Consider the following 57,671-nt stretch of genomic DNA (forward strand, 5'->3'; position numbering starts at 1 on the left):
AACGTGTATTGCGCCCGGACGGCACCTTTTGGCTGAATATCGCAGACACCTACTGCGGCACAGGCAGCAAAGGCGGCTACACCGACCCGAAAAATCCAAAGGGCAGGAACGGGCAGAGCCTATCCCTTAACCGCCGCGCCCCAAACTGCAAGCAAAAGGATTTAATCGGTATTCCGTGGCTGTTGGCGTTTGCCCTGCGAGCGGACGGGTGGTATTTACGCAGCGACATCATTTGGCAGAAAGAAAACCCCATGCCCGAAAGCTGCAAAGACCGTCCGAGCCGTTGCTATGAACACATTTTCCTGCTTGCAAAGTCAAAGCAGTATTTCTATGACGCTGCCGCCATAGCCGAGCCGATAGCCCCCACGACGGCGGCGCGGTACAGGCAGGGACGCGCAGCCGGACACAAATATGCCGAGGAAGTCCCCGGACAGGGTAAAGTGCAGGGGATCAACAAAGCGCGGAAAGGCGGCTACTACGACGACGCGCTGATCCCCACCATGCGGAACAAGCGGGATATATGGCTGATTAACACCGTCCCTTACAAGGGCGGGCATTTTGCCGCGTTCCCGCCGAAGTTAGCGGAAACCTGTATTTTGGCGGGCTGTCCGAAAGGCGGCGTTGTGATAGACCCGTTCTTTGGAAGCGGCACTACGGGCAAGGCGGCAAAAGACCTTGACCGCCATTATATCGGCATTGAGATTAACATTGAGTATTGCGCCCTTGCGAGGGCGCGGATTGGAGGTGAAAGCACTTGAAAGACCCGATGAAGCCCCGCGACAAAATCACGCAGAAAATGAGCCGCGACGGGCTGACCGAGCAAAACCAGACCACGGGCGAAAGCGAGCTTATCAGCAAGCGCATACAGGACGCGGATTTTCAGAAAACGCCGGAGCAGCAAGCCGCACAGGACGCGGCGCAGCTTCAAGGGGCGGTTTCCCCGTCCTCTCCCTTGCCCCACGCGCCGGAGCATTTTTCAAAGCCGCAGGACGCAGCCGCCGAGCGCGTCATGGAGCATATCGGCGCGGGGCAGACCCGGAAAGCGTCGAAAAAGGCTGTCCGGCGGGCGCAGGAAGCGGCAGCGTCAAAGGCGCAGCCGTCCCGTCTGCAATTTACCGACGAGGAACGGGCAACGCCGGAGCTGGAAAAGTACATCAAGAAATCGGACAAAGCCGCCGACCGTCTGGACGCAGCGCGGGCGGCACTTCCCCCAAAGAAGAAATCGCGGCTGCAATTTGACAAGCAGGAAACGCCGCCGAGCTTCGAGGGCAAGCGCAATCCCTTATCCCGCCCCGCGCAGGAAGCCGGGATTTTCGTCCACAACAAGATACATTCCGTGGAGAAAGACAATTCCGGCGTTGAGGGGGCGCACAAATCCGAGGAAGCCGCCGAGCGCATGGGGAAATACGGTGTCCGAAAGGTCAAAGAGGGCTACCGCAGCCACAAGCTGAAACCTTACCGCAAGGCGGCGCAAGCGGAAAAAGCGGCGGCAAAGGCAAACGCCAACTTTTACTATCACAAAGCCCTGCACGACAACCCGCAGCTTCGCAGCAACCCCCTTTCCCGTTTCATGCAGAAGCAGAAAATCAAGCGGGAATATGCAAAAGCGGCAAGGAAAGGCGGCGCAGCCACCGCGAAAAAAGCGGCGGAAAGCACCCGCAAGGCAGCAAAGAAAACCGCCGAGGAAACAAGGAAAGCCGCGCTCTTTGTAGCAAGGCACCCGGTAGGCGTACTGATTGCGATTGCCGCGCTGCTTTTGTTCATCATCATTTTTGCGGGGCTGTCCTCTTGTTCCTCTATGTTTTCCGGCGCGGTCAACGGCGTTGTGGGGACTTCCTACACGTCGGAGGACAGCGATCTTGTGGCGGTGGAAAACAACTACGCCGCTATGGAAAACGAGCTGCAAGCCGAGATTGACAACATCGAAAGCACCCACCCCGGCTACGATGAATATCGCTACGACCTTGACGCTATCGGGCATAACCCGCACGAATTAGCGTCCTATCTGACCGCGCTTTTGCAAAGCTACACCCCGCAGAGCGCACAGACAGAAATCGAGCGTATCTTTGATATGCAATACACCCTCACGCTGACCGAGGAAGTGGAGGTACGCTACCGCACCGAAACGAGGACGGACAGCGAGGGCAACAGCTACACCGTAGAGGTACCGTATAACTACTATATCCTCAACGTCAAGCTGGAAACCCGCCCGATCACGTCCCTTGCGCCGGAGCTGTTGAACGACGAGCAGCTTGAAATGTTCCGCGTCTATATGGAAACGAGCGGCAACAAGCCGCTTATTTTCGGCGGCGGTTCTCCCGACGGAAGCCCGTCCGAGGACATAAGCGGGGTACAGTTCGTAAACGGTACCCGCCCCGGAAACACCGCCCTTGTAGACCTTGCAAAGCAGCAAGTCGGGAATGTGGGCGGCTATCCCTATTGGAGCTGGTACGGCTTCAATTCCCGCGTGGAGTGGTGCGCCTGTTTCGTGAGCTGGTGCTACAATCAGGCGGGCGCAAGCGAGCCGCGCTTTTCCGGCTGTCAATCGCAGGGCGTCCCGTGGTTTCAATCGCGGGGACAATGGGGCGCGAGGGATTATGAGAATATCGCCCCCGGCGACGCTATCTTTTTCGATTGGGATTTAGACGGCAGCGCAGACCATGTAGGCATTGTGATCGGCACAGACGGAAGCCGCGTTTATACCGTCGAGGGCAATTCCGGCGACGCCTGTAAAATCAAGAGCTATGCCCTTACCTATGAATGTATCAAAGGGTATGGGCTGATGAATTGGGACTGACCCACCGAAGAAAGGAGAATTTTATCTATGGCTATGAACAAAATTGAACGTCTTGACCGGGAAATCCAAAAGACCCGCGAGAAGATCACCGAGTATCAGAACAAGCTCAAAGAGCTTACCGCGCAGAAAACCGAAGCGGAAAACCTGCAAATCGTCCAGCTTGTGCGGGCTATGCGCCTTACCCCGCAGGAGCTTACCGCCATGCTGTCCGGCGACACAATCCCCGGTATGGCGGCTCTCCCCGCAGACGGTTACGCCAAAGAACAGGAGGACGCAGCGAATGAAGAATAAAATCAAAAGGACTTTGACCGCGCTTTGTGCCGCCCTTATGCTCATGGGCGGCTTTTCTGTTACCGCCTTTGCACAGACGCCGGAGAACGACGCCACCAACGACACAGGCGTTGTTGTGGAAGAAACCGAGGACACGCCGCCCCTTACCCCGGACGGGAACGCTACCCTTGTGGACGACTACGGCGGCAACAAGCAGCTCATTACCGTTACCACCAAAAGCGGCAACTATTTCTATATCATCATCGACCGGGACGACGAGGGCGAAAACACCGTCCATTTCCTCAATCAAGTAGACGAAGCCGACCTTATGGCTCTTATGGAGGACGAGGACGGGCAGACGGAAGAAACGCCCGCCGTCTGCAACTGTACGGATAAATGCGAAGCCGGAGCCGTCAATACCGCTTGCCCCGTCTGCTCTGTCAATCTGGGCGACTGTACGGGCAAGGAAGCCGAGCCGGAGGAACCCGAACAGCCGGAAGAAGAAACGCAGGGTAACATCGGTGGTATTCTGCTGATCGTCCTTATCCTTGCCGGAGGTGGCGGCGCAGCGTTCTATTATTTCAAAGTCTTAAAGCCGAAAAAGGATGCGGCAAAGGGAAATGACAATCTCGATGAATACGATTTTGACGATTACGACGAGGACGAGGAAGCGGAAGGCGAGCTGCCCGACGGCGCAGCAGCCGACGAACAGGAGGACGAAACCGTATGAGTGAAACACTTATCATAGCTGAAAAGCCGAGCGTGGCGGCGACGATTGCCGCCGCGCTGGGCGCAAAGGAGAAGAAGGACGGGTATATCGCAGGAAACGGCTGCCTTGTTTCCTGGTGCGTGGGGCATTTGGTACAGCTTGCGGAAGCTGCCGCCTATGGCGAGCAGTACAAAAAATGGAGCTATGACAGCTTACCCATTTTGCCGCAGGAATGGCAATATGCCGTTGCCAGCGACAAGGGAAAGCAATTCAAAATCCTAAAAGACCTCATGCACCGCGCCGACGTTTCCGAAGTCGTCAACGCTTGCGACGCAGGGCGCGAGGGAGAACTCATTTTCCGTTTTGTCTATGATGTGGCGGGCTGCAAAAAGCCCATGCGCCGACTTTGGATTTCCTCTATGGAAGAAAGCGCAATCAAGGCGGGCTTTGCGTCCCTCAAAGACGGGAAAGAGTACGACCCCCTTTATTCCTCTGCCCTTTGCAGGGCAAAAGCCGATTGGATTATCGGTATCAATATGACCCGCCTGTTTTCCTGCCTGTATGGAAAGACGCTGAATGTGGGGCGCGTCCAGACCCCGACGCTCAAAATGCTTGTAGACCGGGACGCCGCCATTACCACCTTTAAGAAAGAAAAATACTACCATGTGCGCCTGTCCCTCTCCGGCGTGGAAGCCGCAAGCGCGAAGATCCACGCCGCAGACGAAGCGGGGAATTTGAAAGCCGCTTGCGAAGCGGCACAGGCGGTTTGTACTTCCGTTACCCGCGAGAAGAAAACCGTTGCCCCGCCGAAACTCTTTGACCTTACCAGCTTGCAGCGGGAAGCAAACCGCATTTACGGCTATACCGCAAAGCAGACCCTTGATTTGGCGCAAGCCCTGTACGAAAAGAAGCTGCTTACCTATCCGAGAACGGACAGCAGCTATCTTACCGACGACATGGGCGGTACGGCGGCGCAGATCGCCGCCCTGCTTGCCGGAAAGCTGCCCTTTATGCAGGGCGCAGACTTCACGCCGGAAATCTCCCGTTTGCTGGATAGCAAAAAGGTGTCCGACCACCACGCGATTATCCCTACAATGGAGCTTGCAAAAGCCGACCTTGCCGCACTGCCGGAAAGCGAGCGCAATATCCTTACACTTGCAGGGGCGCGCCTTTTAATGGCTTGCGCCGAGCCGCATATCTTTGAAGCGGTTACGGCGGTTTTCTCCTGCGCGGGACAGGAGTTTACCGCAAAGGGAAAGACAGTGCTTGCCGAGGGGTGGAAAGGCTTGGAACGCCGCTTTATGGCGACGCTGAAAAAGAAAGCCGACACCGAGGACGACGAGGAAAACGCCCTTTCGCTGGACGTGCCGCCCTTTGCCGAGGGGCAGACTTTTGACAACCCGCAAGCGGCGGTTACGGAGCATTTCACGACGCCGCCGAAGCCCCATAACGAAGCGTCGCTGCTCTCTGCTATGGAACGCGCCGGGAATGAGGAAACCGACCCGGACGCGGAACGCCGGGGACTTGGGACGCCCGCCACCCGCGCCGCTATCATTGAAAAGCTGGTAAAGGGCGGCTTTGTGGAGCGCAAGGGGAAGCAGCTCATTCCGACCAAAAGCGGGATTGAGCTTGTCTGCGTCCTGCCGGAGGTACTTACTTCCCCGCAGCTTACCGCCGATTGGGAAAACAATCTGACGCAGATTGCAAAGGGCAACGCCGACCCGGACAGCTTTATGACGGGCATTGAAACCATGACGCGGGAACTGGTAAGCGCCTATCCTTTCCTTTCCGACAAGGAAAAGGAGCGTTTCAAAGAGGAAAAGCCGGTGATCGGCAAATGCCCCCGTTGCGGCGCGAACATCTACGAGGGCAGGAAAAACTACTACTGCGCGAACAGGGATTGCGCCTTTACCATGTGGAAGAATGACCGTTTTTTTGAGGAACGGAAAGTAACCTTTTCCCCGAAGATTGCCGCCGCCCTCTTGAAAGACGGGAAAGCGAAAGTCAAAAAGCTGTACTCCCCGAAAACGGGGAAAACCTACGACGGCACTATCCTGTTAGCCGATACGGGCGGGAAGTACGTCAACTACCGAATTGCAATCCAGAGGGACAGAGAAGTTACGCAGCAAGCATAGGAAAGGGGTACCCTTTCCGTAAAAATCCCCGTTTTCGTCTGCCGACGATTGCGGGGATTTTGCTTGTTGGGAAGTGTCCCAAACCCTCTTGAAAATCTGAAACGAAAGGAGCGACCGAATGAGCGAACAATTTTCTATCTTACTTGGAAACCATAGCCGCCTTGAAGCCGGACAGACGAACGGCGTGTGGCTCTCTATGCCCGCCACGACGGAGCAGCTTCACGAAGCTATGAGGAATATTGGCGTTACCGCAGAAAAACCGCAGGATTTATTTGTGGGCGGCTTTGCAAATACCGAACAATGCCCCTTTGATGTGCCGCTTTCCGTTATCCAAAGCGGCAGCATAGACGAGCTGAATTATCTTGGAAAGCTGCTTGAAATGCAGCGCGACGAGGATAAAGCGAAGTTTGCGGCGGCGGTTACGCTGGGCGAGTATGCTGGAAATCTCAAAGACCTTATCAACCTTGCACAAAACCTTGACTGCTATTGGATTTATCCCACCGTCCAAAGCGAAGAAGATTACGGCTACTATCTGATCGACGAGCTGGACGAATTGGAGCTGCCGGAAGAAGCAAAGCGGTATTTCATGTATGAGGAATACGGACGGGACGCCGCTATCAACGACGGGGGCAGATTTACCGAACAGGGCTATATCTATAACAACAAGAACACCTTTTCCGAGTGGTACAACGGACGCGAAAGCGACATACCCAAAGAATACCGCATTATGAGTTACCCGCAGCCGGAGCGCGGCGAAGCAGAACGGACAGACTTTGACGCGGCGGCTACCATGCCGCCCACCGCCGAGCCGCGCCCGGTTATCCCCCTTATCCTTACGGCGGACAACCCCGCCGACAAGATGAAAGAGATTACCGACCGTCTGGAACAGGGCATTATGGGCGTGTTTGAAAGCGAGCGGTACGCGGAATATTTGCGTACCATGTCAAAGTTTCACAATTACAGCTTGAACAACACCCTCTTGATTGCAATGCAGGGCGGCAATTTGGTAAAGGGCTACCGTCAATGGGAAAAGGAATTTGATCGCCATGTGAAGCCCGGAGAAAAGGCAATCAAGATACTTGCCCCCGCCCCATACAAAGTCAAAAAGGAACGGGAGAAAATCGACCCGGACACGAAAATGCCCGTGATCGGCGCGGACGGAAAGCCTGTCATGGAAACGCAGGAAATTACCATACCCGCCTACAAGGTGGTATCTGTCTTTGACGTATCGCAGACCGAGGGAAAGGAGCTGCCCGACCTCTCTGTTTCCGAGCTGACGGGTGATGTGGAGCAATACCGGGACTTTTTCGCAGCCCTTGAACGGACTTCCCCCTTTGCCATTGCTTTTGAAACGCTGGACGGCGGCGCAAAAGGACGTTGTTATTATGAAGAAAACCGTATTGCAATCCATGAGGGCATGAGTGAATTACAGAACATTAAAACGGCAATTCACGAAATATCCCATGCGACTATGCACGACACCGCCCCGGACGACCCTACGCGCCCCGACCGCCGTACCCGCGAGGTACAGGCGGAAAGCGTCGCTTACGCCGTCTGCCAGCACTACGGGCTTGACACGTCCGACTATTCTTTCGGATATGTCGCCGGGTGGAGCAGCGGCAAGGAGCTTTCGGAGTTGAAAGGCTCTCTTGAAACAATCCGCAGCACCGCCGCAAAGCTGATTGAAACCATTGACGGGCATTTTGCTGAAATCCAGCAGGAGAAAGCCGCCGTACAGGAACAGGAACAGGAAGCGCAGCCTATCACGCCGGAGCCGCAGCCCGCACAGGAGCAGACGGAACAGGCGACGCCGCCGGAAACCGTCCCACAGGAAGCGGAGCCGCCCGCCGTGAAATACTATCCGATCAACGAAGCTGCCGCCCGCCGCGCAAAGGAAATGAACAGCTATTCCGACTACAAGCCCGGTAGCGCAACGGCAGAATACCGCAGCTATGTCGAGGAAGCCGTACAGCTTGCCGAGCGGCAGAAATCGCGGGTAGACCCGATGTACCATGAGAAAATCGACAGTCTGCTTGATACCTACGCCCGGAAACTTGCGGCGAATATGAACAAGGGCTTTGAGATCGACGCCCGCGTTCCCTCTATTCTGATTGCGGGCGGCTCTAATTTCCCCGTCCGTAAAAAGGAAAAGCAGAACGCCGCCCGCGATACCAATTACCGGGAGTGGCAGGACATTCAAGGCTTACTCGATAAAATCCGCAGTACCGGCATGGGCGGTATCAGCGCGGACGACCCGCAGGCGGTTCAAAAGCTGGAAAAGAAACTTGCGGGCTTGGAGAAAGCGCAGGAAACCATGAAAGCGGTAAACGCCTATTACCGCAAGCATAAAACTCTTGACGGCTGCCCCCATTTATCGGCGGAGAGTATCGAGAAAATGAAAGCGGATATGGCGAGCCAGTGGCATATCGAGGATAAGCCCTATCCGACATGGGCGTTATCCAACAACAGCGCGGAAATCCGGCGTGTGAAAGAGCGTATCAAATCCCTTTCGCAGCAACGGGAAATCGGCTATGTCGGCTGGGAATTTGAGGGCGGCAAGGTAGAAGCCAACGCCGAAGCAAACCGTCTGCAAATCCTCTTTGAAGAAAAGCCGGACGCCGCCACGCGGGAAGAATTAAAGTCAAACGGTTTTCGGTGGTCGCCCAAAGCCGAAGCATGGCAACGGCAGCTTACCGATAACGCATACCGTTCCGCAGACTACATCAAAGCCATTTTGCCCCTTTCCGGGGAAAAGCCCTCGGAGCTTTTACGGGCGCATATCCGGCAGCAAAAGTCGGCTTCACAGGAGGCACCCGCGCCAGAGCCGATTTACAAGGTACACACAAACCCGCGCAGCGACAGCCGGGAAAACCTTTGCTTCTTACAGGCATATATCCCGCAGGAGGACGGGAAAGCGCAGATCGGGGACGTACTGTATATCGGTACGCCGGAGAAGTGCCGCGAGCTGATGGCGCAGCTCAACGCCGGGGAGCTGACGCAGGGTGAAGTGAAAGAGCTTTACGCAAAGGCGCAGGAAGCCGGACAGGATAAAGACACCTTTTCCATTTATCAGTTAAAGCGCGGGGACGAAACAAGGGACTTGCGCTTTGAGCCTTACGACCGTCTGCAAGCGGCGGGACACGCAGTAGACCGGGCAAATTATGAGCTGATCTATACCGCGCCCCTTGCGCCGGACACTTCCCTTGAAGATATTTACACCCGTTTTAATATCGACCACCCCGCCGACTTCAAGGGGCATAGCCTTTCCGTTTCCGATATTGTGGTGCTTCATCGGGACGGCAGGGACGCCGCTCATTATGTAGACAGTATCGGCTATCGGGAAGTGCCGGAGTTTTTCAAGGAGCAGGGGCGGCAGCTTACCCCCGACGAGTTGGAAACGGGCGAAACCGTGAAAACGCCGAGGGGGACTTTCTATGTAACCACCATGAGCCGCGAACAAATGGAAGCCGCCGGGTACGGGCTTCATCATCAATCCGAGGACGGCAAGTATCTGATTATGGGGAATGGGACGCGGGCTTTTGCTATTCCCGCCGAGCAGCCAGAAAAGGTCAATCCCTTAAAGCACATCGAGGACACCGTAGAGCAGAACGACAACGCTTTTGACGGGCTTATCAATAATACGCCGCAGACGCCCACCGCCGGAGAGCTGGAGCAAAAAGCAAAGGCGGGTGAGCCGATCTCCCTTGCGGACTATGCTGCCGCAATCAAAGCAGAGAAAGAGCGCGGCAGCGCAAAGCAGGAAAAGCCCTCTATCCGGGCGCAGCTTCGAGCTGAAAAGGAACGGGCGGCGCAGAAAAAGACCGTAAAGGCGAAAAATCACGAATTGGAGGTATGAGTATGGTACGGTTTACCGTTGAAGAAACAAACCTTATGAGCATTTACCACGAGGGCGGCAAGGCGCAGCTTATGGAGAACATGACCGCTGCGCTGCCCGATATGGACGCGGATATGCGGGAGCTTGCAAAGCGCACCCTTTCCAAAGTGGACGCTTTGACCGATGAAGAATACGCGGGGCTTGCCGTCTATGCCGCCGATGAAGCATGAGTGCGGTGAAGCGGCTGACGCCGCCGCAAAGCCGGAAAGTCAATGCCCTTGTAAAACGGGAGTGCTGCAACTGCGTAGACGGTAACTGCCTTTTGCTGGACGACGGGGACGAGTGCGTTTGTCCGCAGCTCATTTCCTACTCGCTGCTTTGCAAATGGTTTCGCATCGCCGTACTTCCCGCCGACAAGCTCCTGTATGCGGAACTGATGAACACCGAGGACAAAAGACGTTGTATCGAGTGCGGCGCGTCCTTTGCATCCAGTTCAAACAGCGTCAAATACTGCCCGGAGTGCCGCAAGCGGATCACCCGCCGACAAGCCGCCGAGCGTATGCGAAAAATGCGCTCCCTGTTACGCGATAGGGGCGCAAAAAGCCTTGTATAGCGCGGCCCTGACAGCCGCTTTCCCATAGGGCAAGGGCTTTATACCTTTTCCCTCAAAAATGGCGTTCTACTGCGTAACGCCTTTTCCTGCACCCATAGAAAACCGGGGCGCGGTGGCCACACAATCGGCTGCCGCGCCCCGGCTTTTTCTGCTTTATAAGACTTCTATATCCGCTATGTAATATGGCATTGCGCCGATAAAAGTATTTTCCTCTGTCTTTAAGACAAGCAAGTCAGTTTCTCTGATGTAGCGTCCATAGTCAATACGCTGCACATATCCTACAAGGGTTTTCCCGTCCGTAAATGTGATTTTTACTTTGCTCCCCATATCAATATAGCTTTCCATGCCGTACATATCATTTTCTTTTGTTACTCTGATACATGCCGTAATATCAACGATTTTCATTTTATTCCCGTTCCTTTCCTTTCTCCTGTTCCGGCTCTCTTGGCTGCCGCAAAATGCTGTCAATGTTCCGCTTGATAACGTCGTATTCCTTAACCTGTTTTTTCAGCTTGCCATAGTCGGCGTATAGAGCTTCTTTACGCTCTTGCAACTTGGCGTACTCTGTTTGCAGCGCGGCAATATCGGGAAGTTTGGAAATGCCCGCCCCCTTGATTGCCTTTACTGCCGCTTCATGCAGGATTATATCTCGCTCATGGGCTGCCCGGCAGCTGCCCCTGTCTTTTGCCTTGCGGTAAGCGTCATAGGCGGGCTTTGTTTTTTGGTAGGTGGTAATGTTCTTGATAAGCACCGCCATATCGGAAAGCCTTGCTTCCACGTCCTTTAATGCTTCTGCCGCCTGTCCGCTTGCCGCCTGGACTTCTGCGATCTTGGCGGTCAACTCCCCGTACTGTTCAATCCCGTGGGTTGCGAGGAAGTTATACGTCTTTGCCGCCTGTTTCAGATTGTGGATTTTCGCCCATTGTTCATAGCCCTGGCTCTGCGCCGCTTTGATACTGTTTTCAATGTCAATGAGCAGCGACACACCCCGATCTGCTTGCGGGACTTTTGCAGCGCGGGTACGCTTGCCCTTTATCCGCTCCTTGATTGCGTCCTCGGTGTAATCTGCGCCGATAGTCTTTAAGCGGGTAAACCGTTCCTGCCCCGGCACAAGGCAGGACACATATTTTCCGCGCTTTATCTCATAGCCCAACCCTTGCAGACGGGATAGCAATTCCTCGAAGCTGTTTACTTGCGGGATTAGGGTATCAACGGCAATCTTCAATTTTGCCTTTGCGGATTTCTCCTTGTGGTACGCAGCATAATTTTTTCCCTTGCTGCCTTTCTCCGGCACGACCACCGACAAGCCGTTTTCTCGGCACAGCCTGTCGCTGATGTTGCGTATGCCATAATAGGTGCGCTTATTGGAAACGTACTTGTGGTGATCTACAAAGTTGACCGCGCAAAAAATGATGTGGTTATGGATATGCCCCTTGTCAATGTGCGTCGTAAGGACGTATTCATGCTGCCCCTTTGTTACCGCGTCGGCAAGCTGCCGCCCGATCTCATGGGCTTTTTCGTAATCGACTTCCCCCGGCTCAAAGGATTGTATCAAGTGGTGGGCGAGGTTGTTTCCCTTATCCAACGCTTGCGACAGGGTAAAAGCAAACTCAATGTCCGCCGTTTCATAGGAGCAGCCGAAAGAGGACACAAGCATTTTTCCGTCCGTCTTATCCGGGTTTTGGATATAGTCAAGGGCTTTGCTCAACGTGCTTTTAACAGGTTTAATCTTTGTAACCGCCATATCTCCGCAAGCACCCCCTTGATTTCCTCTATGTCCTCTTTATAGACGCTGCCCGTCGCATTGACGCGCCGCGCTATCTGATTGACATTGACCCCGATTTTCTGTATCTCTGCTGTCATAGCCTTTATGTCGCTATGGTCTATCTGAATGATGTACCCGTCGATTGCCATTTTCCGCAGATAGCTTTCCATGTTCCGGGTGGGGACGAGCTTCATTTTCTGCTCAATCAATGCCCGTTCTTCCTCGGTTACTCTGAATTTGATTTGCACCGTCCTTTTCCTGCCGCTCATACCGCGCTCCTTTCTCCCTGCAAAGAGGGTTTGGGACACTTCCCAACAAGCAATTTTCAGCCGCCGCGCCGCAGGGCGCAGAGGGCGAAAATACGGAAAGGGTACCCCTTTCCTATGCTTGCTATTCATCTTTTCGTATTCTCTCACGATGAAAGCGCAGATTTGCCGAACACTTCCGCAAAAAAAGAAAAACGCCATAGAAACAATACGTTTCCATAGCGTCCTTTTGCCTGTTTTGCTTTGTACTTACTCTTTTTCGACTTCCGTAATTTCCTTTGCCGTTGCGGTTACAATCCGTATGCCCTTATCGCTCATACCGTCCAGCAGCGCGTCAAGCTGCCGACGATTGGTGGATTTTTCCGCGTCGCTGTTCGGGAAGAAAAATTGATCTACCGAAATATGATACCGGGTTACAAGGTCATAGAACACCTGTAAACTCGGCTGTTGTCCCTTGTTCTCGATATTCGCAAGGTAGCGCGGGGAAATATATAACTCGTCGCTTACCTTTTTCCGGCTCTCGCCGTATTCTTTTCTCGCGGCTTTTATGGCTGCCCCGAAAGCCTTAAAGTCGTACAATGGTACAGGTCGTTTCGCCATTTTTATTCACCCTATTACATTCTACTGTTCACCTTTCCTTTTGGATATGTCTATACAATTCATAGTATTAGCTTAAATACTTCCTGTTATTCTTGCAGACTTCTTACCCACAAATTATGCGAATGTCGATTGTAAACTTTTGCAAGGCCGATTGTGAACTTTCTTGAAAAGTATTGCTATCTCTCAAATCATGTGTTATACTGTTATACAGAACAATATAACAGCAAGAACAGAGAGAGGGTGATGACAATTAAACTAATAATATCCAATATGTCGGGCATACCCATCTATGAACAAATTAAACAACAAGTGAAAGCTGCAATTTTGTCGGGAGAGCTTCAAGCAGAAGAAACGCTACCTTCCCTAAGAACATTGGCAAAGGATTTGAAAATCAGCGTATTAACGGTTACAAAGGCATATACCGAACTGGAACAAGAGGGATTTGTCAAGAATGTTCAAGGTAAGGGCTGCTTTGTGCTGGGAAGCGGTTCCGAACTAATGAAAGAGCAACTAATTTGTAAAGTAGAAAATAGTTTGACAGAAGCTATAAAAGCAGCGAAAATTGCTAACCTATCTAACAAAGAACTACATCATCTTTTAGATGTTTTATTGGAGGCGAATGCAGATGACTAATTATTTAGAGGTAAAAAACTTGTCGAAATCTTTTGACAGCTTTCAGCTTCACAACATTACTTTTACTCTACCAAAGGGCTACATTATGGGATTGATCGGACCGAACGGCTCCGGTAAAACAACCACTATCAAGCTCATTTTGAATATGCTCAAACGCAATAGCGGCGAAATTAAAATCATGGGTCTTGACAATATCATTGACGAGCAAAAAGCAAAGGCAGAACTTGGCGTTGTGTTTGATACCAACTATTTCAGCGACGATTGGAAAATAACGCAGGTCGAAAAGTCTATTTCTGTTTTCTACCCGAACTGGAATACGGAGCGATTTGCTGAAATGCTACGGAAGTTCCATATCGCTACAAATAAGAAAGTCAAAGAACTTTCAAAAGGTATGCAGATGAAGTTAATGCTTGCTTGTGCATTCTCTTACGACGCAAAGCTATTGATTTTAGATGAACCTACCAGCGGCCTTGACCCTGTTTCCAGAGATGAACTACTGCAAATCCTTTCGGAATATATCGAGGACGGAGAACACAGTGTTTTATTCTCTACGCATATAACAGGAGATTTGGAACGTGCTGCCGACTATATAACTTATATCAGTTATGGCGAACTGTTCTTTAGCGGAAGCAAAGATGACTTTGTAGATATGTTCCGCATTGTCAAGGGAGGAACGAATGAACTATCTGCCGATCTTAAAGGAAAGGCGGTTGGTGTCCGCACATTTCCAACAGGTTTTGAAGCTCTGGTCAAAACCGAAGATGTTGCAGCATTTTCGACTTTGGATATAGAGCCAGCAACCATTGACGAAATTGTTGTATTTACAAGCAAGAGAGGTGAAGATTATGAGTAATATGTTGAAAGCCACAAAACTGGATTTTTCCCTTGTAAGACCGTATTTCAAAGTGATTGGTTTTACTATGCTTCTTCCTATCGCTTTTGCAGCAATCAATCGTTCTATATTGACGGGTGTTTCTTTCGCTATGTGTTTTATTGCCATGACAACGGGCTACACATTTTCTATCACAGAAAAGAATAGCATGGAGCGTCTATATGGTATTTTGCCTGTTAAAAAAAGTGAAATGGTGATTGGTCGTTATCTTTTTGTTCTTGCGCTGGGGGCACTTGCTCTTGTTGTTTCACTTATTACTCAACCGATTGTATTGCGTGTAATAGGTGAAACCGTTGAAAAGGTCGATATTATCAGCGCAGCTATTGGCGGCTTATTCCTATTTGCACTTTATACAGTGTTTCAAATCCCCGGATATTATAAGTTCGGCTCTATCAAAGGTCGCGTGTTTATGTATATCCCGGTGGCTGGGTTTTTAGCGACGTTGTTTTTGCTCCCTAAAATACCTATGGACAACTCAATTATCACTACGCTTAGTAACTCTCCTGTGCTGCTTATTGTACTTGTGATTGTGCTTGTCGTCGTTATGTATGCGGTATCGATCTTGTTTTCTATTCGGATTATGAAGAACAAAGAAATGTGAGGTGAACGGTATGGATTTTACAATTTTAGCTGTTGTTTTGCTTATTGGTGTTGGTATTCCCGTTAGAAATAAAATCATTCGGAAATATCGAGAGGAAAAAAAGAAAAAAGATAATGACCGAAATACAAAGTGATGGATATGGAAAAGACAGCTTCATACGTTGACCCATTTGTGTGAAAACAAGACACGCGTATAATTAGAGAAGATAAAATAAGAAATACAATGGCAACAAAGCCTTATTTGTCGAAAAATGAGCCGCATAAAAATCAATTTAAGAGGAGAAATGTATGACCAAGAAATATTCAAGAATTATTGCCGTCATTATGTTGGTAATTGCGATTGTTTTTATCTTTATTGCCTTGAACAATCCACAGGCAAGTTTCCCTTGGAGCAATGCAATAACATATATTCTTTATGGGGTATATGCTTTAATAATGATTGTACTGTTTATTGCCCCATTTAAGAGAAAAAAGTAATCTCTGGTTTATTGGACTGTCTACTACCTACTACCACCAATCTGGTCTAATTAAACTTTGGCTTTCCTGTTCTCATATAATCAAACATAAGAAAATGTCCGCTGTAACATTTCGCGGACATTTTCTTGATATACTACCAAAAAGAAAGGAAGTGAGGTTATGAAACACGTTTTAGTTGTTGAGGACGACAGCTTTTTGAATAAAATGCTTTCCTACAATTTGACAGCGGACGGATATGAAATAACGTCCGTCCTAAATGCGAGGACAGCGGCACAAGCCCTTAGTTCAAGGGAATTTGATTTAGTCCTGCTGGATATTAACCTGCCGGACGGAAACGGTTATGATTTGTGCAAACTAATTAAGCCGGAACACGCAGACACGATTGTAATTTTCCTAACCGCAAACGATCAGGAAAGCGACCAGATACGCGGCTATGAAGTGGGTGCAGTGGACTATATTACAAAACCCTTTGTCATAGGAGCCTTGCAGCGGAAAATCAAAGCCATGTTCTCTATGCTGGAACATCATAAGCCCGCAAAGGACATTTACGACGACGGTAGGCTGTTTCTTGATTTCTCGGAGCAAACAGCTTCTTTGAATGGAAAGACCATATCACTCTCTCCGATGGAGTATAAAATGCTGAACTTGTTTCGCAAAAATCCAAAACAGGTTTTAACCCGTAGACAGCTTTTAGAGAAACTATGGGATATTGACGAAAAATATGTTGATGAACATACATTGACAACAACAATCAGCCGTATCCGTAGCAAAATCGAAGCAGACGGCGGCACGCCCTATATCAAGACGATATACGGCATGGGCTATCAGTGGACGGGAGGCGAAGCAAAATGAAAACCCGTCCTCTCTCTGTTAAGCGTCTGTTTCTATGGATTTGTATTGGGCTGCTGCTCTCCATGACAGCGATCACGCTTATCTTATTTTCTTTAACGCTTGAAGTTGCGGTATTGATAGCAGGAGCCGCGCTTATCGGTTGCGCTTTTGTATGGTTCTTTGTGTTGACGCAGGCTTTCGGAAAACGGCTTTCCCGATTTACTTCTGAACTATGCAAAACCCTTGATAATATGATGGATGGCGACGAGAAACCAAAACCGGCAGACAACAGCGAAACTCTCTTTGCCCGTATCAATCACCGCCTAACTCGTCTGTATCAGATTATGCAGGAAAACCGCCGTAAAGTAGAGGAAGAACGGCAGGAATTACAAATCCTTGTGTCGGATATTTCCCACCAAGTAAAAACGCCCGTTAGCAATTTGAAAATGGTTACAGATACGTTGCTTACAAGACCCGTAACGGAAGCGGAGCGCATTGATTTTATTAAGGGAGTTCGCAGCCAGACGGACAAGCTGGATTTCCTTTTTCAAGCCCTTGTAAAAACTTCACGTCTTGAAACAGGCGTTATTCGTTTAGAAAAGAAACCGGGACGTATTTATGATACTGTCGCCCAAGCTATGAGTGGAATTGTGTATGCTGCTGAAAAAAAGCAAATTGGCGTGTCCGTAGATTGCCCCGAAAATTTGACGGTTGCTCATGATAGCAAATGGACGGCTGAAGCCCTTTTTAACCTGTTGGATAATGCAGTAAAATATACGCCAGCGGGCGGCAAAATCACCGTCACCGTCGAAGAATGGGAAATGTATGCAGAGATTAAAGTTGCCGATACAGGCAAAGGCATTTCCGAAAGCAACCAGGCGGCGATCTTCCGTCGCTTCTATCGTGAAGAAGAAGTACACGACCAGCCGGGCGTCGGTATCGGCTTATATTTGGCGCGTGAAATTATTACGCAGCAAGGCGGTTACATTAAAGTTGTATCGGAATTAGGAAACGGCTCTGCTTTTTCTATTATGCTTCCTTTGCGTTAAGCTGGTGGCAGACAGCATTTTGAAGCTGCCCGCCGCAATTTCTTTTTTGAAATGTCCGTGCTTTGTAACATTTCAGCGTGTTTTTCAATCGAATTTCTCATTGGTGCGGACATTTCTGTGACATTTGAGTTTTATACTATCCTTATCAATAGGCAGGAAGCCTTGAAAGGAGTTTGAAATATGAGTGTTTTACAGACGATTGACCTCAAAAAATACTATGGGGAAGAACCAAACATTACCCGCGCCCTTGACGGAGTGAACTTTTCCGTAGACGAGGGCGAATTTGTAGCTGTTGTCGGTACGTCCGGCAGCGGTAAATCCACCTTGCTGCACATGATGGGCGGGCTTGACACGCCCACTTCCGGCAGCGTCTTTGTGCGAGACAAGGATTTATCTAAAATGAGCGATGAACAGCTTACGATTTTTCGCCGCCGCAATATCGGCTTTATCTTTCAGAACTATAACCTTGTCCCTATTCTGAATGTGTATGAAAATATCGTGCTTCCCATAGAGTTAGACGGAGATACGGCAGACCAGCGATTTATGGACAATGTTGTGAATATGCTCGGACTGGACGACAAGCTGAAAAATATGCCGAACCACCTTTCCGGCGGTCAGCAGCAACGTGTAGCGATTGCCCGCGCCTTGATTACCAAACCAGCGATCATTCTTGCCGATGAACCCACCGGAAACCTTGACAGCAAGACCAGCGCAGATGTTCTTGGGCTTATTAAGCGTACCAGCACAGAGTTTAATCAGACGGTTGTGATGATAACCCATAACAACGATATTGCCCGCCTTGCTGATCGAATTGTCCGTATTGAGGACGGAAGAATTGTGGAGTAAGGAGGTGGTAGACTATGATATGGCCTTTTGAGAATGACACCAGCACTATTATAAAGAAACTGGCGAAAGCTGACCTAAAAGAGCATAAGCTCAAAACTTTAATTACCGCAATAATTATTGTAATTGCGACTTGTCTAATGGCAACCGTCTTTTCGATTTTAGTAAATGACGCATTGAAACAATCCACACAAGCACCTTATCATGCTATGTTTCGCGCTGTGAGCGAAGATACGAAAAACAAGTTACAGACCGATAATGATTTTGAAACAGTTGGTGTTTACAAAACTTTTGGTAATATTGTGAACAGTGATGGGCGCACTGATCTGGCATACATGGATGATCCGACAATGTCCTTTTTGGGCTTTGAACTAATGGAAGGAAACCTACCGCAAAGCAATACAGAGGTACTTGTATCTGAAACTTATCTGTCTATTCACAAATTGGTATTAGGTGATACATTTTCCTTTGAATATGTAGACACCTTGACAAACGAATTGAAAGAAAACACATTTACTGTTTGCGGCATTATCCAAAACGAAACGCAGGAAAAAGGAAAACAGTTTTATATCCTGACATCTGATCGTTTCCGCGCAGAATACGCACAACAGTACAACGATCTTTCTTTAACTTACAGCACACAAACTGCCTCGACTGTTGATGTATTAGTTTCCCTTAATTCAGAAAAAGCCGGTATGAGTCCTGACGCTCAAAAGGATTTCTTGAAAAGCAAGGGGGAAGCCGAAGGCATTAAAGATTTTGACATCATACTAAATGATAGATACATTGATGGATTTTATTTGGATGGTGCTGTGGTTGTCGGTGTTATCTTTTTTGCGATATTCATTATGTTCGCCAGCAGCTTTGTAATTTACAGCATTTTTTATATTTCCATTGTCAATTCGATGCCTATGTATGCCCAGTTTATTTCGTTAGGAACGACGAAAAAACAGTTGCGTTACTTTTTGAAAATGCAGGGGAATTTTCTGGCATTACGGTTTATCCCTTTGGGAGCATTGATTTCTATTTTGATTGTAGTTATTCTCTCCGGGGTACAATGGATTTTATATGATATGGCGATTGTTTTATTGTCAGGTATCTTGATTTTTGCTGTTATCAAGTTCGCTTTAAGAAAGCCGGCGAAACTTCTTGCCAAAACTTCTCCTATTGAAGCGATGAAATTTCAAGGAGAAAAAGCCGGACAAGAACACAAAACATTGAAGCGGATTACACCAAATACTTTGGCGCAAAGCAATCTGAAAATGAATCAAAAGAAAAACCGTATGTCAATTATTTCATTAAGCATTAGCGGAACCTTGATGATCGCATTGGCTATCCTCATTTCTTCCATCAATCTTCCGGCTATGTTACGGCAAAGCTATCCATTGGACGAAAATTTCCAGATTGGCATACGGATAGATAACTTTTATGAGCGTTTCCCGACCATTATTCAAGACAATCCTCTATCAGAGGATTTGCAGGCACAAATATATAAAATCCCTGGTGTAGAAAAGATTGTATTGGATGGATGTATCGTGGGACGCTTAGTAGAATCAAAAGTTGTTTACGATTCGCCAGAGGACAATTTAGAAACTGTAAACAGCCTATCACCAGAACTTGTTGCTAATGCAAGTGAACTTGTGGACGGTACAATCAATTATGATGAAGTCGGTCTGGATGGCATAGTTGTCAATAAATACCGTACAGATCGAAGTGATACAAATTATGGCGATTTGAAAATTGGAGATACACTATTATTCCATTTTGATGTTGCCGGACAAACCATTGAAAAAACTTTTACTGTTGCCGGGATTGCTTATTTCCCGTCAACAGGGTTGTTCTATTGTACCAGCGAAGCAATAGCGGAACTTTCCCCTTATAATAATACATCACATTTGTCCATTTTTTGTGACCTGGATTATAAGGAATCTGTTCAAGACAGGATAAGGGCGCTTATAAGCGGAAATCCAAATTTAAGGCTCAAAATTTACGATGAAGAATTCTCTACAATTAGTGGATTCATAAAGGCAACTACAAGCAGTTTGTACGGTATCTCCGCATTTGTAATTCTTTTTGGGTTATTAAATATGGTGAATATGCTAATCAGTAGTGCTATTGTCCGTAAACGGGAATTTGCTCTTTTACAAGCAGTCGGAATGACAAATCAGCAGTTAAGAAAAATGCTTTACCGAGAGGGAATGAGCATTAGTGTAAAGTCTGCAATATTGGCAACTTGTTTTGGCGTTACAGTAGGTGCCCTACTATGTTATTTGGCAAATGAGGTATTGGCTCTGAAATTTATCCTTTTTGAGCTTAATATATTCCCTATCCTTTTATTCTCCATTTTGCTTATTGGATTGCAGATTTGTATTAGCTATGGAGTTAGCCGATCCATTGAGAAAAATACTTTGGTGGAACGGTTGAGAACAGAATAGTAACTGTATGGAATCGGCGGGGCGGCGTGTGCTGCCCTGCTTTTTCCGTCTTTTTTCAAAGAAATTTATGAAATATCCGAGCATTGTAACATTTCAGCTTGTTTTTCTGTCGAAAATTAGTGCTGCTCGGACATTTCTGTGACATTTGGATTTTATAATAATCCTCAGAAAGAGGAATAGCCTGTTATCAAGCTGCCGGACGACGGCAAAAGAAAAAAAGCCGTCGTGCAGCAGTCCTATTAACACGCCTATTGGAAACGGCGGCTTTGAAAAAATCGAAGCCGCCGTTTCTTTGTGTTCCTTACAAACCAATGACGACTTATAGGATTACGGCGGTATCAAGGAGGTATCGCCGTGTCTATTCTCATTTACTGCAACCCGCCTAATGCTTTGCAATCAAAAAAAGCCTTTGCGTTGCATGGGGATATTCCGGCTATGAAAATGAACTGTCAATACATTTAGCTGCTTCTTACATTTCCTTTGCGCTCGTCCGCGTCTTGCGGACGGGCGCATTTTGCTGTTCGCAAAAGTTTTTTCAAAAACTTTGCTTTTCCATTTGGCATAGACACGGCACGTCCGTGGAAGGCAGCCGAAAGGGGATAAATAACCCGCCCCCGGGAACGAGAGGGGGTGAGAACATGGATTACCCTGCTCGGTTTGAATGGCAAACGAGATGTGAGTTTAATGCGTACTGCAAACGCACGTTACGCAACGAACTGATTGACGCTTGCCGGGAACGCAAAAGCCGCAAGCGGCACGAAGTGAGCTTTGCAGACCTTACCCCGCAAGAAGAAAAGCAGCTTTATACCGTTGACAGATATTTTGTCAACGAGGACGAAGAAGCCTTCTGCGCGGGCGGCTTGAAGATCACCGCGAAACTGCTTGCCGAAGCTCTGCACTCCCTGCCGGACGAAAAACGTCAAGCCGTACTGCTGTACTACTTTTTCGACATGACAGATGTTGAGATCGCGGAGCTGATGAAAGTACCCCGCAGCACAGTACAGTACCGCCGGACAAGCTCTTTTGAACTGCTAAAACGATACTTGGAGGAACGCGCCGATGAATGGGACGAATTGTAACACCGACGAGCGTGGCTTATTGCCCTACCCGGTCATTTTAGCCGCGACAAAGGGCGACCCGGAAGCCATGAACATTGTCATGCAGCACTACCAAAGCTACATAGCCCACCTGTCTATCCGAAAAATCCGCGACGAGCGCGGCAATACCTATTACGGAGTAGACGAGGACTTGCGGGAACGGCTGCAATCAAAGCTCATGCGGGCTGTCCTATCCTTTAAGGCAGATAAGTAAACGCGAAGCGTTTAACCCCTTTCCGCTTTGCGTAAATCTGCCCTGTTTGCTCCTTGACAAAGAAAGCGGCGCAAGTTAGCGGCGGCGCAGCATAGGGCAAGATCGGACACATTCTCCCTGTACCGAGCCGGACGGCGGGTGCGCCATGACCGCTTTTCCCCGTAGGGGAAAAGCAGAGCGAACAACACCGCGCCGCAAAGCAAGCGCGGCAGCTTGCGGGCGACGACCGTACAGGCAGGACAATGATACTCCCGCGTTGAACGCCCTCACAGCATTGCGCGGCGCACCCACAAGTATGGGACGGGGTGAAACTCCCGTGGAGCTGTTGCCAGCAGCCGTCCGATGAAAAGCCCATTTCCTATTTACGGAAAGGGGGATTTTCTTTGAAGAAAGACAATTTGCTTCGATATAGTATGCAGCTTGCTTTTCTCAAACAACTTTTAGAAAAAAAGCTGATTTCTGATAGAGAATATTCCCTAATCAAAAGTCGTCTGATGAAAGACTACAAAATTGTTTCCGATCTACTGTCTTGAATTGCTGCTCTCTATGTGTTATAATAACACTATGATAGGAACACAAAAAGGAGGAGCGATATGAAAGACGTAGAGATTATAAAAGCGCGTAATGTGCTTTCGTCCAGAGCAAGGACAAACTTGACAAAACGCCTGCGTGTTGCTGCCTATTGTCGAGTGAGTACCGATAGTGAAGATCAGCTCAACAGTTACAAATCACAAGTTCAGCATTATACTGACTTGATTAAAAGCAAATCCGAATGGGACTTGGCTGGTATCTATGCAGATGAAGCAATTACTGGTACACAGGTAACGAAGCGGGAGGACTTTCAACGGTTGATTAACGACTGTATGAACGGTGATGTCGATATGATAATCACAAAGTCTATTTCTCGCTTTGCCCGAAATACGCTGGACACGTTGAAGTACGTTCGTATGCTCAAAGAAAAAGGTATTGCCGTTTTCTTTGAAGAAGAAAATATAAACACTTTAACGATGGACGGAGAGTTGCTACTTGTCATTTTGAGTTCTGTTGCACAGCAGGAAGTTGAGAATATTTCCGCTAATGTTAAAAAAGGCTTGAAAATGAAAATGCAGCGCGGCGAACTGGTCGGGTTTCAAGGGTGTTTGGGATATGACTATCACCCAGAGGATAAGAGCATTACAATCAATGAGGAAGAAGCTGAAATAGTACGGTATATCTTTCGACGCTATATCGAGGGAGCCGGAGGTTCTGTAATTGCACATGAGCTTGAAAATTTAGGATATAGGACAAAACGTGGCAGTACCCGATGGGCAGAAACAACAGTTATTGGTATAATCAAAAATGAAAAATATAAAGGCGACATTTTGATGGGGAAAACATTTACACTCGACCCTATCTCTAAACGCCGTTTGGATAATTTCGGTGAAGAAGATCAGTTTTATATCCGAGATCACCATGAAGCCATAATTTCAGAAGAAATGTTTGAAAAGGCACAGGAGATTTTGAAGCGTCGCGCAAAGCCGCGTCGTTTAGGCACAGACGGCAAGCGTGAAAAGTTTAGTCGGAAATATGCCTTTAGTTGTATGCTGGAATGTGGCTTTTGCGGAGGTACGCTTACAAGGCGAAGTTGGCATAGTGGCTCACAGTATAACAAGACTATTTGGCAATGTGTAACTGCCACCAAAAAGGGCAAAAAGTTTTGTCCTGATAGTAAAGGTATTGCCGAAGAAACGATTGAACAGGCATTTATAGAATCCTATCGGCTTCTATGCCAAAATAACAAAGATGTGTTAGACGAATTTATTGCCCGAACAGAAGAAACTCTTTCGGACAGTAATGCAAGCAAGCAGTTAGCCAAAGTAGAAAAGGATATTGCTGCATTGGACGCGAAGCGGGCAAAGTTGGTTGACATGAGGCTTGAAGAAATCATTGACAAAGAAACATACGAACAAAAGTATTTTGATTTGAGTAGCCAGATCGACCAGCTTCAAAAGCAACGCGAGGATTTGCAGCAATCCGCAGAAACAGAAAGTACCATGAAAAGACGCATTTCAGAGTTCCGAAAGACATTGGAGCAGAACGAAGTGCTGAACACTTTTGACCGCTATGTTTTCGAGAGCATAGTTGAAAAAGTGATTGTCGGGGGGTATGATGAAAATGGAAACAAAGACCCGTCTATGCTAACATTTATTTATAAGACCGGATTTGAGAATAGTGTGGACGGGGCAAACTTCAAGCCGCCGAGAAAGAATAGTAAGGCTGCAAAACAATGCGCTGATTTGTGTTCCGATACAACCGACGAGGTAAACGCTATATGTTCCTATCATAGCAACGACACATGTTGAGACTGTGGTTGAGTTGGTTAAAAAAATTGCATTATAAATGATATATTAAATTAAAATATATAAAAAGCTTTATTAAAAAGAAGAAAAATTTAATTACATAGTTTCAAATTTGAAGAAACTTTTCAAAACTTAGTAAAGTTTGTAAAAGATATAGATGTTCCACTAGATGGAATTTTATATAGTTGTGATGAAGTTGTAGATTATTTTGTAAATTAACATGAATCAGGTGAAATATGGGAATAAATATTTTTAATAAAAATCTTAAAATATATAGAAATAGAAAAGAGGTAAATGAATTAAATTATTTTAAATTTATACCTGAAAATTATATTACGTTGAAAAAAAATGTTATAAAAAAAATGGGATTACCTAAAGGTACAATTCTATTTTGTTTGAATACAAATTGTACCAATGCTTTACTTCTTTGTTTTAAAGTGAATGATGAAATCTCTATGCCTTTCGATGATGTTCAATCTGTAATTGATTCTTTACATGACTCAATGGATGATAACACTGGTATAATAGAGGTATCAACAGCCACAACTAAGTTAAGAAAAAAAATTATTTACACTATTATAAAGCATAAAAAACAAGTTTATAATGATCTTCAGTTTGGAGTTGAATATACATTAAATTTAAATATTAAAGTGAATGATGAAGTGTGGTTAATTAATGGGTCTTTTTGTGAAGAAGGAATTACCGGATATAGGGATAATATAATTTATACAACTGTAATGGAGAATATTAACTTGAACAATCCGTTTGATGAATGGATGTATGATCCATATGATAAAAACTATATTCAAGGTTATCTAATGAATATATCAGAGAAACCAGAATATGATTTAATGTTTCCTGAACATCCTTTATCCGAATTGAGAGGATATATTAAATATATTATAGAAAATAATTAAATTTGAAATTATTTTTTTATTTTTATACCTATTCTTTTAGGTTTTTAGTGTTTTAACTTTCTAACGATAAAAACGTGAAATGAAAATTTTAGTTTTTAAAATATATAAAAGCAAAAGGAAGTTCTAAACATATTATATAAAAAGAGGTTTTTATGAGCGAAAATAGAATAAGTGATGGAAGTGCTGCTTTTCTTGTTTATGATAAAGCAATTGATGGTAATGATACTTTTACTAAATGGCTTAATGATAATGGATTTTCTAAATGGGATAAACATGGGTATTATAGTGGATGTTCTTGGGTATATATTAATTTAAACAATAGATTATATGCACCTGGTATGCCAGGCATTGCTATTACAAGTGTTTTAGGAAATCATGCTATTACTATTTCAGAATTTAAAACTATATATAAAATTTATGAAAAATATGATGGAAAGGATGTATTTGTATTTAACACAAAGAAATTTGATTATGATTAAAATATAATCGTATATAATAAATTGATTTATATTTCAACACAAAAGAATGTAAAAATAAAAAGGAACAAAAAATGTACTATATAACAGGAGATAGACACGGAAATTTAGAAGACTTAATTTATTTTACTTTTGAACATATGACGAATATAGATGATGTAATGATAATATTAGGGGATAGCGGTATTAATTATTATCAAGATGAAAGAAGTTATATGATAAAAAATATGTTATTACAGGCAAATATAACATTTTTCTGTATTCACGGTAACCATGAAGAAAGAGCAAGTAATATTAATAGTTACAAAGAGAAGATATGGAAAAATGGTATTGTATATTATGAAGAAGATTACCCTAATTTATTATTTGCAAAAGATGGAGAAATCTATGATTTTGATGGTAAGAAAGTGATTGTTATTGGCGGTGCATATAGTGTTGATAAAGATTATAGACTAAAGAACGGTTTAAACTGGTTTAAATCAGAACAACCAAGTGAAAAAATAAAAGAACATGTGGAAAATAATCTAAATAAAGCAAATTGGGAAGTTGATTATGTTTTATCTCATACATCCTCTTTAAAATATGAGCCTGTAGAGTATTTTCTTCCATTTATTAATCAAAAAAGTGTTGATAAATCTACTGAAAAATGGCTTAATGAAATAGAAAATAAACTAAAATATAAAAGATGGTATTTAGGACATTATCACTGTGAAAAAATAGTTGATAAAATTAAAATAATGTATAAAAGTATAGATGAGTTTAAATAAAAAAGTTATATACCAAAACAACCCAATATATAAGCATGATATCAAATAATAAGCCGCAAAATATAGAAATTACTCTTGATAAAAAAGTTAGGCAAATGTAGAAGAACTTGTTAAAAGAATAAATAAAATTCATATTTTAAATATTCAAATACATAGATAAATTGTAAGAAATGATAATAAAAATAGGTATTCAATTAAAAGTATGAAAATTAAATAATGGCAAACTAAGGACTTTCAATATATATTTATGTTAGATTTGAAATGTTATGCTAAAGATTATTAATCATACAATATTTACACTCTATATAGCTTGCGAACATTAAATATAAAAAGAAAAATTCTAATTAAAGTACAATTTTTGTGAAAATTAAAAAATAATGTTAGACTTTGAAGTCGATTTGTTTTTGTAAATAGATGAAAAAACACGGCGCATAGAATTTGTTGCTGCCATGTTTTTATAATGTTTTATATTAGTTTGAAATCACAAGTTCTAATGCATTACATGGGGTAGTAAAGACACCAATGGTATCACCATTTGAATCGAAGAATTCAACCTCATAATAAGTGCCATCATATTCTAAAACAATTGCACCTTTAGTTCCAACGGGAAGACCATTAAATTCTTTAATAAGTTTTACTACATCTAACTCTTTCATAATCTATCTTTAAAATCCTTTAATATAGGTATTGTTATTTTTATAATAAGAGCATTATATATTTTACTAAAACTAATTATAATATATCTTATCAAATAAGTTAAGTACAAAAGTAATAATATAAATTAATGTTTATTGGTGCGTTAATATTATTTTCTTATTTATTTAACCATAAAATAGGAGTATAGTTTTAAGATATAAAGACATATGCATTATAAACTATATTGATTAACCTTATTTATAAATATTACTTGATAATAAAATAATAGGTTATGTGTTACTTAATATTTCTAAAAAAACCTAAAATAATTTTAAGTTGTTACTTGATATTTTTATTTAGTAACAACTTATTTTTATGTTATTATAAAATTTATAGAATGAAAATGATTAAGGTTTAAAATAATTTTATTTGGGAGTAAGAAATGAAATTTATGCATTTGTCGGATCTTCATTTAGGGAAAAAAGTAAACGGTTATTCAATGATTGAAGATCAAAAATATATTATAAATAACATATTAGAAATTATAGATAATGAAAATATTGAAAGTGTAATAATTGCAGGAGATGTATATGATAAAAGTGTACCTCCTGTAGATGCGGTTGAGTTATTTAATGATTTTCTTGAAGAACTTGAAAATAGAAATCTTTATGTATTTGTAATAAGCGGGAATCACGATTCACCGGAGCGTATTGCCTTTGGTAATTCATTTATGCGTAAAAGTAAAATATATTTTTCTCCTGTATATAACGGAGAAATTAGTGAAATAGAATTAAATGATGAATACGGGAAAATAAATGTATGGATGTTACCTTTTATAAAACCGTTAAATGTTCGTAAGGTTTATGAAGATAAGGTAATAAATACATATAATGATGCTGTAAAAACAGTAATAGATAATCTTAAAATAGATACAAACGAAAGAAATATAATGATTACACATCAATTTGTAACGGGAGCAGAAAGAACAGATTCAGAAGAAATATCAGTAGGTGGAAGCGATAATATAGATGTATCGAATTTTGATAAGTTTGATTATACAGCTTTAGGACATATACACCGTCCTCAAAATTGTAAATCAGAAAGAGTTAGATACTCGGGAACACCACTTAAATATTCATTTTCGGAAGCTAAGGATAAAAAAAGTGCAACGATTATAGATATTAAGGAAAAGAATAATATAAGCATTAAAATCGTTCCTTTTAAACCTTTAAGGGATATGGTAGAAATAAAGGGAAAATATAATGATATTATGCGACTTAATTTTTATAAGGATACATCTTACAGGGAAGATTATATGCATATTATTCTTACAGATGAAGAGGATATACCTGATGTTATAACAAAACTTAGAGCAGTTTATCATAATATAATGAAAGTTGACTATGATAACATGAGAACGAGAACTTCAAATAAGATTAAAGAAATTGAAAATATAGAAAGTTTTTCTCCTTTTGAATTATTCTCGGATTTTTATAAACAGCAGAATAACCAAAGTATGAATGAAGAACAGAATAATTATATTAAAAATACGATTGAAGAAATATGGGGGAATGATTAATGAGACCAACTAAACTTATAATGTCAGCTTTTGGTCCATATTCAAATAAAGTTGAAATTGATTTTGATAAACTTGGGGAAAACGGACTATATTTAATAACAGGTGATACCGGTGCAGGCAAAACAACTATTTTTGATGCAATAACATATGCATTATATGGAAGAGCCAGCGGAGAAAACAGAGATGCAAGCATGTTTCGTTCAAAATATGCACTTGAAAGCACACCAACAAGTGTTGCACTAAGTTTTACATACTCCGGTAAAGACTATTATATAAAAAGAAATCCCGAATATGTTAGACCTAAAAGCAGAGGAGATGGGTTTACGACTCAAAAGGCAAGTGCAGAACTATATTTACCAAACGGTAAAACAATAGATAAACCCAAAGAAGTAAATGATGCTGTTATAGATATTTTAGGTGTTGATTATCATCAATTTACTCAAATTGTTATGATTGCACAAGGGGACTTCTTAAAATTATTAAATTCTTCTACGGATGAAAGAAAACAGATTTTTCAAAAATTATTTAAGACACAAAAATATAATTTACTTCAAGAAAAAATAAAAGAGGATTTTTTAGAAATAAATAAAAAGTATAACAGCTTGAAAAGTACTATTATGCAGTATATTGATGGAATAAAATGTGAAGAGGATGAGAATCTTTATTTAACAATAGAAAAGATAAAAAATGATGAAGCTCCATTTATAGATGTTATTCCGTTAATAAAAGATAATATAAATAATAGTGAAGAAGAAGAAAAAAAATGTCAAAGTGAACTAGATAAAATAGATGGTGAAATAGAAGAAATTACAAAAATTCTTACAAAAGCTAAAACTCTTATGGATGCTAAGAAAAGCATTAAAAAATCAGAACAAGATCTTCTTAAAAAAGAAGAAGAAAAAAATAAATTAAGTTTAAAAGTTGAAGAAGCAAAGAAAGAATACGATAAGAGAGATGACATATTAAATGAAATTACACAAATTGAAATCAAGCTTGATGATTATGATGAGCTTGAAAAAAATATAAATGAAGAAGAAAATATAAGAAATAGAATAGATGATAATGATAAATTATTTAATAAAAAATCTTTAAGTAAAGATAAGTTGGAAGAAGATATAAAGAATATAGAAGAAGAAATAAGAAGTATAGACGAAATAATAAAAAATAAAAGTAAATATATTGAGAAGAAGTCAAAATTAGAAGAAGAAAAAAAAGATATTGATACTATCATAAATGATAAAGAAAACTTTGATAAAACAAAAGAAACATATGAAAATCTGCTTAAAGATTACAAAATAAAATCCGAAAAGGCACGAGCTTTAAAGGAAAAGTACGATAAAGGAAACAGAGCTTATCTCGATGAACAAGCAGGTATTTTAGCTAAGAACTTAATAGAAAATGAGCCTTGTCCTGTATGTGGTTCAACTTCTCATCCAAATCCTGCAAAACAAGAGTTTAATGCTCCTACAAAAGAAGAACTTGAAAAACTAAAAAGTGAATTTGAAAAAGCACAAGAAGAAGAAAGAAAAGCCAGTGAAAAAGCAGGAGAGGTAAAAGGTTCCTTAAAAGAAATTGAAGAAAGATTAAATAAACTTTCAAATGACATTTTAAATGGTAAATCTTTAGAAGAAAAGAAAGATGATGTAGATAATCTTTTAAATGAAGTATTAGATAAAATAAGTGATATAGAAGATAAAGAAACAACAAAAGAAAAACTTAATCAGTCACTTCAAAAAAACAAAGATAACTTAACGAAGTTAAAAGATGAAATTCAAAACATTATAAATTCAAAACTTACCGATGAAACTATGCTAAAAAATATTTCTCAAAGAATAGATAACTTAAAAGGTAATCTTAAATATGAGAATAAAAATCATGCTTTAAAAACAAAAAAAAGTTTAGAACAAACTAAAAAATCTATTGAAGAAAATTATAAAGAAACAAATGAAGCATTTGAAGATTGTAAAAGAAGTATTGATGAGATAAAAATAAAAATAGATACTAATAAAGAAATTATAAAAAATAGTGAAGATGTTGATATAACAAAAGAAGAAGAAAAACAAACATATTTAAAAACAGAAAAACAAAATTTACAAAATAAGCAAAAAAATATTAACCTAACAAAAGAAATTAATTCTTCATATTTAGAAAAAATACAATCAAAGCTTAAAGAACAAGAAAAGGTTGAAGAAAAATATAAATGGTTAAACGCATTAAGCAGTACTGCAAACGGAACTTTAACAGGTAAAGAAAAGATAATGCTTGAAACATATATACAAATGGCATATTTTGACAGAATAATTAACAGGGCAAATATTAGATTAATCAGTATGACTTCGGGACAGTATGAATTAATAAGAAAAACTTCTGCTGATAATAAAAGAAAGCAAAGCGGATTGGAACTTGATGTAATAGACCATTATAACGGCTCAAAAAGAGATGTAAAATCATTATCAGGAGGGGAATCTTTTAAGGCGTCGTTATGTTTGGCACTTGGATTATGTGATGAAATACAGTCCTCTGCAGGAGGAATAAAACTTGATACAATGTTTGTTGATGAGGGTTTCGGTTCTCTTGATGAAGAATCTTTATCTCAGGCTATAAGAACACTTTCATCATTATGTGAAGGTAACAGGCTTGTAGGGATAATTTCTCATGTAAGCGAACTAAGAGAAAAAATTGATAAGCAGATTATAGTAAAAAAAGAAAAAACGGGTGGGAGCAAGGTAATAGTCGAAGTATAATAAAAAAACTTCTTAAAATTTAATATTTTAGGAAGTTTTTTATTTTTTGTTTTTATTTGTAAGTATATATAATTGAGTTTGATATTTTGTTGTGATAAAATTTTTTATAACAGGTGATAAGTTATCATAAGGAGAAATAATATGGATAATAAAATCGGTTTAACATGGATAAATTTTTATATGGAATTTGCTTCAGTTTTATTAAATTATAAAAATAATAGAAATGTTCTTATAGATAAGTTGAAAAAAATATATAGAGAGAATGAACAATATATTAAATTTCCTACATTTGAAAAAAATAAAGACATTATAGATATCGATCCTTTTTCAGTTTTTGGTCTTTTTAATAAGGGAATAAAAGATAGTAACAGGAAACTAATTTTAGAAGGTATATCAAAAGAATTTGGAGTTAAAAGTAATATTCCTTTAGACTTTGATGGAGTTCCATATATGAATAATCGTAAAGCATCTTTCTTCTCTTTTATTGAAAAGAGAGGAGCAGGAGATATAGACGGGCTTTGGAATATGTTTGAAGCGGGAATTAATTACGCAGATAATAAAAATGATAAAACGAGAAATGATTTTATTATTGCTTATAATAATGTAATAAAGCAATATGGTGTATATTGGAATATTACAATGGGATTATTTTGGATTCGTCCCAATACATATATAAGTTTAGATTTAGTGAATAGAGAATACATTTTATCATGTGATATTATTGATAAAAAAGTACATTACATAACAGATGGATTAAGAAAGATGCCAATGGGACAAGATTATCTATATTTGATTGATAATATTTCTGCTAATTTAAAAAGTGGAAAATATCAATTTAAAAACTTTGTTGAATTATCTTCTTTTGCATGGACTGATTACAATAACAAAAAAAATAATATAGTTAAAGATATTAAATCTTATCAAAATATCGAAGAATATAATCCAAATATTACAAAAGAACAATGGAAAAAATATATTACTGAAATTGAAAAACCGTCAAATTCATCCTCAATAAAAATGTTAAAAGGAATAATGAAATTAGGTGGGGAAGCTTCGTGTGATGTATTAATAGAAAATTATGGAGGAAATTTGGATTATTATGTAAAGGCTACGTTAGGGCTTGGTAAAAATGCAAAAAAATACTTTAATTTAGAAAATTACATAGAGAATGGTAAAGAAAGAATATATGTAATTCCTTTTGTAGGTAAAAAAACAAATGAAAATAATGCTGATAATTTTGTTTACTCCATAAGGAAAGAATTAAGAGAAGCATTAAATGAAATAGATTTATCAGATATTTCACCATTTTGTGAAAATGAAAATTTACCTAAAGGTAGAATGAAAGAAGAAAAGAATATGCAAGTAACAGATATAAGAAAAAATACTATTTTATATGGACCTCCAGGAACAGGTAAAACATATAATACTGTATTATATGCAGTTGCAATAATAGAAAATAAAAAATTGACTGATATAAAAAGTGAAAAATATGAAGAAGTTTTTAAAAGATATAATCAGTATAAATCAGATGGGTTAATTGAATTTACAACATTTCATCAATCTTATGGATATGAAGAATTTATAGAGGGTATAAAACCGATTATTAATAATGATGAAGATGAAAATAGTGATGTGAATTATAAAATTGAACCGGGTGTTTTTAAGGCTTTTTGCGATAAAGCAGAAACAGCTTCTCTAAATAATTTAAATTTTAATTTAGAATTAAATAGTTCGCCTGAAATATGGAAAGTTTCCTTAGAGGGGACTGGTGAAAACAGAACAAGAAGCGAATGTATGGAAAATGGTCATATAAGAATTGGATATGATTCTTATGGTGAAAATATAGAAGATGAAACTAAATTTGAATTTGGAGGTAAGAATGTTTTAAATGCATTTATTTCCAAAATGAAAGTAGGGGATATTGTTTTATCTTGTTATAGTTCTACCACAATTGATGCTATTGGTATTGTAAGCGGGGAATATGAATGGCATGATGAATATGAAAAATATAAACGCTTAAGAAAAGTGAAATGGATAGTAAAAGGGATAAAAGAAAATATTGTTGATATAAATAATGGCTGTTCCTTGACATTAGCTTCTGTATATAAATTAAATATTTCCTTGTCAGACGTAATAAATATTATTTCAAAATATTCGGATATATTGTTACATTCTAAAAAAGAAAAAAGAAATTTTGTTTTTATAATTGATGAAATAAACAGAGGTAATATTTCAAGCATATTTGGGGAACTTATTACTCTTATTGAAGAAAGTAAAAGAATAGGCGCTAAAGAAGAATTAAAACTAAGATTACCTTATTCAAAGAAACTTTTTGGAGTTTTAGATAATATATACATACTTGGAACGATGAACACTGCCGATCGTTCTATTGCTCTTATTGATACTGCTCTTAGACGTCGTTTTGATTTTGTTGAAGTATTACCAAATGAAGAGGTTTTAAAGGACGTATATGTGGAGGGTGTTTCTATTAAAGATATGCTTAAAAAGATAAATATGAGAATAGCGACATTATATGACAGAGAACATATGATTGGTCATTCATACTTTATTCCACTTATAAATAATCCTGATTTGAATACTTTATCAATGATATTTAAAAAGAATATTATTCCGTTATTACAAGAGTATTTTTATGAAGATTATGAAAAGATTGGTTTAATTCTTGGGGATAACAATAAAAACGATGAAGAAAAATTTATTGTTAAGAAATATTATGATTATAATATGTTGTTTGGAAATAATGTAGATATTGATATAGATATACCTTATATATATGAAATTAATGAAGAAGCATTTGAAAATATTAATGCTTATAAGATGATATAAGTTGAAAGAAGTAAAATTTATATGAAAAAGATATATCAAATTAAAGAATATGGTTCGTTCTCAAAAGATAGAGATGTTAAAGGATATATTTCTCTACCTGATGATACTTTTGATGATTTAGAAAATTTTATACTATCAAATTCTTTTAAATATACTCAAACCCTTGATATTATGAAGCTTTCGGTTCAAAGGGGTGTAGGGAAAATTATTACAGCCCAAAACTATGTTGGTATGATTACAATGAACGACGGAACTATTATAGAGATACTTCCTAAAATTTATTCAAAAGAAGAAGAGAATGAACAAAAGACAAAAAAGCTTTTTATCGATATGCTGAAATCATTTAAAGAATTCCCATATAAAAACTTTCAAATGTCTAATATGGATATTTCAAAAATGAGCATATTTGAAATATTTATAAGAATGTTTATTGATGAAGTTTTTTATATTGTAAAAAGAGGAATAAAAAGTGATTACCAAAGAATATCAGAAAATAAACCGTTTTTAAAGGGTAAAATAGATTTCTCAAAACAAATTAAATATAATTTAATACATAAAGAAAGATTTTTTGTTCGTTATAATGACTATAATACTAATTGTATTGAAAACAGAATTATAAAAGAAACTTTATTATATTTATATAAATTTACATCTTCATCAAAAAACAAAAAAGATATAAAAATTCTTTTAAATAATTTTGAGAATGTTAGTACACTTAAAGTATATTCAAAAGTTGATTTTGATAATTTAGTTATAGACAGGAATAAAAAATATTATGAAAGAGCTATAATGTGGAGTGAAATTTTCCTTTTTGGTAAAAGTTTTACTTCTTTCTCAGGTTCTAAAATATCTTTTGCTTTATTATTCCCAATGGAAAAATTATTTGAAAAATATATTGCAAAACAATTAAAATTAGTAATTAGTAATAATAAATACTCTATCTCTTTTCAAGATGGCAGATATCATTTATTTGAAGAGCCTCAAAAGAAATTCTTAATAAAACCTGATATTGTTTTAAAAGATAAGATTAATAATTATATTTATGTAATGGATACAAAGTGGAAACTTTTATCAAAAAAATTTAGTAATTATGGTATATCACAATCTGATATTTATCAAATGTATGCTTATAATAAAAAATATGATTCTAGGAATGTAACATTACTATATCCTCTTACGCCAAACATAGATGAGAATAAAAAAATAAGATTTTCTTCAAATGATGGCGCAAGAATAAATGTTGAATTTATAGATTTATATAATGTTAAAGATTCACTTAAACAAATAATAAATAATATGAATTAAAAAACACTCTTATATAGAGTGTTTTTTATTCGTCCATTGATATGGTTGAATTCGCAGCAAGGAGTAAAAGTTTTTTAAATTCGTTTTTTTCTTCTTTTGTCATTTTATCTGTCATTCTATCAAAACATATTTTAACTTGTTCTTTTACAAAAGGGTATACTTCTAAAGCTTTATTTGTTGGTTTAATATCATATTTTCTTTTATCTTTTATATTTGTCGTTCTTTCAACAAAACCTCTTTCTTCCATTTTATTTAAAGTTTTAGCAACTACACTTTTATCAAGTCCTATTTTTTTTGTTATTTCATCTTGAGTTATTTTTTCAAAGTCACAAATAATTAAAATAATAACAGCTTGAGGTGCCGTTAAATCGTATTTTGCACAGTTCTTATTAAGAAACATATGTGATTTTCTATATAGTATAGATATAAATTTAAAAGGGTTATCCATAATACAAACATAAAAATCCTCCAGTTATATATTAAATATTATAGTTGGTTCATATAATATTTGCAAATATTTTTTAGTGGCAATTGCCACTATATTATATTTTGACAAAAAAGGAGTGCATTATATGGAAAAAATAACAAAAATATGGAATAAAAATTTTATTTTATTATTTATTACTAATCTTTTGGTTTTAGCGGCCTTTTATGCTTCTATACCTATTATTCCGGTATATTGTCAACAAATAGGGATAACCGGTTCAAAAGTTGGTATTGTACTAACTGCTATGTCGGTTGCAACAATCTTGTTTCGTCCAATAGCCGGATATTTACTTGATAACTTTAACCGTTATCTTATATATGTTTTGTTTTTGGCACTATTTTGCTTATCTTTCCCAAGTTTTATTTTATTTCCAATGTTTGCTGCACTAATTGTAATACGTTTATATATGGGTGCTGTTTATTCTGTTTGTGGTTCGGCAACAATGACTCTTGCCAGCGATGTTTTGCCACCTTCAAAGATTACAGAGGGAATAAGTAGATTTGCATTTACAATTTCAATTGGTATGGCAGTTGGTCCTTTTGTAGGTATTCAAGTTCAAAACTATTTAAGCAGTAAAGCTTCATTTCTTACTGTTTTTGCAATAACAGTTGTAGCCTTAATATGTGTGCTATGCTGTAAAATAAAATATCCTAAAGTAGAAAGAAAGAAATTTGCACTAAAAGATACAATTTATAAACCTGCTTTTCCATTTATGTTTAATATGATGTTCCTTATGATTCCATATGGAGCAGTTATAGCATATTCATCAATTTTAGCGGGAGAAAAGAATTTAACAGGATTTCTTCCTTATTTTTATATTTTCCTTGTTGTAGGAATGCTTTTATCAAAACTATCTACACAAAAAATGATTGATGCAGGAAAACATAAAGTATTAGTGTATATTAGTTTATTAATTTTAATATTAACAATGGTTAGTTATAAATTCTTAAATACAGGTATACATTTACTTTTAGCGGGATTTTTCTTTGGTCTTGGTTATGGTATATTACAACCTTTATTCCAGTCCTTTGTTACCGGTACTACACCAGCACCAAAGAGGGGAGTAGCAAATGCAACATATCTATTATCATATGATATTGGTATTGGTTCTTTATTAATGGGTTTTATGCAGGAAAGCATAGGACTATCTAATGGTTTTGCATTAACCGTAGTAGCTTATGTTGTTGGTTTCATTATTTATATGTTATATGTAGATAAATACTATGAAAAATTTAAAAACAAAGAAGGTTCAAAAAAAGAACACAAAGGTTTCTTATCAGAGTATATGGAACATGAAATATATACTATTAATGAAAATAAGACGGTTAGAGATGCCATAACATTCTTTACGGAAAAAAATATTAGTGGAGCTCCTATTATATCTGAAACAGGGAAACCAGTGGGGTATATTACAGATGGAGATATTATGAGATATATGAAAGTAGATGAGCATCATCCTACAGCTATAGATAGTTCTATAATGTTTATGGATTATTTTTGGAATACAGATAATGAATTTGAAGAAAAACTTAATTCTATTATGGACTTAAATGTACTTGAGATAGGTACAAATAAGCCTATTACTATTGATATTAATGCATCAATGGAAGAAGCTTTAAAATTACTTAGTGAAACAGGTATAAAGAAAATACCGGTAATCAAGGATAATAAAATTGTTGGAATAATTTCTCGTAGTGTTGTAACACAGTTCTTAGTTAAGAGATATCTTGTAAAACAATACTTAAAAAATAAAAAGAAAGAAGAAATTGTTTAATAATAATTTAAATGAAAAAGATCATTTATTATATGGTCTTTTTTATCTTTTATATCCTTTTTTTACCTTACGTTTAATATGATATCTTTAATTTTATATATTATAAATTTTATTTTAATTTTAACCTTTTAACTTTTTTTATTTTAATTAATTATGTTGTTTCTTATATTATATTTATGTTTTGATACATTTAGTTTCAAATGTTTTCTTTAAAAATATAAAATTCTCTATTGTTATATGAATGTTATTTTAAATTTATAATAATTTAAAGATAATATAAAAATATTTTACATATTTTTATATTATTGGGTATGTTTAACTTATTGAATTAATCATTCGGTAAAATTGCATTGAAATTTTATTATTTTACTGTATGCAGTTATGAAGAGTTTATTTAAAAATTATTGATAAATCTTTGCCTATAAAAGTATTGATATTAAAAATTTTATAAATTGTACAGTTATTTGAAAATTTTTATATACCTTTGAAATGTTGGAATTTTGTTATATTATTTTGTGCTTTTATTGCAATAAATTATATTATTTATAGATAAAATAATATGTTTGATATCGCAAACAGCAAATTTACATTTAAAACATAAATTAAAAAAAATAAAGTAAATATTTAGGTGATTTATGTGTATATAAAAAAAATAAATACTTGTAAAATAAGTTATAAAAAGGAATTGTTTATATTATTTTTATTCTTAAAATTTTTTTACTAAACAAAGTTTTCAGCACAAATATATTTATATAATATATATTCATAAGTTTGTATAAATATAATCCAAAAGTTTATTTTTATGATATAATTAAAAAGAAAAAAGATTTACAATTAATTTAATATAAATAAATATGCAAACAAAATTCTATGAAAAAAATAAAATATTATTCATGAAATTTGCAATCAAAAAGGTAGGAAATATAAAATTGATTAATATGATTTATTTTTATCGCTTTTTATTATTTATGGTAAAAAATAAACGTAAATTAATCAAAATAAATTATATCTGAAATAATAAGAAAAAAAATTAGAAAAATGGAATATACAAGCTATAATAGTATTGATATGAATAATAACTATATATAGTGTTTTAACAAATAAAATTAAAATAATTTTTGTTATTATTCTAATTTTTTACATAAAATTTAAGACAAATATTTATAATACTGCTATAATATAAATACAAAAAAACTTTATTAGATTTTTAGTTCATTCAATTATTTTTATGGAAAATTTTAAATCAAAATAAAATGCTAGATTATAAAAATTTTTTTATTTTCTCATTCTATTTGTTTTCAGTATTTTTGTAAATAAAAAAAATATATGTTATTTTTTGTGGTTTCGTAAAAGTTGTGTAAATATTCTGTATTTATACAACCTACTCTTGAAAAATTACAATGAAAACGTTATAATTAACATATGAAATCGTTTCACTTTTTAAGTGTGAAATAATAAATTTTAAAGAGGTGTAGAGTATGACAGATATGCTAGAAAAGGTAAAAAAATGGAAGGACAGTGTATTACTTACTGACAGTGAAAAACAGACACTTAATTCGATGAGTGACGAAGAATTAAGCTCGGCTTTTTCACAAGAATTAAAGTTTGGTACTGCAGGTCTTAGAGGTATAATGGGACTTGGTACAAACAGGATGAATATTTATGTTGTCAGAAGAGCAACAATGGGACTTGCTATGTATTTAAACAAATACTTTGATAATCCAACAGTTGTAATAAGTTATGACAGCAGAAATAATTCAAGATTATTTGCCGAAGAGTCAATGGGAGTTTTGGCAGCAAATGGAATAAAAACATATATGTTTAGTGAACTTATGCCTGTTCCCGCACTTTCATTCGCAACAAGATTTTTAAAATGCGATGCGGGTATAATGATTACGGCAAGTCACAATCCGAAAGAATATAACGGATACAAGGTTTATGCTTCAACAGGTGGTCAAATATTAGACGAAACAGCAGACGAAATAGAAACCAATATAGCTGGAATAGATATTTTCGAGGATGTTAAATATATATCTTTTGACGAAGCAATTAATGGGAACGGAGAATATGTTCCAAAAGAAGTTATGGATGCATATTTTGAAGAAGCAAACAAAGCTTCAGATTGGTCAAGTGAAAGAGATATTTCAATCGTATATACACCTCTTAATGGTTCAGGTAATAAACCTGTGCAACAAATTCTATCAATGAATGGTTTTGATAAAGTATATGTAGTGAAAGAACAAGAAGAACCTGACGGTAATTTCCCTACATGTCCTGCACCTAATCCAGAAAAATATGAAGTATATGGTCCTGCAATTAAACTTGCAAAAGAAAAAGATGCAGATGTAATTGTTGCAACAGACCCTGACTGTGACAGAGCCGGTATGATGATTAAAGTTGGTGATGATTATCAAGTATTAACAGGTAATCAAATCGGAATGTTGCTTGCTGATTACATAAGTTCAAGAGTTGATAATCCACAAGATAAAACTATTGTAACATCAGTAGTAAGTACTCCTATGGTTGATAAAGTAGTAGGAAAATACGGTGTAAGCGTTAGAAGAACACTTGTTGGATTTAAGTGGATTGGTGAACAAATTGACTTATTAAAAGATTCATTTATTTTTGGATTTGAAGAAAGTTATGGATATTTAGTTGGTCAATATGCAAGAGACAAAGACGGTATTGTTGCTGCAAAATTAATTTGTCAAATGGCTGCTTATTATAAAGCACAAGGTAAAACATTATTTGATGTACTAAATGGTTTATATAAAGAGTTTGGTCACTGTGTTGATATAACTGTAAGCGTTGATATTGATGATATATCACAAGTATCAAGTATCATGGATAAGATTTCAACAAAAGAAAGTGCAAATGAAGTATTTTTAGATGTAGTTAAATATGAAGATTATAGCAAAGAAGGAACAGGGCTTCCTATAACAAATATGATTTTAATTGAAAAAGGTGACGGAACAAGGGTAATTGTAAGACCTTCCGGTACAGAACCAAAAGTAAAACTTTACATGTCTTTCTATGAAGATGATGAAGCTAAATTAGAAGAAAGAAAAGCAGATATTTTAAATCGCTTTAACACAATTTTATAATTTTAGGAGGAATGATAAGAAATGAGAATAGATTTATCAAGAAACGGTATTGAAATTAAACAGGAGTCAATGGATATTGCAAGTAAATGGCAAAGTGAACTTGCAAAAGGAGATCAAGAATTTACAGGTTGGGCAAATCTTCCATCAACAATAGATAAAGATATGGTTGAAGATATTAAACAAACAGCAAAAGAAATAAAAGAAAAATGTGATTTATTTGTTGTTATAGGTATTGGTGGTTCGTATCTTGGAGCTCAAGCTGTAATAGATGCTCTTGATGGAAGCAAAGAGGATTATCCTGAAGTAATGTTTGCAGGATATAATATGTCAGCTACAACAATGAATAAAGTTGTAAAAGCAATGGAAGAAAAAGAAACATGTATTTGCGTTATTTCTAAATCAGGCGGAACTGTTGAACCATTAATGGCTTATTCAATTTTAAAAGAAAAATTAATTGAAAAATACGGCGAAGCTGAAGCAGATAAGAGAATATATGTTGTAACAGATGCAGTAAAAGGTACTTTAAGACCCGAAGTTGAAGCAAAAGGATACAAATCTTTTGTTATTCCTGATAACGTAGGGGGAAGATATTCAGTTCTTACACCTGTAGGATTACTTCCAATCGCTGCAGCAGGTGCAGATATTGATGCATTATTAAAAGGTGCTAAAGATATGGAAGAAGATGAAGGCTGGAAAGATGAACTTTTAAAATATGCTATTTCAAGAGTTGAACTTTTAAACAGTGGAAAAGTTATTGAAGTATTTGAATATTTTGAAGATACTTTAAGATATTTCGGAGAATGGATAAAACAATTATTTGGTGAAAGTGAAGGAAAAGAAGGAAAAGGTGCTTATCCTGCATGCTTATGCTTCTCAAGAGACCTTCATTCAATAGGTCAATTCTTACAACAAGGTAATCCTATTGTATATGAAACAGTAATTAGAATAGATGAACCAAACTTAAACTTTACTATTCCTGAAATAGCAGGAGATCCATATGCAGGAAAAACTTTAGAAGATATTAACAGATGTGCTGAAGGTGGGGTTATTTTAGCTCATGAAAAAGCTGGAGTTCCAATTAATACTATTTCAATAGAAAAACTTGATGAATACAATCTTGGACAAATGATTTACTTCTTTGAAATGACATGTGGTATTGCTGCTTCAATGCAAGGTGTTAATCCATTCGATCAACCAGGGGTTGAAGGATATAAGAGTGAAATGAGAAAATTAATAAATGAATTATAAAAAATATGAGGTGGCGCACAAATGTCAAAAACTTTATTAACAAACGATGAACAGTATTTATTTGCAGAAGGAACATATTTAAGAGCATTTGATAAGTTAGGCGCTCATCCTGCTGAAATAGACGGAAAAGAAGGATTTAATTTTGGAATTTGGGTTCCGGATGTAAAAAGCGTAAGAGTTGCAGGTTCTTTTAATGACTGGAACACAGAAGATTACTTTTTACATGATGACGGAAATGGTGTTTTTTCTGGATTTATCGAAGGAATAAAAGAAGGCGAGCTTTATAAATTTATAATTGAAACAAAAGAAGGCGAGCTGATATATAAAGCAGATCCATATGCTTTTTACTCTGAAGTAAAACCGGCAACGGCTTCTGTTACAACTGATATTGAGGGATATGATTGGAAAGATAAACGATGGATGAATTCAAGATTAAAACACAATCATACAACAAAACCTCTTAATATCTATGAAGTACATCTTGGTTCTTGGAGATGTCACGAAGATGGAAGCTATTATACTTATGATGAAATGTCAAAAGAGCTTGTAGATTATGTAAAAGAGATGGGATATACACATGTTGAAATAATGCCTGTGATGGAACATCCTTTTGACGGTTCTTGGGGCTATCAAATAACTGGTTATTTTGCTCCGACTTCAAGATACGGTACTCCTAAAGAGTTTATGCATCTTGTTGAAAGTTTCCATAAAGCCGGTATAGGTGTAATAATAGACTGGGTTCCAGGACATTTTTGTAAAGATGCTCATGGACTTGGCGCATTAAACGGAGATAAAGTATATGAATCAAAAGAACATGCACAATGGGGTACATATAATTTTGATTTCTCAAAAGGAGAAGTAAGAAGTTTTCTTATTTCAAATGCACTATATTGGATTGAAAAATATCATGTTGACGGAATAAGAGTTGATGGTGTAAGTAGTATTTTATATATGAATTTTGGTATAGATGACGAATCACAAAAGAAATATAATCCTGATGGGACGGAAGGTGACTTAGATGCCATTGATTTTGTTCAAAATATGAATAAAACAATAGGAACAATGTATCCTGATGTAATGCTAATAGCAGAAGAAAGTACGGCATGGCCTCTTGTTACAAGACCTCCTGAAGTTGGGGGACTTGGTTTCCATTATAAGTGGGATATGGGCTGGATGAATGATACATTAAATTATTTTAGAACTGATTTTCCATTTAAACCTTGGAATCACAATTTGATTACTTTTTCAATGATGTATACATATAATGAAAACTTTATTCTTCCACTTTCTCATGATGAAGTCGTTCATGGTAAGGCTTCAATAATTGGGAAAATGCCGGGAGATTATTGGAGACAATTTGCGGGACTTAGAGTTCTTGCATTATATCAAATGACACATCCGGGCGGAAAACTTAATTTTATGGGAAGTGAATTTGGTCAATTTATAGAATGGAGATATTATGAACAACTTGAGTGGTTCTTAATTGACGAATATGACACGCATAAAAAACAACTTCATTATATAAAAACATTAAATGATTTTTATTTGAAAACAAAATCATTATGGGTTAAAGATTCTTCTTGGGAAGGTTATACATGGATTGATGCAGATGATAATGAACGCTCAATTATATCTTTTATAAGACATGGAAACAGACCTATAGATGATTTAATAGTTATAATAAACTTTACTCCTGAAACATATAATAATTTTATGGTTGGAGTTCCAAAAGCCGGAGATTATATTGAAGTATTTAATTCCGACAATGAAGAATTTGGCGGTTCAGGAGTTGTTAATAAAAGACGTGTTAAATCGAAGAAAAAAGAATGTAATGGAATGGAAAATTCTATAAAAATAAAACTTCCTCCAATCGGCGGTGTGGTATTAAAAAGAGCAACTGCAAAAAAAGCTGCGAAAAAAACAAAGACCATAACTAAAAGCAAAAAAACAGCGAAAGCTGAGAAAACAACAAAATCAAAATAGAGAGAGAGACAATTAAATAATGGCGGTTTTTAACAAAGGTAAAAAAAATATCGAACAAGAAAATAATCAGAATAATAAAATTTTTAAAGATAAAGAAGATTTTAAAGAAAGATATTTAAGTATTTTTAAAAAAGAATTAGGTGCAAGTTTTGAAGAATCAAACAGTATTGACAGGTACAATATGCTTGCAACTTTAATCCAAAAACAATCTAATGAAATTGGTAATGATTGTAAAAATGGTTATAGAAACAAAACACAAAAAAGACTATATTATTTTTCAATGGAATTCTTAATAGGAAAATTACTAAAAAATTATTTGATTAATTTTGGAGTTGAAGATATTGTAAAAGAAGGTTTAAAGGATTTGGGAGAGGATCTTGACAGTTTATGTGAAAATGAAAGAGATCCCGGACTTGGAAATGGTGGACTTGGAAGACTTGCTGCTTGCTTTGTAGATTCTCTTGCAAGTATGGGATATGCAGGTTACGGAATGGGAATAAGGTATGGATATGGACTTTTTAAACAAGTAATAAAAGACGGAAAACAAGTTGAATTACCTGATAACTGGTTGGAAAACGGTTTTCCTTTCGAAGCCAGAAAAGACAATAAAGCTGTTGTTGTTAAATTTGGCGGCGAAGTAAAAAGAAATTATGAAAATGATAAATTATATTGTACATGGGAAAATACTGAAAATATCGTTGCTGTGCCTTATGATGTTCCAATAGTAGGGTATGGCGGAAAAACAGTCAACACTTTAAGACTTTGGAGTGCTGAACCTTATGAACAAAAATTTGATATGAATGCATTTAATAATGGAGATTATGCAGGCGCAATGAAGTTCCGTTCCGATGTAGAAGCAATTACAAGTGTTTTATATCCAAATGATAATGGTTTATCCGGAAAAATATTAAGACTTAAACAAGAATATATGTTTGTTTCTGCGGGTATTGCTGATATTATTTCTACATTTAAAAAATGGCATGGAACGGATTGGAAGACTTTTCCTGATACAGTTGCAATTCATACAAATGATACTCATCCTGCTCTTTGTGCACCTGAACTTATGAGACGTCTTATTGATGAAGAAGGTTTAGAATGGGATGATGCTTGGGATATAACTTGCAAGAGTCTCTCATATACAAATCATACAATTCTTCCCGAAGCTTTGGAAAAATGGCCTATTGACATGTTTAGACAATTACTTCCTAGGGTATATGATGTTGTTGAAGAAATTGATAGAAGATATAGAGAAAGTTTTCCTAGAAATATTGAAAATTGGCAAGAGTTACATCAAAATACAGCGATTCTTTGGGGTGGAGAAGTAAGAACAGCAAATCTATCAGTAATTTGCTCTCATACTGTAAATGGTGTTGCGGCACTACACTCTGAAATATTGAAGAAAGATACGTTGAAAGAATTTTATACCTTAAATCCAAGAAAATTCCAAAATAAAACAAACGGAATTTCTCATAGAAGATTTTTAAGGGAAGCAAATCCTTCTTATTCTAAACTTATTACTGATGCTATCGGAGATAAATGGTTGGAAGATGCAAACGAACTTGAAAAACTTCAAAAATATGAAGATGATAGTTCTTTCCTTGAAAAGATGGATGAAAGTAAAAAAGAAAATAAAGAACGCTTGGCAAAATATATTTTGGATACATCAGGTGTTCAAGTTGATACTAATTCAATTTTCAATATACAAGTAAAAAGATTCCATGCATATAAAAGACAGCTTCTTAATGTTTTAAAAATCATTGATTTATATAACCAGCTTAAAGAAAATCCAAATATGGATATTCAACCTACAACATTTATTTTTGCAGGGAAAGCTGCTCAAGGATATGAGTTTGCAAAAGATGTAATCAGACTTGTAAATTCTGTTGCCGATGTTGTGAATAATGATAAAGATGTATCAGATAAGATAAAAGTTGCATTTGTTCCAAATTTTTCGGTATCAAACGGACAGCTTATATATCCAGCTGCAAATATTAGTGAACAAATTTCAACAGCGGGAATGGAAGCATCAGGTACGGGCAATATGAAATTTATGATGAATGGTGCTATTACTTTAGGTACATTAGATGGTGCAAATGTTGAAATTTCAGAACGTGTCGGAATGGATAATATAGAAATATTTGGTTTAAAAGCTGAAGAAGTTGACAGTTATAAATTAAATCATAATTATTATGTATGGGATGAATACAATAATAATCAAAGAATAAAAAAACTTGTTGATGAGCTTGTTGATGGAACTTTTGGTAAATTATCAGGGAATTTCAACTTGATATATGATACTTTACTTAGAAGCAATGATGAATTCTTTGTGCTTAAAGATTTTGAATCATATATGAACGGATGGAATAATTTACAAAAACTTTATTTAGATAGAAATAAATGGAATAAAATATCTCTTCATAATACTGCAAAATCAGGTTATTTCTCAAGTGACCGTACTATAAAACAATATTGTGAAGAAATATGGAATATAAAAAATAATCTATAAAAGATATAGATAAAAAGGAGTTTAATTAAATATGAGAAAAAAACGAATGTATTGCAATGCTTCTTGCAGGAGGTCAAGGTAGCCGTTTAAAAGCCTTAACAAAAAACATTGCCAAACCAGCCGTATCTTTTGGTGGAAAGTATAGAATAATCGACTTTTCATTATCAAACTGCGCGAATTCAAATATTTCAACAGTAGGTGTTTTAACACAGTATAGACCTTTTGCTTTAAATTCATATATAGGTAGCGGAGCTGCATGGGATTTGAATGGAAGAGAAGGCGGAGCTTTCATTCTTCCACCTTATGAAACTCAAACAGGTGGAGCTTGGTATGCTGGAACTGCAGATGCTATATACAGAAATATAGAATTCATAAACCAATATGATGCAGATTATGTATTAATCCTTTCAGGGGATCATATTTACCGTATGGATTATGAAGATATGTTAAATACTCACAAGAAAAATGAAGCTGATTTAACCGTTTCTGTTAAGCCAGTTGAATGGGAAGAAGCTTCAAGATTTGGTATTTTAACTGCTGATGAAGAAAGCAGAATCGTTAAATTTACAGAAAAACCACCAAAACCGGATTCAAATTTAGCATCTATGGGAATATATATTTTCAATAAAGATGTTTTACTTAAAGCTCTTGTTGAAGATGCTGAAGATGAAAATTCAGACCATGACTTTGGTAAAAACATAATACCTAAACTTCTTTCAGAAGGTAAGAGATTATATACATATGAATTTGATGGTTATTGGAAAGATGTTGGAACTGTTGAAAGTTATCATGAAACAGGTATGGGACTTCTTGAAGAAAAACCTGAATTTATATTGGATGATCCTACTGCTCCTATTATGAGTAATACTAATATATATTCTTCTCAAGTAATTGGTCCTAATGCTGATATTCAACAATCATTGGTTGCAAACGGATGTCACATAAAAGGAACATGCGAACACTCTATTATCAGTGTAGGATGTACAGTTGAAGAAGGTGCATATGTGAAAGATTCAATATTATTACCTGGTGTTACAATTGAAAAAGAAGCTAAAGTATTTAATGCAGTTGTAGGAGAAAATTCAGTTGTAAAACAAAATATTGTTTTCGGTAGTGATGAAGAAGGTGCTGAAATTCAATTGATAGGTAATGATGAAATTTATAGTGGTGGAGGAGCAGAATAATGAAAAATTTAGTAGGTATTATAACAGCAAATTATGGAACACCGGACTTAAATATTTTAACAAATAAAAGGACAATGGCTTCACTTCCTTATTCAGGCAGATATCGTTTGATTGATTTCCCTCTTTCAAATATGGTTAATTCAGGAATTAATACAATAGGACTTATACAACCAGCAAGATATCGTTCTATTATTGACCATGTTGGAAGCGGAAAAGAATGGGATTTGGATAAAAAAAGAGGAGGACTTCATATTCTTCCTGGAACATCTTATGGTATAGGTGTCGGAAATGAAAAATTTGTTATAAGAGATTTTAGAATTAATGATGTGTTCTTTAAACGTTCACCTTCCCCATATATAGTAATTTCTTCAGCAAGTATTATAAATAACATTGATTATACACAGTTATATAAAGCTCACGTTGAAAGCGGAGCCGATATAACAATGGCTTATAAAGTAATTTCAAGTGATAATGAAAATATACTAAAAATAGAAGAAGCCGGCGGAAAAGTTATAGATGTAGTTAAAGGTGTTAAAAAAGGCGATAAAGCATTTATTGAATGCTTTATAATTAACAGAGCAACACTATTAAATATTTTTGAATGGTTCAATGAAATTGACTATTTAGATTTATTTGAAGCATTAAAAGGTTCTTATAATAAATTAAATGTAAAAACCTTTGAATATGTTGGATATTCAAGATGTATTTTCGATGTTGATTCTTATTTTGAAGGAAATATGGATTTACTTAAAGAAGGAATTGCAGAAGAATTATTCAAATCAAATTCAAGAATTCTTACAAAAGTTCAAGACTCTGCACCTACAAAATACGAAAGAGGCTGTCATGTAAGAAATAGTGTTGTACCGGCAGGTTGTAAAATAGCAGGTACTGTTGAAAACAGTGTTATTTTCCGTAATGTAATAATAGAAAAAGGTGCTGTTGTAAAAAATAGTATTATAATGCAAAATTGTGTAATTAAATCCGGAGCACAGATAGAATATGCTATAATAGATAAAGGAAATATTATCGGAGAAGGTTTAATGATTAAAGGAACCAGTGATGATATTTTCATTAAAGAAAAAAATGAATAGGATATAAGGTAATGGTGAAAAGAAAATTAAATGTATTATTTGCAGCTTCTGAGGCTTATCCGTTTATGAAAACGGGTGGCCTTGGAGATGTTGCTGGATCTTTGCCTAAAGCATTACAAAACGATGGGGTTGAGGTTCGTGTTATTATTCCAAAATACAGAGATATTCCACAGGAATATAAAGATCAAATGGAACATGTTTGTGATTTTTATATGCCTCTTGGCTGGAGAAACGTATTTTGCGGAATAGAAAAATTAACATATCAGGGAGTAATTTATTATTTTGTTGATAATGAATACTATTTTAACAGAGGCGGAGCATATGGCTATTTTGATGACGGTGAAAGAATTGCATTCTTCTCAAAAGCAATAGTTGAATGTTTACAGTATTTACCTGATTTTAATTGTGATGTTCTACATTGCAATGACTGGCATACTGCTTTAGCACCTGTATTCCTTCGTGAATTTTATAACGGCGTTGGAAATTATGATAACGTAAAAACTGTATTTACTGTTCATAATTTAAAATTCCAAGGACAAATGTCTGATATGGTTCTTGGAGATATTTTAGGTCTTGATAAAAGCAAACCTGCATCGGAACAATTAAGAAGTGATGCTCAGTCAATTAACTTCTTAAAAGGTGCTTTATGTTACAGTGATATTTTAACAACTGTTAGTGAAACATATGCCGGTGAAATACAAAGTGATTTCTTCGGCGAAAACATGCAGGATATTTTTAGAAGAAGAAATAATGTACTATATGGTATAGTAAATGGAATTGATGTTGACTTCTTTAATCCTGAAACATCAACAAATATTGTTGCAAATTATTCTGCGGACAATTTAGAAGGAAAGAAAAAATGCAAAGAAGAACTTCAAAAAGAATTAGGACTTGAAGTTAATGCTGATGTTCCTTTGATTGTTATGATTGGAAGATTAACGCAGCAAAAAGGTCTTGATTTGATTCAAAGAATATTAGACGAATTAATGCAGCAAGCAGTTCAGTTTGCCGTTCTAGGTACCGGTGATTACGAATATGAAGAAATGTTTAAAGGTTTCTCTTATAAGTATCCGGGAAAAGTAAGCGCTAATATAAGATTTAGTGAACCTTTAAGTCATAGACTATATTCAGGCGGTGATATGCTTCTAATGCCTTCATTGTTTGAACCATGCGGACTTTCTCAAATGATAGCAATGCATTTTGGTACTCTTCCTATCGTTAGAGAAACAGGGGGCTTAAGAGATACCGTAAAACCATATAATATGTATACGGGTGAAGGAACAGGTTTTAGTTTCGCAAATTATAATGCTCATGAAATGTTGTTTACAATAAAATCTGCAATAGATTTATATTATAACAATAAAGATGCATGGAAAAAAATGCAGGAAACTGCAATGAAAACAGACTTTAGCTGGAATGTTGCTGCTGATAAATATAAAAAATTATATGAACAGCTTCATCCTGAAGTAGAGCCATATGTGGTTGAAAAAAAGGAAGAAGAAAAAGCAGTTGAAGAAGAAAAACCGGTTGAAAGTTTAGATAAGCAGGAAGAAACGGTTAAACCTGAAGAAGAAGTGAAGGAAGCAGTTAAGGAAAAAGTAAAAGAAGAAAAAGTTGTAGAAAATAAAGAAAATGATGTAAAAGAAGATGTAGTTTTAAAAGCTGATGTAAAAGAAGAAAAAGCAGAAGTTAAAAAAGAAGAAAAAACAGAAAAAGAAGAAGTTAAAAAAGAAGAAAAAACTGTAAAAGAAGATAAAAAGAATATTTCTTCAACAACAAAAACCGCTAAAAAACAAACAAGCACAGCAAAGAAAACTGCTTCAAAACCTGCAAACAAAACAACAAGTAAAACTGCAGGAAAAACCAGGAAAACAGCTGCAAAAAAGACAACTTCTTCAAGAAAGACAGTAAAAAAAGATAGTGATACTACAGCTAAGGCTAAAACTACCGCAAATAAAACTGTAAAAAAAGAAGACAGTAAAACTGCAAGTAAGGTAAATACAACTGAAAAAGACAATAATAAAAAATAGCAAAAGGGAAAATGAAATATGAGAGCATATCATAATTCTAGAAACGAAATTTATAGAAAACCCTTCGGTGCCATCTGCATAGGTGGCACTGTTTCTGTTTGTTTAGACATATTTGAGGAAGAAAATGCACAAGTTAAATTAAGGGTATGGATAGACAAAAAGGGTGAAAGTATTTTTCAAATGCAAGAAGAAAAAATAGATGATTATGTAAGACATAGTTTCAATTTAAAATGTAATGAAGCGTGTATAATATGGTATAGTTTCATCATTGAAAAACAAGACGGAAACAAAGTTTATTATGGAGCAAAACAAGGAAGAACAGGAGGAGAAGGTGCATTATATTCTTATGAACCTCCTTCATTTCAAATTACAGTTTATAAAGAAAGAAAAGTTCCAAGCTGGTATAAAAACTCTGTGGTTTATCAAATTTTTCCTGATAGATTTAATAGGGGAAAAGATTTTGAAAAAAGAGTTAAAAACTTAGAAAAGAAAAGAAAAGGCCCTGAAAGAAAACTTGTATATAGTTGGAATGATAAACCTAAATATGATAAAGATGAACAAGGAAGAATTAAAAGCTGGGAGTTTTATGGTGGAACATTACAAGGTATTGTAGAAAAGCTTGATTATTTAAAGAATTTAGGAATTACGTCAATATATTTGAATCCTATATTTTCTGCTGCAAGCAACCATAGGTATGATACTGCAGATTATAATCAAATTGATGAGCTTCTTGGTGATGAGGAAGATTTTAAATATTTATGTAAAGAGGCAGAAAAGAAAGGTATTTCCATTATTTTAGACGGGGTATTTAATCATACAGGATGTGATAGTATTTATTTTAATAAATATGGAAATTATGATGAAAAAGGTGCATTCCAAGGAAAAGAATCTAAGTATTATGACTGGTTTAATTTTAAAGAAGACGGTACTTATGATTGTTGGTGGGGTGTGGATGATTTACCAAATGTGAATGAAAGCTGTGAAAGTTATCAAGAATTTATATATAAAAATGAAGACAGCATAATAAAAAAATGGTTACAATTAGGAGCAAAAGGCTGGAGACTCGATGTTGCAGATGAACTTCCCGATGAATTTATAAAAGGAATAAAAAATGCCGTAATTGCAAAAAAAGGTAATGATGGGGTACTTATGGGTGAAGTTTGGGAAGATGCAAGCAATAAAATAAGTTATGGAGAACTTAGAAAATACTTTCAAGGTGAAGAGCTTGATTGTGTAATGAATTATGTGTTTAGAGATGGTATTGAGAACTTTATTTTAGGTAAAATCTCTGCTTATGATTTGGCAGAAAGTTTAATGAGTTTATATGAAAATTATCCAAAAGAGAATTTTTATTCCTCTTTAAACTTGCTTGGAAGTCACGATAGAATGCGTATAATGACACTTCTTGGAGACGCTGTTGATGAAAATACATTAAGTGAAGATGAAAAAAGAGAATATAGATTAAATGATCATCAAAGAGGTATAGCAAAAGGAAGATTATGGCTTGCTGTTTTAACACAAATGTTGATGCCTGGAGTTCCATGTATCTATTATGGAGACGAAGCAGGGCTTGAGGGATATTCTGATCCATATAACAGAGCTTCATTCCCATGGGAAAATATAGATATGGATAACCTTTCTATTTATAGAAATGCAATATCTCTTAGAAAAATTTATCCTGTGTTTATAAAAGGGGATTTTGATCCTGTAGCATTCAATGATGACGTCTTTGGATTTTATAGAAAAAATGATAAATCAAAAGCCCTTTTATTAATTAACAGAAGTTTATCAAATGTTTATGATATTAAAATCAAAGAAGATTGGAAAGCTAATGATATTGTAACAGGTGCTGATATGATTAAAGATGAACAAGGATATTATAATGTAACAATATATCCTTTAGGTTCGTCCGTAATTCATTTTAGAAATGACAATGCACTTTGCGTAGAAATGGAAAGAGGAAGCGGAGTATTATGTCATATAACTTCAATACCAGGAGGAACATTAGGTAAACCGGCAAAAGATTTTGTTGATTTTCTTGCAAGAGCAAAACAAAAATATTGGCAAATACTACCTGTTAATCCAACAGATGTCTTTGGTTCACCATATTCCGGACAATCAGCATTTGCAGGAAATATTAATTTAACGGGTTATTCAATTTCAGAGCTTGAAAATAAATATAAACATTTTAATAAAAAAGATAGTGATTTTATTAATTTCAAAAAAGAAAATGATTATTGGCTTGATGCTTATGCGATGTATATGGCAATAAAGGATGTTGAAGGAAATTATGAAAATCATAAAAAATATTCTATAGAGTTATATAAAAATAAAAAGCTAGGAAAAAGAGCTGATTTTTACAAGTTTACTCAATTTGTTTTTGAACAAATGTGGCAGGATTTGCACAGTTATGCAAATGAAAAAGGAATAAAAATAATAGGTGATATGCCTATGTATGTTTCTGCTTCATCTTGTGATGTTTGGGCAGATCCAGAATATTTTACTGTAAATGAAAATGGAGAAATTGAAAAAGAAGCAGGAGTTCCACCTGATTATTTTTCTAAAGAAGGTCAGCTTTGGGGTAATCCATTATATAACTGGGATAAAATAAAGGAAGATAATTATTCTTGGTGGTTAAAAAGATTAAAAAGAGTAATTTCACTTTATGATTTTACAAGATTAGATCATTTTAGAGGATTTGAGGCTTATTGGTCTGTTCCAAAAGGAGAAAAGGCTATAAAAGGTGAATGGATACTTGGTGTTGGAACTGAGGTATTTGAAAAGGCATATGAAGAATTTGGAGCATTACCGTTTATTGCTGAAGATCTTGGAACGATTACTCCGGGAGTAAGGGCTTTACTTGAAAAAACAGGTTTCCCTGGAGCAGATGTTATTCAGTTTTATGATAAAGATCCAGAAAATTATATTCCGCCTTTAAATAAAATAGCTTATAGTGGAACACACGATAATCAAACTCTTAGGGGATGGTGTATAGCCAGGTATTTTGGCGGTAAAGAAAATGATGAAAATAAAAAATATATTGATGAAAAGATAGAAATATTAAAAGATAAATTATATTCTTGCCGAAGCAATATTGTTATAATGCCTCTTCAAGATGTGTTGAATTTAGGGGATGAATCGAGAATGAATAAACCCGGAACAGTTGATGAAAACTGGAAATGGCAGGCTTTAAAAGAACAATTAGAAGGTTATGATGAGAAGTTAAGAAGTTTAACAGAAAAAAATAACAGATAAAAAAATACCCATATGGGTATTTTTTTATATTAATATTAATTTTGCAGACCCACAAATTCCGGCATCGTTACCTAAACTTGCAAGTTCAAACTTTATATTTCTGTTTGCAAAATATGCTTTTTTGTCAAAATATTTCTTTACATATTCTATTATAACATTTCCTGCTTTTGACACGCCTCCGCCTATTAAAATAATTTCAGGGTCAATTATTACTGCAATATTTGCAATTGCGTATCCTAAGTATTTACCAAACTCTTCAATAACTTCTTTTGCTATTTCATCGCCATCTTTTAAGGCATCAAAAACATCTTTTGAAGTTATGTCACCTTTATTAAGAATACTTTTTTTATTTGTTTTTTCTAACTTATTTTTAGCTAAATTTACAATTCCTCTTGCGGAAGCATATTGTTCAAGACAACCTTGACCTTTACAACCACAGTGTTTATCTTCGTTGTAATTAACTTTCAAATGTCCGATTTCTCCGCCTGCACCATTTGAACCAATAAGAGGTTTACCGTTTATTATTATTCCGCCTCCGACACCGGTGCCTAAAGTTATCATTATCAAGTTATTATAATTTTTACCTGAACCTAACCACATTTCACCTAAAGCTGCCATGTTTGCATCGTTTCCTGTCTTTATTTTAAATCCTGTTAGTTCATGTAATTCTTTGATAACCTCTTTATACTCCCAATTAAGATTTGCTGAACCTCTTACAATACCTTCTTCTTTTATTGGAGCGGGAACCCCAACTCCTGCGCCTAAAATATTTTTTTTATTTATTTGTTTTTCATTAATTTTATCTAAAAGAGATTTTGAAATATCAGGTAAAATATATTTACCTCCTTCTTGTTTACGTGTTGGAATATCCCATTTATCAATTATCGTTCCATTATCTTGAAATAAACCTATTTTTACGGTTGTTCCACCTATATCTACACCAAAGCAGTAATTCATTTTTTCTCCTATCTAAATATTATTTTCAATTATATATTTTAGTCCAAATGCCATTACTTTAGAGTCTTTTATTTCACCATTTAAAATCATATTTTTTAATTCTTTTTTTGAAACTTTTACTATATTTATAAATTCATCTTCATCTAAATCTTGTTTTTCCTTAGCTTCTAAATCGTCACAAATAAAATAATAAATAACCTCATCAGAATATCCGCTTGCAGGATAAGTTTCGCCAAAAGGTTTTATATTTTTTGCTATATATCCTGTTTCTTCTCGAAGTTCTCTTAACGCAGCTTGTTTTATGTCTTCTCCTTTTTCAAGTTTTCCTCCCGGAAACTCAAGAGTTTCTGATTTTACAGCTTGTCTGTACTGTTTTATTAAAATTATTTCTCCTTCTTTTGTTATGGGAATAATTGAAACAGCACCGTTAGTTTTTATTATCTGTCTTTTAGCAGTTTCGTTATTTGGAAGTAAAACTTCTTCTTGAGCTATATCAAACACCATGCCTTTAAATACTATATCACTCGAAATTGTTTTTTCTTTTAAATCCATTTTATTCTCCTTTACTTTTAAATTATACTATAAAAATAGTAATTTATAAGAAGAAAATTAATAATAAAAAAGGTAAAAAGCTTAATTTAAGCTTTTTACCTTAGATGTTTTTATAAAGAAGAATCCGCCAATAACAAACATCACCGCAAGAATTCCAACTCCTGTATTAATGTTTCCGCTTATTTGGCTTACCAAAGATACCAAGAATGTTCCAAGTATTGAAGCACCTTTTCCGCAAATATCATATATTCCAAAATATTCACCTGATTTATTTTTTGGAATTATTGATGCAAAATATGAACGTGAAAGAGATTGAATTCCTCCTTGGAATGCTCCTACACAAATTGCAAGTATCCAAAATTGATATTGAAGTTTCATTGTCATTCCATATAGAACTATGAAGAAGTATGCTGTTATACATACTAATATTAATTTAAACACATCTGTTTTTGTACTTAATTTTCCAAAAAACAAAGCAGTAGGGAATGCGACAATTTGTGTTACAAGTAAAGCTAGTAATAAACCTTCGGATTTTAAACCAAGAGCGGTGCCATATGCAGTTGCCATATCTATTATTGTATATACACCGTCTATATAGAAGAAAAAGGCTATTAAGAAAAACAGTACTTTTTTATTTTTCTTTAGCTCGTTAAATATTTTAGATAACCTTATAAAACTTTCTTTTAATGGGTGATGTGTTGGTTCAACATAATTTTTTTGTTTGTATTTTCTCCATAAAGGCATTGCAAATAGAATCCACCAAACAGCAGTGATTAGAAATGCCAAAAACATAGCAACTTGTATTGATAAACCGATTTTATCATAGAATAAAACTACTACAAGAGATAAAATAAATGGAATACAACTTCCAATATATCCCCAAGCATATCCACTTGCTGAAACTCTATTCATTTTTTCCGGGGCTGTAACATCGGTAAGCATTGAATCATAGAATACCAAGTTTATAGAGTATGCTGATTTTGCAAATACAAATAATAATAAAAACCATATCCATGATTGAATTATTCCAAGAAGAACACATCCAACTGATCCAATTAACAATGATACAGAAAATAGTTTCTTTTTCCATCCCGGAAAATCTGATATTGTTCCAAAAAATGGAGCAAGCAAAGCAACTATTATTGTTGATATTGTCGTTGCATATCCCCAGTATGCAAGGTAGTTTACTTCTGAGATACCTTGCGAGCTTGCAAGTTGGTTAAAATATATAGGCATTATTGTTGTAACGAGCATTGTAAATGCAGAGTTTCCAACATCATATAAAACCCATTTCTTTTCTATTTCATTAAATTTCGATTTCATACTTTTTCTCTTCCTCCAATGATAATACTAAAATGTCCTGCCAATTTTCGTTTGGTCCAAAAGTTTTGTCAAATGATTTTGATAAAGAAGTATTATTATATAATTTATCAATTAAAATATTTGTGTTTTCTATACACTTATTTATTGAATTATTCATTATCTTTTCGAGTCTTAAATTACTGTCAAGGCAAAGTTTTATTGGTTCTTTTTGCATTCTTAATTTATTTTTGCTTTTATATTGTCCGCTTATATAAAGAACGAAAGAAACAAGTTCTCTTTGCCATAAATGTGCACCAAGTAAAAAACTATCGTAAAAAGATATTGAATTTATAGAATGAAAAATTTCATCTGGAGTTATACCTTTATAGAATGCTGAAATTATTTTACTGTTTTCTTTATTAATATTTATCCAATTTAATCTTTGTTTTTTCTTTGGATCGATATTATTCTTTTTCATTAAATATCTCTCAAATTCCCATTCTATGTCATAATGAGTTACTTTACTT

The 57,671-nt window shown here is 36.8% G+C and carries 46 protein-coding genes and 1 pseudogene (1 of these 47 running past the window's edge); 37 read left to right on the plus strand and 10 right to left on the minus strand.

The window, feature by feature from the left end:
- The 8 genes from M6G78_RS09945 to M6G78_RS09980 all read left to right on the plus strand — a co-directional run.
- A partial coding sequence (locus M6G78_RS09945; protein ID WP_253230293.1) for a site-specific DNA-methyltransferase occupies positions 1–758 on the plus strand: 758 nt, incomplete at its 5' end.
- 38 nt (positions 759–796) lie between these two features.
- Entirely contained in the window at positions 797–2,797 is a 2,001-nt protein-coding gene (locus M6G78_RS09950) for a CHAP domain-containing protein (RefSeq protein WP_253230321.1), read from the plus strand.
- Between the two features lie 27 nt (positions 2,798–2,824).
- Positions 2,825–3,088, plus strand: coding sequence for a DUF4315 family protein (locus M6G78_RS09955; protein WP_253230294.1), 264 nt, complete (start codon positions 2,825–2,827; stop codon positions 3,086–3,088).
- Positions 3,078–3,797, plus strand: a complete 720-nt coding sequence (locus M6G78_RS09960) for a DUF4366 domain-containing protein (RefSeq protein WP_253230295.1) — start codon at positions 3,078–3,080, stop codon at positions 3,795–3,797. Before M6G78_RS09955 ends, M6G78_RS09960 begins: the two co-directional genes overlap by 11 nt.
- The gene (locus tag M6G78_RS09965; protein ID WP_253230296.1) at positions 3,794–5,911 is read left to right on the plus strand and encodes a DNA topoisomerase 3; all 2,118 of its coding nucleotides are present in this window, start codon (positions 3,794–3,796) and stop codon (positions 5,909–5,911) included. Before M6G78_RS09960 ends, M6G78_RS09965 begins: the two co-directional genes overlap by 4 nt.
- Before the next feature lie 118 nt (positions 5,912–6,029).
- Positions 6,030–9,767, plus strand: a complete 3,738-nt coding sequence (locus M6G78_RS09970) for a YodL domain-containing protein (protein WP_253230297.1) — start codon at positions 6,030–6,032, stop codon at positions 9,765–9,767.
- Between the two features lie 2 nt (positions 9,768–9,769).
- Positions 9,770–9,976: a transposon-transfer assisting family protein gene (locus tag M6G78_RS09975; RefSeq protein ID WP_253230298.1), complete on the plus strand. Its 207-nt coding sequence runs from the start codon at positions 9,770–9,772 to the stop codon at positions 9,974–9,976.
- Positions 9,973–10,359 (plus strand): cysteine-rich VLP domain-containing protein, encoded by a 387-nt coding sequence (locus tag M6G78_RS09980; protein ID WP_253230299.1) that lies wholly within the window; start codon positions 9,973–9,975, stop codon positions 10,357–10,359. The genes M6G78_RS09975 and M6G78_RS09980 overlap by 4 nt, the downstream gene beginning before the upstream one ends.
- Before the next feature lie 153 nt (positions 10,360–10,512).
- Here the strand turns inward: M6G78_RS09980 and M6G78_RS09985 are convergent, their stop codons facing one another.
- From M6G78_RS09985 to M6G78_RS10000, 4 genes are all read right to left on the minus strand, one after another.
- Positions 10,513–10,764: a hypothetical protein gene (locus tag M6G78_RS09985; RefSeq protein ID WP_253230300.1), complete on the minus strand. Its 252-nt coding sequence runs from the start codon at positions 10,762–10,764 to the stop codon at positions 10,513–10,515.
- Between the two features lies 1 nt (position 10,765).
- Positions 10,766–12,103, minus strand: coding sequence for a relaxase/mobilization nuclease domain-containing protein (locus M6G78_RS09990; RefSeq protein ID WP_253230301.1), 1,338 nt, complete (start codon positions 12,101–12,103; stop codon positions 10,766–10,768).
- Positions 12,064–12,393: a plasmid mobilization relaxosome protein MobC gene (gene mobC / locus M6G78_RS09995; protein WP_009270772.1), complete on the minus strand. Its 330-nt coding sequence runs from the start codon at positions 12,391–12,393 to the stop codon at positions 12,064–12,066. The genes M6G78_RS09990 and mobC overlap by 40 nt, the downstream gene beginning before the upstream one ends.
- Before the next feature lie 246 nt (positions 12,394–12,639).
- Positions 12,640–12,990: a helix-turn-helix transcriptional regulator gene (locus M6G78_RS10000; protein WP_009270771.1), complete on the minus strand. Its 351-nt coding sequence runs from the start codon at positions 12,988–12,990 to the stop codon at positions 12,640–12,642.
- Between the two features lie 249 nt (positions 12,991–13,239).
- Between M6G78_RS10000 and M6G78_RS10005 the strand changes: the two genes are divergently transcribed.
- The 16 genes from M6G78_RS10005 (at position 13,240) to M6G78_RS10075 (ending at position 26,560) form a co-directional block, all read left to right on the plus strand.
- Positions 13,240–13,623 (plus strand): GntR family transcriptional regulator, encoded by a 384-nt coding sequence (locus M6G78_RS10005; RefSeq protein WP_040014126.1) that lies wholly within the window; start codon positions 13,240–13,242, stop codon positions 13,621–13,623.
- On the plus strand, positions 13,616–14,476 hold the full coding sequence (locus tag M6G78_RS10010; protein ID WP_009270769.1) for an ABC transporter ATP-binding protein: 861 nt from the start codon (positions 13,616–13,618) through the stop codon (positions 14,474–14,476). Before M6G78_RS10005 ends, M6G78_RS10010 begins: the two co-directional genes overlap by 8 nt.
- Positions 14,469–15,116: an ABC-2 transporter permease gene (locus M6G78_RS10015; protein WP_009270768.1), complete on the plus strand. Its 648-nt coding sequence runs from the start codon at positions 14,469–14,471 to the stop codon at positions 15,114–15,116. The genes M6G78_RS10010 and M6G78_RS10015 overlap by 8 nt, the downstream gene beginning before the upstream one ends.
- Positions 15,117–15,126: 10 nt before the next feature.
- Complete coding sequence (locus M6G78_RS10290; RefSeq protein WP_009270767.1) at positions 15,127–15,249, plus strand: hypothetical protein; 123 nt, start codon at positions 15,127–15,129, stop codon at positions 15,247–15,249.
- Between the two features lie 154 nt (positions 15,250–15,403).
- Positions 15,404–15,592 (plus strand): hypothetical protein, encoded by a 189-nt coding sequence (locus tag M6G78_RS10020; protein WP_009270766.1) that lies wholly within the window; start codon positions 15,404–15,406, stop codon positions 15,590–15,592.
- A 159-nt stretch (positions 15,593–15,751) separates the two neighbouring features.
- Positions 15,752–16,444 carry a response regulator transcription factor gene (locus M6G78_RS10025; RefSeq protein ID WP_009270765.1) on the plus strand — a complete coding sequence of 231 codons (693 nt, stop codon included), beginning with the start codon at positions 15,752–15,754 and terminating at the stop codon, positions 16,442–16,444.
- Positions 16,441–17,472: a sensor histidine kinase KdpD gene (locus M6G78_RS10030; RefSeq protein ID WP_009270764.1), complete on the plus strand. Its 1,032-nt coding sequence runs from the start codon at positions 16,441–16,443 to the stop codon at positions 17,470–17,472. Before M6G78_RS10025 ends, M6G78_RS10030 begins: the two co-directional genes overlap by 4 nt.
- Positions 17,473–17,652: 180 nt before the next feature.
- Positions 17,653–18,318: an ABC transporter ATP-binding protein gene (locus tag M6G78_RS10035; protein WP_009270763.1), complete on the plus strand. Its 666-nt coding sequence runs from the start codon at positions 17,653–17,655 to the stop codon at positions 18,316–18,318.
- A gap of 14 nt (positions 18,319–18,332) precedes the next feature.
- Positions 18,333–20,750: an ABC transporter permease gene (locus M6G78_RS10040; protein ID WP_009270762.1), complete on the plus strand. Its 2,418-nt coding sequence runs from the start codon at positions 18,333–18,335 to the stop codon at positions 20,748–20,750.
- A gap of 638 nt (positions 20,751–21,388) precedes the next feature.
- Complete coding sequence (locus tag M6G78_RS10045; RefSeq protein ID WP_009270761.1) at positions 21,389–21,829, plus strand: RNA polymerase sigma factor; 441 nt, start codon at positions 21,389–21,391, stop codon at positions 21,827–21,829.
- A complete protein-coding gene (locus M6G78_RS10050) occupies positions 21,810–22,061 on the plus strand; it encodes a helix-turn-helix domain-containing protein (protein ID WP_009270760.1) in 252 nt (83 codons plus the stop codon). The genes M6G78_RS10045 and M6G78_RS10050 overlap by 20 nt, the downstream gene beginning before the upstream one ends.
- A gap of 305 nt (positions 22,062–22,366) precedes the next feature.
- Positions 22,367–22,594 (plus strand): SHOCT domain-containing protein, encoded by a 228-nt coding sequence (locus tag M6G78_RS10380; RefSeq protein ID WP_371922842.1) that lies wholly within the window; start codon positions 22,367–22,369, stop codon positions 22,592–22,594.
- A 60-nt stretch (positions 22,595–22,654) separates the two neighbouring features.
- Complete coding sequence (locus M6G78_RS10060) at positions 22,655–24,403, plus strand: recombinase family protein (protein WP_253230302.1); 1,749 nt, start codon at positions 22,655–22,657, stop codon at positions 24,401–24,403.
- A 233-nt stretch (positions 24,404–24,636) separates the two neighbouring features.
- Entirely contained in the window at positions 24,637–25,317 is a 681-nt protein-coding gene (locus M6G78_RS10065; RefSeq protein ID WP_138269477.1) for a hypothetical protein, read from the plus strand.
- A 152-nt stretch (positions 25,318–25,469) separates the two neighbouring features.
- The gene (locus M6G78_RS10070; RefSeq protein ID WP_138269478.1) at positions 25,470–25,796 is read left to right on the plus strand and encodes a hypothetical protein; all 327 of its coding nucleotides are present in this window, start codon (positions 25,470–25,472) and stop codon (positions 25,794–25,796) included.
- A 71-nt stretch (positions 25,797–25,867) separates the two neighbouring features.
- On the plus strand, positions 25,868–26,560 hold the full coding sequence (locus M6G78_RS10075; RefSeq protein ID WP_138269479.1) for a metallophosphoesterase: 693 nt from the start codon (positions 25,868–25,870) through the stop codon (positions 26,558–26,560).
- Between the two features lie 470 nt (positions 26,561–27,030).
- Here M6G78_RS10075 and M6G78_RS10080 read toward each other — a convergent pair whose 3' ends face one another.
- Entirely contained in the window at positions 27,031–27,216 is a 186-nt protein-coding gene (locus tag M6G78_RS10080; RefSeq protein ID WP_138269480.1) for a DUF4926 domain-containing protein, read from the minus strand.
- 422 nt (positions 27,217–27,638) lie between these two features.
- On the opposite strand from M6G78_RS10080, the gene M6G78_RS10085 reads away from it, so the two are divergent.
- From M6G78_RS10085 to M6G78_RS10100, 4 genes are all read left to right on the plus strand, one after another.
- Positions 27,639–28,775 (plus strand): exonuclease SbcCD subunit D, encoded by a 1,137-nt coding sequence (locus tag M6G78_RS10085; RefSeq protein ID WP_253230303.1) that lies wholly within the window; start codon positions 27,639–27,641, stop codon positions 28,773–28,775.
- On the plus strand, positions 28,775–31,519 hold the full coding sequence (locus M6G78_RS10090) for an AAA family ATPase (protein ID WP_253230304.1): 2,745 nt from the start codon (positions 28,775–28,777) through the stop codon (positions 31,517–31,519). The genes M6G78_RS10085 and M6G78_RS10090 overlap by 1 nt, the downstream gene beginning before the upstream one ends.
- Positions 31,520–31,660: 141 nt before the next feature.
- The gene (locus M6G78_RS10095; RefSeq protein WP_253230305.1) at positions 31,661–34,366 is read left to right on the plus strand and encodes an AAA family ATPase; all 2,706 of its coding nucleotides are present in this window, start codon (positions 31,661–31,663) and stop codon (positions 34,364–34,366) included.
- Positions 34,367–34,387: 21 nt separating this feature from the next.
- Entirely contained in the window at positions 34,388–35,671 is a 1,284-nt protein-coding gene (locus M6G78_RS10100; protein WP_253230306.1) for an McrC family protein, read from the plus strand.
- 25 nt (positions 35,672–35,696) lie between these two features.
- On the opposite strand, the gene M6G78_RS10105 is transcribed toward M6G78_RS10100, so the two are convergent.
- A complete protein-coding gene (locus M6G78_RS10105; RefSeq protein ID WP_253230307.1) occupies positions 35,697–36,071 on the minus strand; it encodes a MarR family winged helix-turn-helix transcriptional regulator in 375 nt (124 codons plus the stop codon).
- 172 nt (positions 36,072–36,243) lie between these two features.
- Here M6G78_RS10105 and M6G78_RS10110 point away from each other — a divergent pair, with 172 nt between their 5' ends.
- The 9 genes and pseudogenes from M6G78_RS10110 to M6G78_RS10150 all read left to right on the plus strand — a co-directional run bounded on the left by M6G78_RS10110 (position 36,244) and on the right by M6G78_RS10150 (position 54,333).
- Complete coding sequence (locus M6G78_RS10110) at positions 36,244–37,932, plus strand: MFS transporter (protein WP_253230308.1); 1,689 nt, start codon at positions 36,244–36,246, stop codon at positions 37,930–37,932.
- A gap of 1,478 nt (positions 37,933–39,410) precedes the next feature.
- Positions 39,411–41,036 carry a phospho-sugar mutase gene (locus M6G78_RS10115; protein WP_253230309.1) on the plus strand — a complete coding sequence of 542 codons (1,626 nt, stop codon included), beginning with the start codon at positions 39,411–39,413 and terminating at the stop codon, positions 41,034–41,036.
- Between the two features lie 21 nt (positions 41,037–41,057).
- On the plus strand, positions 41,058–42,284 hold the full coding sequence (locus M6G78_RS10120) for a glucose-6-phosphate isomerase (protein WP_138269078.1): 1,227 nt from the start codon (positions 41,058–41,060) through the stop codon (positions 42,282–42,284).
- 21 nt (positions 42,285–42,305) lie between these two features.
- Entirely contained in the window at positions 42,306–44,267 is a 1,962-nt protein-coding gene (gene glgB / locus M6G78_RS10125; RefSeq protein WP_253230310.1) for a 1,4-alpha-glucan branching protein GlgB, read from the plus strand.
- Between the two features lie 19 nt (positions 44,268–44,286).
- A complete protein-coding gene (locus tag M6G78_RS10130; protein WP_253230311.1) occupies positions 44,287–46,773 on the plus strand; it encodes a glycogen/starch/alpha-glucan phosphorylase in 2,487 nt (828 codons plus the stop codon).
- 50 nt (positions 46,774–46,823) lie between these two features.
- Complete coding sequence (locus tag M6G78_RS10135; protein WP_371922843.1) at positions 46,824–47,957, plus strand: glucose-1-phosphate adenylyltransferase; 1,134 nt, start codon at positions 46,824–46,826, stop codon at positions 47,955–47,957.
- Positions 47,957–49,048 (plus strand): glucose-1-phosphate adenylyltransferase subunit GlgD, encoded by a 1,092-nt coding sequence (gene glgD / locus M6G78_RS10140; protein ID WP_138269082.1) that lies wholly within the window; start codon positions 47,957–47,959, stop codon positions 49,046–49,048. Before M6G78_RS10135 ends, glgD begins: the two co-directional genes overlap by 1 nt.
- An 11-nt stretch (positions 49,049–49,059) precedes the next feature.
- Positions 49,060–50,496: pseudogene (glgA, locus tag M6G78_RS10145) on the plus strand (glycogen synthase GlgA); the annotation flags it as partial.
- Between the two features lie 600 nt (positions 50,497–51,096).
- Entirely contained in the window at positions 51,097–54,333 is a 3,237-nt protein-coding gene (locus M6G78_RS10150) for a 4-alpha-glucanotransferase (RefSeq protein WP_253230313.1), read from the plus strand.
- Positions 54,334–54,357: 24 nt separating this feature from the next.
- Here the strand turns inward: M6G78_RS10150 and M6G78_RS10155 are convergent, their stop codons facing one another.
- The 4 genes from M6G78_RS10155 to M6G78_RS10170 form a co-directional block, all read right to left on the minus strand.
- Positions 54,358–55,290: an ROK family glucokinase gene (locus tag M6G78_RS10155; protein ID WP_253230314.1), complete on the minus strand. Its 933-nt coding sequence runs from the start codon at positions 55,288–55,290 to the stop codon at positions 54,358–54,360.
- Between the two features lie 12 nt (positions 55,291–55,302).
- A complete protein-coding gene (locus tag M6G78_RS10160) occupies positions 55,303–55,842 on the minus strand; it encodes an NUDIX hydrolase (protein ID WP_253230315.1) in 540 nt (179 codons plus the stop codon).
- Positions 55,843–55,923: 81 nt separating this feature from the next.
- Positions 55,924–57,165 (minus strand): MFS transporter, encoded by a 1,242-nt coding sequence (locus tag M6G78_RS10165; protein WP_138269087.1) that lies wholly within the window; start codon positions 57,163–57,165, stop codon positions 55,924–55,926.
- Positions 57,149–57,671, minus strand: the 3' portion of a protein-coding gene (locus M6G78_RS10170) for a zinc dependent phospholipase C family protein (RefSeq protein ID WP_171020625.1). The gene runs 344 nt beyond the window's last position; the window shows 523 of its 867 coding nt (coding positions 345–867); its start codon lies beyond the right edge, outside the window — the gene reads right to left on this strand; its stop codon occupies positions 57,149–57,151. The genes M6G78_RS10165 and M6G78_RS10170 overlap by 17 nt, the downstream gene beginning before the upstream one ends.

It is taken from the genome of Anaerofustis sp. NSJ-163 (genome assembly GCF_024135845.1).
Taxonomy (GTDB): domain Bacteria; phylum Bacillota; class Clostridia; order Eubacteriales; family Anaerofustaceae; genus Anaerofustis; species Anaerofustis butyriciformans.

Excerpts from the sequence above, each read along its gene's own strand:
- mobC (WP_009270772.1), bottom strand. The coding sequence starts at position 12,393 with ATGAGCGGCAGGAAAAGGACGGTGCAAATCAAATTCAGAGTAACCGAG.
- M6G78_RS09955 (WP_253230294.1), top strand. The coding sequence starts at position 2,825 with ATGGCTATGAACAAAATTGAACGTCTTGACCGGGAAATCCAAAAGACC.
- M6G78_RS10290 (WP_009270767.1), top strand. The coding sequence starts at position 15,127 with ATGGATTTTACAATTTTAGCTGTTGTTTTGCTTATTGGTGTTGGTATT.
- M6G78_RS10035 (WP_009270763.1), top strand. The coding sequence starts at position 17,653 with ATGAGTGTTTTACAGACGATTGACCTCAAAAAATACTATGGGGAAGAA.
- M6G78_RS10105 (WP_253230307.1), bottom strand. The coding sequence starts at position 36,071 with ATGTTTCTTAATAAGAACTGTGCAAAATACGATTTAACGGCACCTCAA.
- M6G78_RS10155 (WP_253230314.1), bottom strand. The coding sequence starts at position 55,290 with ATGAATTACTGCTTTGGTGTAGATATAGGTGGAACAACCGTAAAAATA.
- M6G78_RS10090 (WP_253230304.1), top strand. The coding sequence starts at position 28,775 with ATGAGACCAACTAAACTTATAATGTCAGCTTTTGGTCCATATTCAAAT.
- M6G78_RS10160 (WP_253230315.1), bottom strand. The coding sequence starts at position 55,842 with ATGGATTTAAAAGAAAAAACAATTTCGAGTGATATAGTATTTAAAGGC.
- M6G78_RS10085 (WP_253230303.1), top strand. The coding sequence starts at position 27,639 with ATGAAATTTATGCATTTGTCGGATCTTCATTTAGGGAAAAAAGTAAAC.
- M6G78_RS10060 (WP_253230302.1), top strand. The coding sequence starts at position 22,655 with ATGAAAGACGTAGAGATTATAAAAGCGCGTAATGTGCTTTCGTCCAGA.
- M6G78_RS10130 (WP_253230311.1), top strand. The coding sequence starts at position 44,287 with ATGGCGGTTTTTAACAAAGGTAAAAAAAATATCGAACAAGAAAATAAT.
- glgD (WP_138269082.1), top strand. The coding sequence starts at position 47,957 with ATGAAAAATTTAGTAGGTATTATAACAGCAAATTATGGAACACCGGAC.
- M6G78_RS09950 (WP_253230321.1), top strand. The coding sequence starts at position 797 with ATGAGCCGCGACGGGCTGACCGAGCAAAACCAGACCACGGGCGAAAGC.
- M6G78_RS10050 (WP_009270760.1), top strand. The coding sequence starts at position 21,810 with ATGAATGGGACGAATTGTAACACCGACGAGCGTGGCTTATTGCCCTAC.
- M6G78_RS10065 (WP_138269477.1), top strand. The coding sequence starts at position 24,637 with ATGGGAATAAATATTTTTAATAAAAATCTTAAAATATATAGAAATAGA.
- M6G78_RS10080 (WP_138269480.1), bottom strand. The coding sequence starts at position 27,216 with ATGAAAGAGTTAGATGTAGTAAAACTTATTAAAGAATTTAATGGTCTT.
- M6G78_RS10120 (WP_138269078.1), top strand. The coding sequence starts at position 41,058 with ATGAGAATAGATTTATCAAGAAACGGTATTGAAATTAAACAGGAGTCA.
- M6G78_RS10100 (WP_253230306.1), top strand. The coding sequence starts at position 34,388 with ATGAAAAAGATATATCAAATTAAAGAATATGGTTCGTTCTCAAAAGAT.
- M6G78_RS10020 (WP_009270766.1), top strand. The coding sequence starts at position 15,404 with ATGACCAAGAAATATTCAAGAATTATTGCCGTCATTATGTTGGTAATT.
- M6G78_RS10000 (WP_009270771.1), bottom strand. The coding sequence starts at position 12,990 with ATGGCGAAACGACCTGTACCATTGTACGACTTTAAGGCTTTCGGGGCA.
- M6G78_RS10030 (WP_009270764.1), top strand. The coding sequence starts at position 16,441 with ATGAAAACCCGTCCTCTCTCTGTTAAGCGTCTGTTTCTATGGATTTGT.
- M6G78_RS10025 (WP_009270765.1), top strand. The coding sequence starts at position 15,752 with ATGAAACACGTTTTAGTTGTTGAGGACGACAGCTTTTTGAATAAAATG.
- M6G78_RS10040 (WP_009270762.1), top strand. The coding sequence starts at position 18,333 with ATGATATGGCCTTTTGAGAATGACACCAGCACTATTATAAAGAAACTG.
- M6G78_RS09985 (WP_253230300.1), bottom strand. The coding sequence starts at position 10,764 with ATGAAAATCGTTGATATTACGGCATGTATCAGAGTAACAAAAGAAAAT.
- M6G78_RS10110 (WP_253230308.1), top strand. The coding sequence starts at position 36,244 with ATGGAAAAAATAACAAAAATATGGAATAAAAATTTTATTTTATTATTT.
- M6G78_RS10095 (WP_253230305.1), top strand. The coding sequence starts at position 31,661 with ATGGATAATAAAATCGGTTTAACATGGATAAATTTTTATATGGAATTT.
- M6G78_RS09975 (WP_253230298.1), top strand. The coding sequence starts at position 9,770 with ATGGTACGGTTTACCGTTGAAGAAACAAACCTTATGAGCATTTACCAC.
- M6G78_RS09960 (WP_253230295.1), top strand. The coding sequence starts at position 3,078 with ATGAAGAATAAAATCAAAAGGACTTTGACCGCGCTTTGTGCCGCCCTT.
- M6G78_RS10075 (WP_138269479.1), top strand. The coding sequence starts at position 25,868 with ATGTACTATATAACAGGAGATAGACACGGAAATTTAGAAGACTTAATT.
- M6G78_RS10045 (WP_009270761.1), top strand. The coding sequence starts at position 21,389 with ATGGATTACCCTGCTCGGTTTGAATGGCAAACGAGATGTGAGTTTAAT.
- M6G78_RS10165 (WP_138269087.1), bottom strand. The coding sequence starts at position 57,165 with ATGAAATCGAAATTTAATGAAATAGAAAAGAAATGGGTTTTATATGAT.
- M6G78_RS10010 (WP_009270769.1), top strand. The coding sequence starts at position 13,616 with ATGACTAATTATTTAGAGGTAAAAAACTTGTCGAAATCTTTTGACAGC.
- M6G78_RS09980 (WP_253230299.1), top strand. The coding sequence starts at position 9,973 with ATGAGTGCGGTGAAGCGGCTGACGCCGCCGCAAAGCCGGAAAGTCAAT.
- M6G78_RS09970 (WP_253230297.1), top strand. The coding sequence starts at position 6,030 with ATGAGCGAACAATTTTCTATCTTACTTGGAAACCATAGCCGCCTTGAA.
- M6G78_RS09965 (WP_253230296.1), top strand. The coding sequence starts at position 3,794 with ATGAGTGAAACACTTATCATAGCTGAAAAGCCGAGCGTGGCGGCGACG.
- M6G78_RS09990 (WP_253230301.1), bottom strand. The coding sequence starts at position 12,103 with ATGGCGGTTACAAAGATTAAACCTGTTAAAAGCACGTTGAGCAAAGCC.
- M6G78_RS10150 (WP_253230313.1), top strand. The coding sequence starts at position 51,097 with ATGAGAGCATATCATAATTCTAGAAACGAAATTTATAGAAAACCCTTC.
- M6G78_RS10070 (WP_138269478.1), top strand. The coding sequence starts at position 25,470 with ATGAGCGAAAATAGAATAAGTGATGGAAGTGCTGCTTTTCTTGTTTAT.
- M6G78_RS10015 (WP_009270768.1), top strand. The coding sequence starts at position 14,469 with ATGAGTAATATGTTGAAAGCCACAAAACTGGATTTTTCCCTTGTAAGA.
- glgB (WP_253230310.1), top strand. The coding sequence starts at position 42,306 with ATGTCAAAAACTTTATTAACAAACGATGAACAGTATTTATTTGCAGAA.
- M6G78_RS10115 (WP_253230309.1), top strand. The coding sequence starts at position 39,411 with ATGACAGATATGCTAGAAAAGGTAAAAAAATGGAAGGACAGTGTATTA.